This is a genomic window from Luteimicrobium sp. NPDC057192 (assembly GCF_042670205.1).
GTDB lineage: Bacteria > Actinomycetota > Actinomycetes > Actinomycetales > Cellulomonadaceae > Luteimicrobium.
Genome location: NZ_JBHUWD010000035.1, coordinates 1 through 55,986, shown reverse-complemented (window position 1 = coordinate 55,986; position 55,986 = coordinate 1). Strand labels below are relative to the sequence as shown.

At 73.5% G+C, this 55,986-nt stretch carries 51 protein-coding genes, 1 tRNA gene and 1 riboswitch (1 of these 53 only partly in view); of the genes, 28 read left to right on the top strand and 24 right to left on the bottom strand.

What is annotated here, in order from left to right:
- Both ACFT5B_RS15750 and ACFT5B_RS15745 read left to right on the top strand, forming a co-directional pair.
- Nucleotides 1-766: the 3' portion of an ABC transporter permease gene (locus ACFT5B_RS15750; protein WP_386799905.1), read on the top strand. It extends 65 nt beyond the left edge of the window; 766 of the gene's 831 nt are visible here — the last part of the coding sequence; its start codon lies beyond the left edge, outside the window; it ends in the stop codon at nt 764-766.
- Nucleotides 763-1,584 (top strand): ABC transporter permease, encoded by an 822-nt coding sequence (locus ACFT5B_RS15745; RefSeq protein WP_386799903.1) that lies wholly within the window; start codon nt 763-765, stop codon nt 1,582-1,584. The genes ACFT5B_RS15750 and ACFT5B_RS15745 overlap by 4 nt, the downstream gene beginning before the upstream one ends.
- A gap of 65 nt (nt 1,585-1,649) precedes the next feature.
- On the opposite strand, the gene ACFT5B_RS15740 is transcribed toward ACFT5B_RS15745, so the two are convergent.
- Nucleotides 1,650-2,465, bottom strand: a complete 816-nt coding sequence (locus ACFT5B_RS15740; RefSeq protein ID WP_386799901.1) for an SGNH/GDSL hydrolase family protein — start codon at nt 2,463-2,465, stop codon at nt 1,650-1,652.
- 140 nt (nt 2,466-2,605) lie between these two features.
- On the opposite strand from ACFT5B_RS15740, the gene ACFT5B_RS15735 reads away from it, so the two are divergent.
- The 4 genes from ACFT5B_RS15735 (at nt 2,606) to ACFT5B_RS15720 (ending at nt 5,485) form a co-directional block, all read left to right on the top strand.
- The gene (locus ACFT5B_RS15735) at nt 2,606-2,911 is read left to right on the top strand and encodes a DUF3263 domain-containing protein (RefSeq protein ID WP_386799899.1); all 306 of its coding nucleotides are present in this window, start codon (nt 2,606-2,608) and stop codon (nt 2,909-2,911) included.
- A 67-nt stretch (nt 2,912-2,978) separates the two neighbouring features.
- On the top strand, nt 2,979-3,596 hold the full coding sequence (locus ACFT5B_RS15730) for a LytR C-terminal domain-containing protein (protein WP_386799897.1): 618 nt from the start codon (nt 2,979-2,981) through the stop codon (nt 3,594-3,596).
- A 195-nt stretch (nt 3,597-3,791) separates the two neighbouring features.
- Nucleotides 3,792-3,995: a cold-shock protein gene (locus ACFT5B_RS15725; protein ID WP_386799895.1), complete on the top strand. Its 204-nt coding sequence runs from the start codon at nt 3,792-3,794 to the stop codon at nt 3,993-3,995.
- A 5-nt stretch (nt 3,996-4,000) separates the two neighbouring features.
- The gene (locus tag ACFT5B_RS15720; protein ID WP_386799893.1) at nt 4,001-5,485 is read left to right on the top strand and encodes a phytoene desaturase family protein; all 1,485 of its coding nucleotides are present in this window, start codon (nt 4,001-4,003) and stop codon (nt 5,483-5,485) included.
- Here the strand turns inward: ACFT5B_RS15720 and ACFT5B_RS15715 are convergent.
- Both ACFT5B_RS15715 and ACFT5B_RS15710 read right to left on the bottom strand, forming a co-directional pair.
- Nucleotides 5,462-6,406, bottom strand: a complete 945-nt coding sequence (locus ACFT5B_RS15715) for a hypothetical protein (RefSeq protein ID WP_386799891.1) — start codon at nt 6,404-6,406, stop codon at nt 5,462-5,464. The genes ACFT5B_RS15720 and ACFT5B_RS15715 overlap by 24 nt on opposite strands.
- A gap of 5 nt (nt 6,407-6,411) precedes the next feature.
- Nucleotides 6,412-6,957, bottom strand: coding sequence for a hypothetical protein (locus tag ACFT5B_RS15710; RefSeq protein ID WP_386799889.1), 546 nt, complete (start codon nt 6,955-6,957; stop codon nt 6,412-6,414).
- A gap of 239 nt (nt 6,958-7,196) precedes the next feature.
- On the opposite strand from ACFT5B_RS15710, the gene groL reads away from it, so the two are divergent.
- Both groL and ACFT5B_RS15700 read left to right on the top strand, forming a co-directional pair.
- Nucleotides 7,197-8,822 carry a chaperonin GroEL gene (gene groL / locus ACFT5B_RS15705; RefSeq protein WP_386799887.1) on the top strand — a complete coding sequence of 542 codons (1,626 nt, stop codon included), beginning with the start codon at nt 7,197-7,199 and terminating at the stop codon, nt 8,820-8,822.
- Nucleotides 8,823-8,944: 122 nt separating this feature from the next.
- On the top strand, nt 8,945-9,661 hold the full coding sequence (locus tag ACFT5B_RS15700) for a helix-turn-helix domain-containing protein (RefSeq protein ID WP_386799885.1): 717 nt from the start codon (nt 8,945-8,947) through the stop codon (nt 9,659-9,661).
- Here ACFT5B_RS15700 and ACFT5B_RS15695 read toward each other — a convergent pair.
- From ACFT5B_RS15695 to ACFT5B_RS15645, 11 genes are all read right to left on the bottom strand, one after another.
- A complete protein-coding gene (locus tag ACFT5B_RS15695; protein WP_386799883.1) occupies nt 9,636-9,938 on the bottom strand; it encodes a DUF4031 domain-containing protein in 303 nt (100 codons plus the stop codon). The two genes, ACFT5B_RS15700 and ACFT5B_RS15695, sit on opposite strands and share 26 nt — an antisense overlap.
- Before the next feature lie 12 nt (nt 9,939-9,950).
- Nucleotides 9,951-10,241, bottom strand: a complete 291-nt coding sequence (locus ACFT5B_RS15690) for a WXG100 family type VII secretion target (RefSeq protein ID WP_386799882.1) — start codon at nt 10,239-10,241, stop codon at nt 9,951-9,953.
- Nucleotides 10,242-10,390: 149 nt separating this feature from the next.
- A complete protein-coding gene (locus ACFT5B_RS15685; RefSeq protein WP_386799880.1) occupies nt 10,391-11,110 on the bottom strand; it encodes a hypothetical protein in 720 nt (239 codons plus the stop codon).
- A 38-nt stretch (nt 11,111-11,148) separates the two neighbouring features.
- On the bottom strand, nt 11,149-12,759 hold the full coding sequence (locus tag ACFT5B_RS15680; protein ID WP_386799878.1) for a sensor histidine kinase: 1,611 nt from the start codon (nt 12,757-12,759) through the stop codon (nt 11,149-11,151).
- Nucleotides 12,760-12,826: 67 nt separating this feature from the next.
- Nucleotides 12,827-13,555, bottom strand: coding sequence for a response regulator transcription factor (locus ACFT5B_RS15675; protein WP_386799876.1), 729 nt, complete (start codon nt 13,553-13,555; stop codon nt 12,827-12,829).
- 54 nt (nt 13,556-13,609) lie between these two features.
- Nucleotides 13,610-14,227: an NYN domain-containing protein gene (locus ACFT5B_RS15670; protein WP_386799874.1), complete on the bottom strand. Its 618-nt coding sequence runs from the start codon at nt 14,225-14,227 to the stop codon at nt 13,610-13,612.
- Nucleotides 14,228-14,482: 255 nt separating this feature from the next.
- Nucleotides 14,483-15,274 carry a PspA/IM30 family protein gene (locus tag ACFT5B_RS15665; RefSeq protein WP_386799872.1) on the bottom strand — a complete coding sequence of 264 codons (792 nt, stop codon included), beginning with the start codon at nt 15,272-15,274 and terminating at the stop codon, nt 14,483-14,485.
- Between the two features lie 80 nt (nt 15,275-15,354).
- Complete coding sequence (locus ACFT5B_RS15660; protein ID WP_386799870.1) at nt 15,355-17,358, bottom strand: TPM domain-containing protein; 2,004 nt, start codon at nt 17,356-17,358, stop codon at nt 15,355-15,357.
- Between the two features lie 124 nt (nt 17,359-17,482).
- Nucleotides 17,483-19,135, bottom strand: coding sequence for a DNA repair helicase XPB (locus ACFT5B_RS15655; RefSeq protein ID WP_386799868.1), 1,653 nt, complete (start codon nt 19,133-19,135; stop codon nt 17,483-17,485).
- The gene (locus ACFT5B_RS15650) at nt 19,132-21,702 is read right to left on the bottom strand and encodes a helicase-associated domain-containing protein (RefSeq protein ID WP_386799866.1); all 2,571 of its coding nucleotides are present in this window, start codon (nt 21,700-21,702) and stop codon (nt 19,132-19,134) included. The genes ACFT5B_RS15655 and ACFT5B_RS15650 overlap by 4 nt, the downstream gene beginning before the upstream one ends.
- 10 nt (nt 21,703-21,712) lie before the next feature.
- Nucleotides 21,713-22,486, bottom strand: a complete 774-nt coding sequence (locus tag ACFT5B_RS15645; protein ID WP_386799864.1) for an arylamine N-acetyltransferase — start codon at nt 22,484-22,486, stop codon at nt 21,713-21,715.
- 42 nt (nt 22,487-22,528) lie between these two features.
- Here ACFT5B_RS15645 and ACFT5B_RS15640 point away from each other — a divergent pair, with 42 nt between their 5' ends.
- Complete coding sequence (locus ACFT5B_RS15640; protein WP_386799863.1) at nt 22,529-23,308, top strand: class I SAM-dependent methyltransferase; 780 nt, start codon at nt 22,529-22,531, stop codon at nt 23,306-23,308.
- A 7-nt stretch (nt 23,309-23,315) separates the two neighbouring features.
- On the opposite strand, the gene ACFT5B_RS15635 is transcribed toward ACFT5B_RS15640, so the two are convergent.
- Nucleotides 23,316-23,750 (bottom strand): MarR family winged helix-turn-helix transcriptional regulator, encoded by a 435-nt coding sequence (locus tag ACFT5B_RS15635; RefSeq protein WP_386799861.1) that lies wholly within the window; start codon nt 23,748-23,750, stop codon nt 23,316-23,318.
- 126 nt (nt 23,751-23,876) lie between these two features.
- Here ACFT5B_RS15635 and ACFT5B_RS15630 point away from each other — a divergent pair, with 126 nt between their 5' ends.
- The 4 genes from ACFT5B_RS15630 (at nt 23,877) to ACFT5B_RS15615 (ending at nt 30,087) form a co-directional block, all read left to right on the top strand.
- Nucleotides 23,877-25,262 carry an FAD-binding oxidoreductase gene (locus tag ACFT5B_RS15630; RefSeq protein WP_386799859.1) on the top strand — a complete coding sequence of 462 codons (1,386 nt, stop codon included), beginning with the start codon at nt 23,877-23,879 and terminating at the stop codon, nt 25,260-25,262.
- 184 nt (nt 25,263-25,446) lie between these two features.
- Nucleotides 25,447-25,839, top strand: a complete 393-nt coding sequence (locus ACFT5B_RS15625; protein WP_386799857.1) for a cold-shock protein — start codon at nt 25,447-25,449, stop codon at nt 25,837-25,839.
- 1 nt (nt 25,840) lies between these two features.
- Complete coding sequence (locus tag ACFT5B_RS15620; RefSeq protein ID WP_386799855.1) at nt 25,841-26,830, top strand: DUF3027 domain-containing protein; 990 nt, start codon at nt 25,841-25,843, stop codon at nt 26,828-26,830.
- The gene (locus ACFT5B_RS15615; RefSeq protein ID WP_386799853.1) at nt 26,827-30,087 is read left to right on the top strand and encodes a sacsin N-terminal ATP-binding-like domain-containing protein; all 3,261 of its coding nucleotides are present in this window, start codon (nt 26,827-26,829) and stop codon (nt 30,085-30,087) included. The genes ACFT5B_RS15620 and ACFT5B_RS15615 overlap by 4 nt, the downstream gene beginning before the upstream one ends.
- A gap of 53 nt (nt 30,088-30,140) precedes the next feature.
- On the opposite strand, the gene ACFT5B_RS15610 is transcribed toward ACFT5B_RS15615, so the two are convergent.
- Nucleotides 30,141-32,669 (bottom strand): choice-of-anchor D domain-containing protein, encoded by a 2,529-nt coding sequence (locus ACFT5B_RS15610; protein WP_386799851.1) that lies wholly within the window; start codon nt 32,667-32,669, stop codon nt 30,141-30,143.
- Between the two features lie 170 nt (nt 32,670-32,839).
- Nucleotides 32,840-33,094 carry a DUF2530 domain-containing protein gene (locus ACFT5B_RS15605; RefSeq protein ID WP_386799849.1) on the bottom strand — a complete coding sequence of 85 codons (255 nt, stop codon included), beginning with the start codon at nt 33,092-33,094 and terminating at the stop codon, nt 32,840-32,842.
- 268 nt (nt 33,095-33,362) lie between these two features.
- Here ACFT5B_RS15605 and ACFT5B_RS15600 point away from each other — a divergent pair, with 268 nt between their 5' ends.
- The 6 genes from ACFT5B_RS15600 (at nt 33,363) to ACFT5B_RS15575 (ending at nt 40,942) form a co-directional block, all read left to right on the top strand.
- Nucleotides 33,363-34,880 carry a sugar transferase gene (locus ACFT5B_RS15600; protein ID WP_386799847.1) on the top strand — a complete coding sequence of 506 codons (1,518 nt, stop codon included), beginning with the start codon at nt 33,363-33,365 and terminating at the stop codon, nt 34,878-34,880.
- A 61-nt stretch (nt 34,881-34,941) separates the two neighbouring features.
- Complete coding sequence (locus ACFT5B_RS15595; RefSeq protein WP_386799845.1) at nt 34,942-36,390, top strand: NCS2 family permease; 1,449 nt, start codon at nt 34,942-34,944, stop codon at nt 36,388-36,390.
- Nucleotides 36,391-36,406: 16 nt separating this feature from the next.
- Complete coding sequence (gene manA, locus ACFT5B_RS15590) at nt 36,407-37,624, top strand: mannose-6-phosphate isomerase, class I (protein ID WP_386799843.1); 1,218 nt, start codon at nt 36,407-36,409, stop codon at nt 37,622-37,624.
- A gap of 294 nt (nt 37,625-37,918) precedes the next feature.
- Entirely contained in the window at nt 37,919-38,389 is a 471-nt protein-coding gene (locus ACFT5B_RS15585) for a MarR family winged helix-turn-helix transcriptional regulator (RefSeq protein WP_386799841.1), read from the top strand.
- Complete coding sequence (locus ACFT5B_RS15580; protein WP_386799839.1) at nt 38,386-39,747, top strand: MFS transporter; 1,362 nt, start codon at nt 38,386-38,388, stop codon at nt 39,745-39,747. Before ACFT5B_RS15585 ends, ACFT5B_RS15580 begins: the two co-directional genes overlap by 4 nt.
- 49 nt (nt 39,748-39,796) lie before the next feature.
- Nucleotides 39,797-40,942, top strand: a complete 1,146-nt coding sequence (locus tag ACFT5B_RS15575) for an epoxide hydrolase family protein (protein WP_386799837.1) — start codon at nt 39,797-39,799, stop codon at nt 40,940-40,942.
- A gap of 10 nt (nt 40,943-40,952) precedes the next feature.
- On the opposite strand, the gene serC is transcribed toward ACFT5B_RS15575, so the two are convergent.
- Nucleotides 40,953-42,086 (bottom strand): phosphoserine transaminase, encoded by a 1,134-nt coding sequence (gene serC / locus ACFT5B_RS15570; protein ID WP_386799835.1) that lies wholly within the window; start codon nt 42,084-42,086, stop codon nt 40,953-40,955.
- A 96-nt stretch (nt 42,087-42,182) separates the two neighbouring features.
- Here serC and ACFT5B_RS15565 point away from each other — a divergent pair, with 96 nt between their 5' ends.
- From ACFT5B_RS15565 to ACFT5B_RS15555, 3 genes are all read left to right on the top strand, one after another.
- Nucleotides 42,183-42,890, top strand: a complete 708-nt coding sequence (locus ACFT5B_RS15565) for a metal-dependent transcriptional regulator (protein WP_386799833.1) — start codon at nt 42,183-42,185, stop codon at nt 42,888-42,890.
- A 137-nt stretch (nt 42,891-43,027) separates the two neighbouring features.
- Nucleotides 43,028-43,220, top strand: a riboswitch (cyclic di-AMP (ydaO/yuaA leader).
- 102 nt (nt 43,221-43,322) lie between these two features.
- On the top strand, nt 43,323-44,042 hold the full coding sequence (locus ACFT5B_RS15560) for a C40 family peptidase (protein WP_386799830.1): 720 nt from the start codon (nt 43,323-43,325) through the stop codon (nt 44,040-44,042).
- Between the two features lie 84 nt (nt 44,043-44,126).
- Nucleotides 44,127-45,092: a universal stress protein gene (locus tag ACFT5B_RS15555; RefSeq protein ID WP_386799828.1), complete on the top strand. Its 966-nt coding sequence runs from the start codon at nt 44,127-44,129 to the stop codon at nt 45,090-45,092.
- A 54-nt stretch (nt 45,093-45,146) separates the two neighbouring features.
- Here the strand turns inward: ACFT5B_RS15555 and rocD are convergent, their stop codons facing one another.
- Together rocD and ddaH are read right to left on the bottom strand one after the other, a co-directional pair.
- Complete coding sequence (gene rocD, locus ACFT5B_RS15550) at nt 45,147-46,355, bottom strand: ornithine--oxo-acid transaminase (protein ID WP_386799826.1); 1,209 nt, start codon at nt 46,353-46,355, stop codon at nt 45,147-45,149.
- Complete coding sequence (ddaH, locus tag ACFT5B_RS15545) at nt 46,352-47,218, bottom strand: dimethylargininase (protein ID WP_386799824.1); 867 nt, start codon at nt 47,216-47,218, stop codon at nt 46,352-46,354. Before ddaH ends, rocD begins: the two co-directional genes overlap by 4 nt.
- Before the next feature lie 541 nt (nt 47,219-47,759).
- Between ddaH and ACFT5B_RS15540 the strand changes: the two genes are divergently transcribed.
- Entirely contained in the window at nt 47,760-48,230 is a 471-nt protein-coding gene (locus tag ACFT5B_RS15540; protein WP_386799822.1) for a PadR family transcriptional regulator, read from the top strand.
- On the opposite strand, the gene ACFT5B_RS15535 is transcribed toward ACFT5B_RS15540, so the two are convergent.
- The 3 genes from ACFT5B_RS15535 to ACFT5B_RS15525 are packed head-to-tail and all read right to left on the bottom strand — an operon-like array spanning nt 48,217 to nt 50,083.
- Nucleotides 48,217-48,738, bottom strand: a complete 522-nt coding sequence (locus ACFT5B_RS15535; RefSeq protein ID WP_386799820.1) for a hypothetical protein — start codon at nt 48,736-48,738, stop codon at nt 48,217-48,219. The two genes, ACFT5B_RS15540 and ACFT5B_RS15535, sit on opposite strands and share 14 nt — an antisense overlap.
- Nucleotides 48,735-49,574: a hypothetical protein gene (locus tag ACFT5B_RS15530; RefSeq protein ID WP_386799818.1), complete on the bottom strand. Its 840-nt coding sequence runs from the start codon at nt 49,572-49,574 to the stop codon at nt 48,735-48,737. Before ACFT5B_RS15530 ends, ACFT5B_RS15535 begins: the two co-directional genes overlap by 4 nt.
- Before the next feature lie 2 nt (nt 49,575-49,576).
- Nucleotides 49,577-50,083 (bottom strand): OsmC family protein, encoded by a 507-nt coding sequence (locus ACFT5B_RS15525; RefSeq protein WP_386799816.1) that lies wholly within the window; start codon nt 50,081-50,083, stop codon nt 49,577-49,579.
- Nucleotides 50,084-50,167: 84 nt separating this feature from the next.
- Between ACFT5B_RS15525 and ACFT5B_RS15520 the strand changes: the two genes are divergently transcribed.
- Both ACFT5B_RS15520 and ACFT5B_RS15515 read left to right on the top strand, forming a co-directional pair.
- Complete coding sequence (locus ACFT5B_RS15520) at nt 50,168-51,007, top strand: thymidylate synthase (protein WP_386799815.1); 840 nt, start codon at nt 50,168-50,170, stop codon at nt 51,005-51,007.
- Nucleotides 51,007-51,561: a dihydrofolate reductase gene (locus tag ACFT5B_RS15515; RefSeq protein ID WP_386799813.1), complete on the top strand. Its 555-nt coding sequence runs from the start codon at nt 51,007-51,009 to the stop codon at nt 51,559-51,561. Before ACFT5B_RS15520 ends, ACFT5B_RS15515 begins: the two co-directional genes overlap by 1 nt.
- A gap of 50 nt (nt 51,562-51,611) precedes the next feature.
- Here ACFT5B_RS15515 and ACFT5B_RS15510 read toward each other — a convergent pair whose 3' ends face one another.
- Nucleotides 51,612-51,818: a hypothetical protein gene (locus ACFT5B_RS15510; RefSeq protein WP_386799811.1), complete on the bottom strand. Its 207-nt coding sequence runs from the start codon at nt 51,816-51,818 to the stop codon at nt 51,612-51,614.
- 244 nt (nt 51,819-52,062) lie between these two features.
- On the opposite strand from ACFT5B_RS15510, the gene ACFT5B_RS15505 reads away from it, so the two are divergent.
- The 3 genes from ACFT5B_RS15505 to ACFT5B_RS15495 all read left to right on the top strand — a co-directional run bounded on the left by ACFT5B_RS15505 (nt 52,063) and on the right by ACFT5B_RS15495 (nt 55,761).
- A tRNA-Arg gene (locus ACFT5B_RS15505) sits at nt 52,063-52,135 on the top strand.
- Between the two features lie 72 nt (nt 52,136-52,207).
- A complete protein-coding gene (locus ACFT5B_RS15500) occupies nt 52,208-53,971 on the top strand; it encodes an ATP-dependent endonuclease (protein WP_386799809.1) in 1,764 nt (587 codons plus the stop codon).
- The gene (locus tag ACFT5B_RS15495) at nt 53,968-55,761 is read left to right on the top strand and encodes an ATP-dependent helicase (protein WP_386799807.1); all 1,794 of its coding nucleotides are present in this window, start codon (nt 53,968-53,970) and stop codon (nt 55,759-55,761) included. Before ACFT5B_RS15500 ends, ACFT5B_RS15495 begins: the two co-directional genes overlap by 4 nt.
- The last annotated feature ends 225 nt before the right edge of the window (nt 55,762-55,986 follow it).

Below are 55,986 nucleotides of genomic sequence, written 5' to 3'. Positions count from 1 at the left end.
CGTCGCCGAGTACCGCCTGCGCGCCATGAAGGCGTACGGCTGGACGATCGTCGTCGGCGGGCTCGGCAGCCCGCTCCTGTACCTCCTGGGCCTCGGCATGGGGCTCGCGACCTTCATCGACACCCCCGTCGCCTCGGGACCGAACGGCCCGGTGGACTACGTGGTCTTCGTGGCGCCCGCGCTCCTCGTGACCTCCGCCGTCTCGGTCGCGACCGAGGAGTTCACCTACGTGATCATGGAGGGCTTCCGCTGGAGGAAGCTCTTCTGGGGGGTCAACGCGACGCCCGTCGAGCCGAGCCAGCTCGCCGGCGGCATCGTGATCGCCGTCCTGGTGCGGATGTTCTTCACCACCCTCGCGTACGCGGTCCTGGCGCTCGCCTTCGGGGCCCTGGGCCACTCCTGGACGGTGCTCGTGCTGCCGTTCATCGGGATCATGGGCGGGCTCGCGTTCGGGCTGCCGCTCATGGCGTACTCGGCGGGGTTGACCGAGGACAAGGGCCAGTTCGCGATCGTGCAGCGGTTCATCTTCACTCCGATGTTCCTGTTCTCCGGCACGTTCTACCCCCTGTCGACGCTGCCGGGCTGGCTGCACTGGATCGGCTGGGTCTCGCCGCTGTGGCACGCCACGCAGCTGGGGCGCGTCGTGTCGTACGGCGAGAGCGAGCCGGGCTGGTTGATCGCCGTCCACGTCGTGGTGCTCGTCGGGCTGGTCGCCGGCGGCTGGCTCGCGGTGCGGCGCCGGTTCACGAGGAGGTTGCGCGCATGAGCGGGGACCTGTCCACCGCGCTCGCGCGCTCCGGCGGCGTGAGCGCGCTCTACGCGGGGAACGCGCGCGCCGTCGTCGCGCGCAACCTGTCGGCGACCAAGACGAGCAACTGGACCGTGGTGCTCTCGGGCTTCTTCGAGCCCGTGTTCTACCTGCTCGCGATGGGCGTCGGGCTGGGGACGTACGTCGGGGACGTGACGCTGCCGTCCGGGCTGACGGTCGAGTACGCGGCGTACATCGCGCCGGGACTGCTCGCGGTCTCCGCGATGAACGGCGCCGTCTACGACTCCACGTGGAACGTGTTCTTCAAGATGCGGTTCGCGCGGCTGTACGAGGCCATGCTCGCGACGTCCCTCGGGCCGCTCGACGTGGCGCTGGGCGAGATCTCCTACGCCCTGCTGCGTGGCGCGGTCTACGCCACCGGCTTCCTCACCGTCATGCAGGTCATGGGCCTCAACCTGTCCTGGACGGCGATCCTCGCGCTGCCCGCCGTCGTGCTGGTCGCGTTCGCGTTCGCGTCGTTCGGCATGGCCATCACGAGCCTCATGAAGACCTTCCAGCAGATGGACTGGATCAACATCGTGCTGCTGCCGATGTTCCTGCTGTCCGCGACGTTCTTCCCGATCAGCGTCTACCCGGCCCCGCTCCAGTGGCTCATCCAGGCCATGCCGCTGTGGCACGCCGTCGAGCTCGTGCGCGGGCTCACGACGGGCGACCTCGCGCCCGGCATCTGGTGGCACGTCCTGTACTTCGTGGCGATGGTCGCGGTCGGCCTGACCGTCACCACCCGCCGGCTGCGAGCGCTCTTCCTCGCCTGAATCGTGTGGGCATCCGTTCTGCTGCTCCTCGCCCGTCGAGGCAGCAGAACGGATGCCCGCACGGCTCAGGTCCAGTCGGTGAGGTCCGGGTACTTGGCGGCGCGGCCGTCGCCCGAGGACTCGTGCCGGACCCGTCGCCGGACCCAGGGGCCCACGTACTCGCGGGCCCAGCGCGCGTTCTCGCGGGCGCGGTCGGAGAAGGGCGCGCGGGGCAGCGGGGTGAGCGGGACGTCCCAGTCGGCGTCGTCCGGGGCGAGCCCCAGCCCGACGAGCGCGGCGTCGGCCACGCGTCGGTGGCCCTCGTCGGTGAGGTGGATCCGGTCCTGCGCCCACACGCGCCAGTCCTGGAGCGCGCGCATGCCCCACAGGTCCAGGACGTGCGCGCCGTGCCGCCGGGCGATCGTCCAGATGTTCGCGTTGTAGACGCCGACCCGCGAACGGGTCAGCGAGACGATCGGGCTCTCGCTCGCGTCGAAGCCGGTGGCCAGGAGGACGTCGACGCCGGCGGTCCGCAGCGCGACGACGGCCTCTTCGAGCAGCACCGACAGCCGGTCGACGTCGGCCCGCGGGCGCAGGATGTCGTTGCCGCCGCCGACGAGGCTGACGAGGTCCGGACCGAGGTCGAGGGCGCGGGGGAGCTGGTCGCCGACGATCGGGCCGAGGAGCTTGCCGCGCACGGCGAGGTTCGCGTACCGCAGCGGCGCCTCGCCGCCTGCGACCCGGCGCGCCGAGAGCGACGCTGCCAGCCGGTCGGCCCAGCCTCGGCACCGGTCCGCGGCCGCCGGGTCGGTGTCCCAGAGGCCTTCGGTGAACGAGTCGCCGATCGCGACGTAGGAGGTCCAGCGGGGGGCGAGGGGGCGCGGGTCGGTGCTCGTTGTCACCTGGCCATTGTGGACCAGCACCCCGGGCGGTACCGGCGATCGCCCCCGGGAGCGGTCTCCGGGGCGCGCGGCGCGGGCGAATGACACCCGTGTGGTTCGCCCCGTACCCTGGCGGGGTCGGGAGAGCGAGAGGAGCGGGCATGGGCGAGGCCATCGGTCGGCTCACGGACGTGTCGGCGGGCGAGCGGTCCGGCGGTGCGCTCGACGAGCGCGACCGCGCGATCCTCGATTTCGAGCGCCAGTGGTGGAAGTACGCGGGCGCCAAGGAGGCGGCGATCTCGGAGCTCTTCGGGATGACCGCGACGCGCTACTACCAGACCCTCAACGCGCTCATCGACACGGACGCCGCGCTCGCGCACGACCCGATGCTCGTCAAGCGTCTGCGACGGTTGCGCTCCGCGCGCCAGCGCGAGCGTTCGGCTCGACGGCTGGGCTCGGGCGCGTGACCTGCAGCGTCGCCCTGGCCGTGGGCGGCAATTCTGAGCGCCGAGGACCGGCGGTTACCCTGTGCCGGTGAGCAAGAGCTACCGGTACCCCCCGGACGAGTTCGACGACGTCCCCGAGGACGCCCCGACGGGCGTCCACCGGGTGCCGCGCAGCCCCTGGCGCAAGGTCGTCCCGTTCGTCGTCGTCGCGGTCGTGTTCGCCGTCGTGGCGTACGGCGCGGTGACGATCGCGTCGAACCTGCTGGGTTCCGACGGCGCGAGCGCGACGGACAAGACGACGTCCGCCTCGAAGGACTCGACCAAGTCCACCCCGAAGGCGACGACCAAGCCGAAGCCCACGAAGTCCGCCGACGCGTCCGGATCGGACGACACGTCGGGCGCCGACGACACGTCGAGCGCCGACGTCGACCACGCGACCGCGGTCGCGGTGAAGAACGGCGCCGGCATCACCGGGCTGGCCGCGAAGGCAGCCACCACGCTCGAGGGCGACGGCTTCACGAAGGTCACGCCGGGCGACTACACGGGCACCAAGCTCGCCGACTCGGTCGTCTACTACGTCGACAGCAAGGACGAGGCCACGGCCAAGGCGGTCGGCTCGTCGCTCGGCATCTCGGACGTCGAGCAGGTGAGCGCCCTCAAGGGCGGCGCCCCGATCATCGCCGTGCTGGTCCACGACCTGTCCTGACGTTCGACCCGCTCGGGGTGCTCACCTCGCGAAACACACCAGCCTCGGGCATTCCCCTCGCGCGCGGTCGCGGCTAGGCTCGCACGTGCACCGTGGGCGGTTGCTCGCGGGCGGACATGGCAAGAGCGATTCGCAGAGCGGTCGGGCGCGGTCCGAGGGGACTTTCGGGACGGCCTGCCGCAGAAGGAGACTCAGATGGCCCAGGGCACCGTCAAGTGGTTCAACGCCGAGAAGGGGTTCGGCTTCATCACCCCCGAGGCGGGCGGCCAGGACGTGTTCGTGCACTACAGCGCGATCCAGTCGGATGGTTACCGGTCCCTCGAGGAGGGGCAGCAGGTCGAGTTCGAGGTGGGGCAGGGCCAGAAGGGCCCGCAGGCGGAGCAGGTCCGGCCGCTCTGAGCAGCATGAACGGGTCGCGTCCCGGCCACGACGTCGTCGTCGTGGGGGCCGGCCCCAACGGTCTCGCGGCAGCGGTCACGCTGGCGCGTGCCGGCCTCGGGGTGCTCGTGCTCGAGGCCGAGGACACCGTCGGCGGCGGCGCCCGCACGCTCGACCTGGGTCTCGCCGACGGTGTGGTCCACGACGTCTGCTCGGCCGTACACCCGATGGCGTGGGCGTCGCCCTTCCTCGAGGCGTTCGGCCTGGAGGAGCGGGTCGAGCTCCTGGTTCCCGAGATCTCGTACGCGCAGCCGCTCGACGGTGGCCGCGCGGGTATCGCGTTCCGTGACCTCGAGCGGACGGTCGCCGGGCTGGGCCCCGACGGCGGCGCGTGGCGCGACCTGTTCGGCCGGCTGTCGCCGCACTGGCGTGACGTCGTCGCGGTGGCGCTGGGGGACAAGCGGTCGATCCCGCCGGGCGTGAGCGGTTCGACGCCGTGGTCGGCCGTGCGCTTCGGGCTCGCCGCGCTCGAGCAGGGCACGCCGGCCTGGAACCTCCGCTTCAAGGGCGACGAGGCTCCGGCGCTGCTCACGGGCATCGCGGCGCACACCATCACGTCGCTGCCGTCGATGGCGGGCGCGGGGACGGCACTCCTGCTGGGTGCCCTCGCGCACGCCGAGAAGGGCTGGCCGATCCCGCGCGGCGGCTCGGGCGCGATCGTCGGCGCTCTCGTCGCCGACCTCGAGGCGCACGGCGGCGAGATCGTGAAGGGGCGTCCTGTGCGTTCCGAGGCCGACCTCCCGCCCGCCCGCGCGTACGTGTTCGACACCACGCCCCGCACTCTCGTCGAGGTCTTCGCGGACCGTGTTCCCGACCGTGCCGCGCGGTCGCTCAACGCGTTCGGCTACGGGAACGCCGCCTCCAAGGTGGACTTCGTGCTGAGCGGACCCGTCCCGTGGAAGCACCCCGACGTCGGCCGAGCGGGCACGGTGCACGTCGGCGGGACGCGCCGGGAGATGGCGGTGGCGGAGCGCGAGGTCCACGCGGGACGGCACGCCGCCCGGCCGGTCGTCCTCCTGAGCGACCCGACCGTGGTCGACGAGACGCGCGAGGTCGGCGGCCTGCGCCCCCTGTGGACGTACACCCACGTGCCCGCGGGCTCGACGGTCGACCAGACCGAGGCGATCACGACGCAGATCGAGCGGTTCGCGCCGGGCTTCCGGGACGTCGTCGTCGCCTCGCGTGCGACGCCGGCCACGGAGATGGCCGCGCACAACGCGAACTACGTGGGCGGGGACATCGCGGCGGGCGCGGTGTCGCTCTACCGGATGTTCGCGCGCCCGACGCCGTGGCTCGACCCGTACGCGAGCGGGCTCGACGACGTGTACCTGTGCTCGGCGTCGACGCCGCCCGGCCCGGGCGTGCACGGGCTGGGCGGCTGGTTCGCCGCGCGGCGCGTGCTGCGCCGGTCGTTCGGGATCCGGCGCCTACCGGAGCTCGGCCGCGGCTGACGGGACGACGGCGCCCTCGAGCGCCGCGGCGTCGTCGGACGGGCGCAGGCCGAGCCGGAGGCGGGCCCACGGGACGAGCCGCTCGAGCGGCAGGAACGCGAGCCAGCAGATCACGGTCGGCAGGAAGTGGATGCCGAGCGCGACGTACGTGATCAGGTGGAACACGCAGACGAGCGCGACCGCCACGTAGAGCAGCCGTCCGCGCAGCCACAGCACGACGGGCGACGCGAGCTCGGCGATGAAGAGGATCCACTGGCCGACCTTGAGCAGGCCCGGGTAGTCGGTCGACCAGCTCACCGCGGAGCGGCCGCGGCGCAGCAGCGACCAGACGATGACCGAGCTGTTGGGCCAGTCGAACAGGCCGCCGGTGCGGACGATCTTCTGCAGCGCGGAGCCGAAGTAGGTCATGACGACGGCGATCTGGAGGCAGCGGATCGCCCACCCGGCCGCCTCGGACGGCGTCTGGTCGGTGAAGCGCGCCGGGGGCACGGTCGGCAGGAGGAGCAGGGCGAGCACGAGCGCCATGTGGTCGTGCGAGACGTACGCGAACCCCTGGGAGTTCTCCATCCACGCGAGGAAGACGACGCCGGCGACCCAGCCGGTCACGCGCCCGGCCCACTGGAGGGAGCGGGCCGAGCACGCCATGAGCACGGGCGTCGCGAGGCAGGTGACGACGAGCGTCCACTGCATGACGTAGCCGCCGGTCGGGGTGGGCTCCGGGATCGGCAGGATCCGGCCGATCAGCGTGGGCTGGTAGAGCTCGCGCGAGTAGCCGTGGCCGATCACGTCGTGCGTGAGCACGAAGATGTCCCAGATCGTGAAGAGGTAGAGGGCGGCGCGCAGCACGGCGATGCGGGCCAGCGCGACGGGGGAGACCCACCAGCGGCCGACCGCGCGCAGACCGTTCCCGACGGTGCTCATCGCGTTCACTTCACCCCTCCGGCGGGCACGTGGTAGACGGCGAGCACCTCGACGCTCTCCTCGCCGGTGGGTCGACCGTCGTGGAGCTTCTTGGTCGAGCGCTTGAGCGTGAGGGTCGCGAGCGGGGGTCGGTGCGGGTACCGCCACGCGTACGCGCGGGCCACGCCGGCGAGCAGGTCGGGGTCGTCGACGACCCGCTGGAGCTGGCCCTCGACCTCCGCGTGCCCGACGCCGATGCCCATCTGGTCGAGCCAGACCTTGACCTCGTCGCCCTCGGCCGTGGTGCCGATGATGAACGCCGACTTCACGGTGCCGTCCGGGTTGGTCGCGAACGCGTACTGCGACAGCGAGCCGAGCGGGAACCAGTCGTTCGTGTTCTTGAACGTCGTCGGCACGAGCTGGGCGACGAGCAGGACGACGAGCGCGGCCGCGGCGAGCGAGATGCGCCAGGTGCGCGCCGCGGTGCCGAGCCGGTGCGGCGGCGGTGCCGGCGACGACGCCGCCGCGTCGAGCGGACGCGGCGCCTCGGCGCGCGGATCCCCGTTGGACATGCCGCGAAGCCTAGCGTTTCGCGCAGGGCGGACGGACCCCCCGGCCGAGGGAGGCCTCGCGTCTTGCACTCGCCAGGGCCGAGTGCCAATAATGGCGTTAGCACTCTCGTATGGAGAGTGACAAACCCGGGTCGTCCGGCGAGGCCCCGGACCGCACGCGTGACCTGAACGCGGGTGGTCGGGCCGTCCGTCGCGGGCGTCGGAGACCCACCGAAGCCACCAGCGGAGGATCTGTCCCCATGGCCAAGATCATCGCGTTCGACGAGGAAGCTCGTCGGAGCATGGAGCGCGGGCTCAACCAGCTCGCGGACACCGTCAAGGTCACGCTCGGCCCCAAGGGCCGCAACGTCGTTCTCGACAAGAAGTGGGGCGCCCCCACGATCACGAACGACGGCGTGAGCATCGCCAAGGAGATCGAGCTCGACGACCCGTACGAGAAGATCGGTGCGGAGCTCGTCAAGGAGGTCGCCAAGAAGACCGACGACGTCGCGGGTGACGGCACCACCACCGCCACCGTGCTCGCCCAGGCGCTCGTGCGCGAGGGCCTGCGCAACGTGGCCGCCGGCTCGAACCCCATCGCGCTGAAGAAGGGCATCGAGAAGGCCGTCGAGGCCGTCACCGAGCAGCTCCTCAACTCCGCGAAGGAGATCGAGACCAAGGACGAGATCGCCGCCACGGCCGCCATCTCGGCCGGCGACCCGGCGATCGGCGAGCTCATCGCCGAGGCGCTCGACAAGGTCGGCAAGGAAGGCGTCATCACCGTCGAGGAGTCGAACACCTTCGGCCTCGAGCTCGAGCTCACCGAGGGCATGCGCTTCGACAAGGGCTTCCTCGCCCGCTACTTCGAGACGGACCCGGAGCGCCAGGAGGCCGTCCTCGAGGACCCGTACGTCCTGCTCGTCGAGTCGAAGATCTCGAACGTCAAGGACCTGCTGCCGGTGCTCGACCAGGTCATGAAGGCCGGTCGCTCGCTCCTCATCATCGCCGAGGACGTGGACGGGGAGGCGCTCGCCACCCTCGTGCTGAATAAGATCCGCGGCACCTTCAAGTCCGTCGCCGTCAAGGCCCCGGGCTTCGGCGACCGCCGCAAGGCCATGCTCCAGGACATCGCGATCCTCACGGGCGGCCAGGTCATCACCGAGACCGTCGGCCTCAAGCTCGAGAACGCGACCCTGGACCTGCTCGGCCAGGCGCGCAAGGTCGTCGTCACCAAGGACGAGACGACCATCGTCGAGGGCGCGGGCGACGCCGACCAGATCACCGGTCGCGTCAACCAGATCCGCTCCGAGATCGAGAAGTCGGACTCCGACTACGACCGCGAGAAGCTCCAGGAGCGCCTCGCCAAGCTCGCCGGCGGCGTGGCCGTCATCAAGGCGGGCGCGGCCACGGAGGTCGAGCTCAAGGAGCGCAAGCACCGCATCGAGGACGCCGTCCGCAACGCGAAGGCTGCCGTCGAGGAGGGCATCGTCGCCGGTGGTGGCGTGGCCCTCATCCAGGCCGGTGCCGCCGCGTTCGAGAAGCTCGAGCTCGAGGGCGACGAGGCGACCGGTGCCCAGATCGTGAAGGCTGCGATCGAGGCCCCGCTCAAGCAGATCGCCGTCAACGCCGGCCTCGAGGGTGGCGTCGTCGTGGAGAAGGTCCGCAACCTCCCCTCGGGTCACGGCCTCAACGCCGCGACCGGCGTGTACGAGGACCTGCTGGCCGCGGGCGTCAACGACCCCGTCAAGGTCACGCGCTCCGCCCTCCAGAACGCGTCGTCGATCGCCGCGCTCTTCCTCACCACCGAGGCCGTCGTGGCCGACAAGCCGGAGAAGACTCCGGCCATGCCGGCCGGCGACGGTGGCATGGGCGGCATGGACTTCTGAGTCCAGCCCCTCTCGTTCGACGGGCCGTCGGCCCCGGCTTCGCGCCGGGGACGGCGGCCCGTCGTCGTACCCGGACCCGTCCGTCCGGCGGGGCGCCCGGCCGCGTCGTGGAAGATGGGGGGATGGACGGGCTGCTTGACCGCGCGGTGCGCCTCCTGTCGGCGTTCGACGACGACGGCGCACCGCTGACCCCGACCGAGCTCGCCGGGCGCGCGGGGCTCGCCACGTCGACCGCGCACCGGATCGCGACGGACCTGGAGCGGCTCGGCCTGCTCGCGCGGACGTCGTCCGGCGGGTACGTCCCGGGGACGACGCTCTGGGCGCTGGGCGAGCGCGCGCCCGTCGCGACGCGGCTGCGCGAGGCAGCGCTCCCGCACCTGCGGCGCCTGCACGAGCTCACGGGCGCCGAGACGCACGTGACGGTCCTCGACCCCGCGGCCGAGGGATCGGCGCGGCTGCGGTGCGTCGTCCGGGTGCGAGGCGTCGAGCCCGACGACGGTCAGCCCGAGCACGAGGGCGCCGACTCCGACGCGGCCCTGAGCGCCGTGGCGGTCGCGCTGGGCCTCACGGGACCCGTCGGGGCGCGCTCGACCGAGCTCACCCTGGTCCGGGCCGAGGACGGCACGCTCGCCCTCGCCGCACCCGTCCCCGAGGTCGACGGGTTGCCGTCCGCCGCGGTCGGGCTCGTCGTCGGGCCGGGAGACGACGCCGACGCCGCCGCGCGCCGGGCCGGCCCCCTCGTGGTGGCGGCCTCCGTCGCGGTGGCCCGCGACGTGAGCGCCGAGGACGGCGCGGCCGGGGCGCGGCTCGTCGTCAGTGGTGGTGGTCCGACGGGCTGAAGGCCCGCCGGGCGGCGCGGTCCCGGCCCTTGACGCGCAGCCCCGACGCCGCCAGCCGCCGGACCATCTCCCTGCGATCCACGGGAACCGCTCCCGCGGCGACGAGCTCGGCGTACCGCTCGACCGGGTAGTCGTAGTGGTCGAGGTCGAAGGCCCGCCGGGGGATCCCGGCGGCGTCGGCGAACGCGTGCAGCTCACCCTCCGACGCGTCGCTGACCAGGTGGCCCCACACGGTGCCGTGCCGGGGCCAGCGTGCGTCGTCGATGAGGATGGTCATGCCCTGATCATCTCAGCGCCCGAAGAGCGCCGCTGCGCTCGCCTCCGCCTCCTCATAGGTGCGGGCCGCGCGCGCCAGGCCCACCTGGACGCCGTCGAGCACCTCTTCCACGCGTGTCTGCACCGTGCGCCACTCCGTGACGAGCTCGGCGCACTTCTCGGCCGCCGCGCCCTGCCAGGTCGCCTGCAGCTCCTGGAGCTGGTGGAGCATCGCCGCGACCTCGCTGCGGAGCGTCGCCGCCGTCCGCTCGACCGTGCCCGCCGCGAGCGCCACCCGCGCGCTGTCGACCTCGAACCTGCTCATGACGTCCTCCGTCCCCGGGCCCCGGACGGGCCCGACGACGCGACGCTAGGGGAGTGGCCACGACGCGTGCGGGGGCCGGTACGGCCGCTGTGGACGACGCCCGGCGCGGTGTGCGTCGGGGACGGGCCACGGAGGCCCCGGCGACAGGCTCAGCCCCGGGGCTCGCTCGGAGCCTCGGCCGCGAGGCGCGCGAGCTCCTTGTCGATGCGCGCCAGCTCGGCCTGGAGGTTCTGCCGTGCCGGCTCCTCCCACGCGTGGCCCATCGGGCTCCCGTAGATGGCCGGACGCGCGAGGAACCGGGACACGATCACGCGTCTCGCCTCGAGGAACGCCGTCTGCGGGATCGCGCTGTACTCCTCGCGGACCGCACGCAGGTACTCCTTGTACCGCTGCGGCTCGCCGGCGAGGAGCGCGAGGTCGGCGTCGGAGAGGACGGCGGCGTCCCCGTCGCCCGGCTCCGGGTAGTGCCGGTGCAGCATGGCGACGAGGCCACGCACCCGGGCCGCGGTCTTGTCGGGAACCCCCAGCCCGGACAGCTCGGCGAAGGCGAGCTGCGCGCTCGCGTCCTCGTCGGCGCTGCCGAGCGTCGCGTGCTCCGCGTCCGTGTCGTGCGCGAAGACGGCTCCGTGGTACCAGGCCGCGAGCCGGACCGAGTCCGAGTCGTGGGTCTCCTGGGAGAGCTCGTCGACCCGCCCCAGCACGTCCACGAGGTGCCGGACGTTGTGGAAGGACCGCGAGGGGTGCGACCACCGGTCGAGGAGCCGCTGCCCCACCGCGCGGACCTCCTCGTCGGACGCTGTCGCGCCCGCGCCCCGGCACGACCGGAGCCATGAGGAGCCGAGCCACTGATGTGCGTCCTGGACGCCCATGCCCCGCCTTCGTCGTACGTGTTCTGACGCCTGCGAGCCTACTCTGACGCCGCGGTCCCGCGGGCCACGGGCACCTCGATGCGGACGGTCAGCCCACCGCCGGGCGTGTCGCGGACGGCGACGTGGCCGTCGTGCGCGCCGACGATCGCCGCGACGATCGCGAGCCCCAGGCCCGAGCCGCCCGACGCGCGGTTGCGCGACGAGTCGGCGCGGTAGAAGCGCTCGAAGACGTGCTGCGCCTGCTCCTTGCTGACCCCGGGGCCGTGGTCGCGGACCTCGAGGACCCCGCGGGCGCCGTCGTCGGTGAGGCCGACGGCGAGCTGCGCGGGCGTGCCGGCGGGCGTGTGGCGCGCGACGTTGCCCACGAGGTTCGCGAGCACCTGCCGCAGGCGGTCCTCGTCACCGGTCACGACGACGTCCGGCACGTGCGGGCTCGCGTCCTGCGGCCCCGGCGGGGCGAGCGAGACGAGCGAGACGCCGCGCGACGGGTCGAGGGCCTCGAGGTCGCGCGTCGCGTCCTGGGCCAGCGCCGTGAGGTGCACGGGCTCCTTGCGGACCGGACGCCCCTCGTCGAGGCGGGCGAGCGCGAGCAGGTCGTTGACGAGCGTGCCCATGCGGCTCGCGGAGTCCTCGATGCGGCGCATGGTGTCGTCCACCTGGTCCGACGTCGTGAGCGCGCCCATCCGGTACAGCTCGCCGTACCCGCGGATCGTCGCGAGCGGGGTGCGGAGCTCGTGCGACGCGTCCGAGACGAAGCGGCGCATCCGCGCCTCCGACGCCTCCTGCGCCGCGAACGACGACTCGATCTGGGCGAGCATCGCGTTGAGGGACGCCGTGAGCGAGCCGACCTCGGTGGTCGGGGGCTCCTGGGGGATGCGCCTCGCGAGGTCACCGCCCGCGATCGCGGCCGCCGTCGTCTCGATCGCGTGCAGCGGGCGCAGCTCGCGGCGCACCAGCCAGTAGCCGAGGCCCGCGCCGACCAGGATCACACCGAACGCCGTGAGCCCGAGGACCTTGCCGAGCTGGTGCACGGCGGACTGCACGTCGGCGAGCGGGAGGGCGACGTAGACGATCGCGTTGGTGGAGCCGTCCGTGGTCGAGTGCCCGACCGCGGCGAGCATCCGCCACTTGTAGCCGGTGGTGTCGCCGTCGCCGTCGACCGAGCTCACGGTGAACGGCTCGCGGCCACGGGTGACGGCCTGAGCGAGCGTGAGGTCCGGAGTCTGGGGCGTGCCGTAGAGGTTGACGATGCGGTCCTGCTTGTATGGCACGTCCGAGCCGTTGAAGTAGTCGACCTCGACGTAGTAGTTGCTCGGCAGCGCGGTGCGCGAGAACTGCTGGCCGGACTGGGCCATCTGGGAGACGGTGTCCGCGTTGCGGGTGAGCTCGTCGTCGACCTGGCTCACGAGGTAGCGCTGTACGAGCGTGATGCTCGAGATGGCCGCCACGACGAGCCCGATCGCCAGCAGCGCGGCCACGATGGCGACGAGCCGCGAGCGCAGGGGGATCCGTGCCCACCAGCCCCACCGGGGGCTGCCGGGGGGTGCGTCGACGTGCAGGACGCGCGGGCCGTCGTCGGGCGCGCCGACTTTCGCCCCGGCGGGCCGGGGGGCGGGGGTGGCCGAGCCGTCGGCGGGGGTCTCGTCCACGTCCACCTCGACCGACGTCCTGCCGGGCTTCACGGCCGTCACCGCGGGCGCTGCGCGTTCATGGCGCTCACCGCGGGGGCTGGCGGAGCAGGTACCCGACGCCGCGCTTGGTCTGGATCAGGGCAGGCAGCGGCACCTGCTCGCCGTCGGGCCCGGTGGTGGTGAGCGTGTCGATCTTGCGGCGCAGGTACGAGATGTAGGACTCGACGATGTTCGCGTCGCCGCCCCAGTCGTACTGCCACACGTGGTCGAGGATCTGCGCCTTGGACAGGACGCGGCCGCCGTTGAGCATGAGGTACCGCAGGAGCTTGAACTCGGTGGGGGACAGCTCGACGAGCTGACCGGCCCGGTGCACCTCGTGCGAGTCCTCGTCGAGCTCGAGGTCCGCGAACCGCAGGACGGCAGTGTCGTCGGGCTCGGCGTGCGTGCGGCGCAGCACGGCCCGGATGCGGGCGACGACCTCCTCCAGGCTGAACGGCTTGGTGACGTAGTCGTCGCCGCCGACGGTCAGCCCGGCGATCTTGTCCTGCGTGTCGTCGCGCGCGGTCAGGAACAGGACCGGGGTGTACTGGCCCTTCTCGCGCATGCGCCGCGTGACGGTGAAGCCGTCCATGTCGGGGAGCATGACGTCGAGCACGACCAGGTCCGGGTCCAGGTCGCGCACGAGCTTGAGCGCGTTCTGCCCGTCCGCGGCGGCGTGCACCTCGAACCCGGCGAACCGCAGCGACGTGGACAGCAGCTCACGGATGTTGGGCTCGTCGTCGACGACGACGAGCCGCGCCTCAGGAGTCCCCATGCGTCGAGTGTGTCCCCGCTGCCTGGAGAATTCCTGGCAACGGGCCGGGAACACTCAGAGGAAGCGCAGCGGGTCGAACTCCTCGATCGGGATGATCCGGACGCGCGGCAGCGGGGTCGTGAAGGCCTGCACGTCGTGCTCGAGATCGAGGATCTCGAGTCCCCGGCCGGTCAGCTCGGTCATCCGCAGGTTGACGAACTCGCGGAAGCCCAGCAGACCCACCCGGCGGTCGTCGCCGAGGAGCGCCTCGACCTGGGGGATGAAGTCGCCGTCGTGGCTCGCGAGCACCACGCTGCCGGGGCGGTCGCGCAGCGCCTCGAGGGTGCGCTGGATACCCATGTCGACGACCTTCTCGGTCCCGTTGCCGGCGAGCGGCACGGGCCGGTAGCCCATCGCGAGGAGGGCCTGGACGAACGGCATGGGGAGCTGGCCGGACGTCGCGTTGAGGAAGAACAGCGGGACGACGGGTGCGCCCCACTGGGCCCCCACGAAGGACGCGATCCGGTCCCAGCGAGGGCGCTCGTCGGGGCTGGGACGGTGCCCGAGCACGCTCATCCCGAGCGTCGCGTCGATGTTCTCGCCGTCCACCAGCAGGTACGTCGGGGCGCCCGCCGACCCTGCGCCGTCGGCGGCGGGCTGGGAGGGGGAGACGGTCGCGCTCGGGTCGCTCATGCCGCCAGCCTATCGGCGCCGCGCCCGCCGTCCCGCGAAGTACCCCGGCGGCCGGTCTACTTCGCGAGGTATGCGGGCGGCCGGGGTACTTCGCGGACCTGGGGCGTGCTACCCCACGGGACGGAGAGGAGGCGGGGGACGGGAAGGGCGGGTCCGGCCGTCGCCGGCCGGACCCGCCCTCGGAGCCCGCGCTGAGGTGCTCGCGCGGTGTGCAGCCCTGGTTGCCTTCCGAGCGCGAGGCCCGGTGGTCCCGACCTAGGACTGCGCGTCGGTGGCCGGCGGCGCCGCGATCGCGGGCGTCACCGGGGTGGGTGCGACGTCGGGCGTCGCCGAGCCGGAGCCCTTGAGCGCGGCGAGCCGGGCCTCGATCTCGATCTCTTCGCCCGAGCTCTGGAGCTCGGCGAACTGCGAGTCGAGCGAGGACGCGGCGATCTCCGCCTGCCCCTGCGCGAGGGCCTCCTGGCGCCGGACCTTCTCCTCGAACCGCGAGACCTCGCTCGTCGGGTCGAGGACGTTGATCGAGCCGATCGCGCTCTGGACCTGCTGCTGCGCCTGCGCGGTCTTGGCGCGGGCGACGAGCGAGTCACGCTTCGACTTGAGCTCGTTCAGCTTGTCCTTCATGGTCGCGAGGCCGGTCTTGAGCTTCTCGACGGTCTCGCGCTGCGAGGCGATGAGCGGCTCGGCCTGCTTGACCTCCTGCTCGGACTGGATCTGCTTGCCGAGCGCGACCTTCGCGAGGTTGTCGAACTTGTCGGCGTTAGAGGCGTCGCCCGCGGCCCGGTACCGGTCGGCCTGCGTGGACGCGGCGAGCGCCTTCTGGCCCCAGTCCTGCGCGGCCTGGACGTCCGCGTTGTAGTCCTGCTCGGCGAGCCGGAGGTTGCCGATGGTCTGGGCGACCGCCTGCTCGGCCTCGGCGATGCTGTTCGTGTAGTCGCGGACCAGCTGGTCCAGCATCTTCTGGGGGTCCTCCGCGCTGTCGAGCAACGCGTTGATGTTCGCCTTGGTGAGCTGGGCGATGCGCCCGAAGATGCTCTGCTTCTCGGCCATGTCCTTGCCTCTCCGTCGTCCGGCGGTGATGCCGGTGCCGCCTGTGTCGAGCCTGCCGCGGGTCCGGCCCGCGCGCCGCCTCAGAATCGTCCGCCGGTGCTGCGGTCCCCGCCGCCGCCGCCGAAGCCTCCTCCGCCCCCACCGCCCCAGCCGCCGCCACCACCGCCGAAGCCGCCGCCGCCGCGCAGGATCGAGTCGATGAGGATGCCGCCGAGGATCATCCCGCCGACGTTCGAGCCGCCGCCTCCGCCGGGCCCGCGCTGCTGGTTCGACCACGTCTCGACGTCGCGCTGCGCGAGCTGCTGCGCCTGCTGGGCGTACTGCTCGGCCTGCTGCGCGAGCGAGAGCGCCTGCTGCGGGTCGCTGTCCTTGAGCGCGATGGCCTGCTGGAGCAGGCGTGCCGCCTCGGACAGCCGCGTGCGTGCCTCGGGGCCGACGGCGCCCTTGCGGGTGTCGATGAAGTCGTTGACGGCGCGCGTCTGCGAGTCGACGCGGCCGATCGTCTGGTCGAGGAGGGCGCGCGCCTTCGCGTCGGCCTCGGCCTTCTCGCGGAACGGCGCGAGCGCCTCGTCGAGCGCCGCCTCGGCGGACGTCAGTCCGGCCTGCGCGGCGAGCGGGTCACCGCCCGTGCGCGCGGCCCGGGCGGCGCTCACGGCGGCCTGTGCCGGGCCGACGGCGGCCTGGACGCCGGGGTCGGTGGGCGCGAGCCGCTGCGCGTCGGCGAGGTCGGACGTGATCGACGCGATGCCCTTCTCGAGGTTCTCGCCCGCGTGCGCGAGGGCGTCGCCCGCGTGGTCGACGGCGTCCAGCAGGGTCGCGGCCTGCCCGACGGCGGTCCCTCCGGCGCGCGAGCGGGCGACGGCCGCGCCCCGGTCGCCACGCTGGACGTCGGCCCGCCCCTCGGCCACGGACCGGAGCGCGCCGTCGAGCAGCGCCGACGCCTGGTCCGGGTTGCCGACGACGGACGCGAGCGCCGTCGCGGGGTACGTCCGCGCGAGCTCGGCGAGCGTCGAGCGGGCCGGGTCGACGCGCGCCCGCAGCTCGCCGGCGCGCTGCTCGATCTCGTCGAGGACCTGGGGTGCGCGGGCCTCGAGCTGGCGGAGCTCGTCGAACTTGGCCGCCTGGGCCTTCATGGCGTCCGACGCGGCCCGGCACAACGTGACGATGTGGATGAGCATCCCGCGGGCCTGCGGCTCGGTCTCGGGCTGGTCGTCGTCGAGCTGCTGGCGCAGGGCGAACGCCTGGGCGACCTTCTGCTTCGCGTCGTCGAGCGCGACCTGGAACTCCTGGGTGGCCTCCTGGCCGAACTGCGCCTGCGCGAACCCGAGCTCCTGCTCGGCGGACTTGGCGTCGTCGTCGATGGTGACGAGCGCGTTCGCCGCGCGCTTCTGCAGGTCCGCGGTGGTGAGCGCGGCGAGCGCCTCGGGCGCGTCGGGGTCGGTGCCCGGCGGGACGTAGCGGCCGCCGCGCTCCGCGAGCGTGCGGCCGCGCCGCGAGGCGCGGGCCACGAGCACCACGATGAGGACGAGGACCCCGAGGCCGAGCACCCACCAGACCCACGCCGTCGACGAGCCCGAGCCGCCCTCGAGCGCCTGGGCGCCCGCGATCGCCGCGCCGGCCCAGTCGTCGTCGGACAGGTGGGCGCGGATCGTGTCGTCGGCCTTCGCGAGGTCGGAGTCCGACAGCACCGAGGTGTCGGCCTCGACGCGCAGCCCGTAGGCGCGGTCGTCCGTCGCGACGGCGAGCAGGAGCTGGTTCTTCCCCAGCTGCGACTTCGTGGCCGTCTGCTTGGCCCAGTCGTCGCCCGACAGCCCGTCGAACGACGACACGTACACGACCCACAGGTCGAGCGGCGTCTTCGCGGACAGGTCGTCGAGCGCGGCCTTCACGTCGTCCTCGTCGCTCCCCGTGAGCGCCCCGACCTGGTCCGTGACGGGGCCGGAGAGGCGGAACGGCGCCACCTGAGGCAGGGGTGCTGTCGCCCCCGCGGACGACGGCACGAGGAGCACGGGCAGGAGGACGAGCGCGAGCAGCGCGAGCACGGCGGACGCGAACGACCGCCGCGGACGGGGAGGGTGGGCCACGTCCTGATACTTCCGTGCGGCCCGTCACGCCGCAACCAGGCTCGCGGCACCCGGGCGCGTCGTCGCAGCGACGACGCCCGGGCGGTTCGGCGGCGCCTCACAGGGCCCCGCGGACGGCCCGACGTCAGCCCGCGAGCTCGGCCTCGAGGTCCTCCGCGTCGACGATCCGGTACGCGTAGCCCTGCTCGGCCAGGAACCGCTGGCGGTGCGCCGCGAAGTCCTGGTCGACCGTGTCCCGGGCGACGACCGCGTAGAAGTGCGCGGTCCGGCCGTCGTGCTTGGGGCGCATGACGCGGCCCAGGCGCTGGGCCTCCTCCTGGCGCGACCCGAACGACCCCGACACCTGGATCGCGACCGACGCCTCGGGCAGGTCGATCGAGAAGTTCGCGACCTTGCTCACCACGAGGTGCTGGATCTCGCCCGTGCGGAACGCGTCGAACAGGCGCTGGCGCTCGCGGACCGTCGTCTCGCCGGTGATGAGGGGCGCGTCGAGGTGCTCGGCGAGCTCGTGGAGCTGGTCGATGTACTGCCCGATCACGAGCGCCTGGTCGTCGGGGTGCCGCGCGAGGATCTGCTCCACGACGCGGTTCTTGCCCGACGCCGACGACGCGAGCCGGTACTTGTCCTCGGGCTCGGCGGTCGCGTAGGCCATGCGCTCGCCGTCGGGCAGGGTGAGGCGGACCTCGACGCACTCGGCGGGCGCGATGTAGCCCTGCGCCTCGATGTCCTTCCAGGGCGCGTCGAACCGCTTGGGCCCGATGAGGGAGAAGACCTCGTCCTCGCGGCCGTCCTCGCGCACGAGCGTCGCGGTGAGCCCGAGGCGGCGCCGCGCCTGCAGGTCCGCGGTCATGCGGAAGATCGGCGCGGGCAGCAGGTGGACCTCGTCGTACACGACGAGTCCCCAGTCGCGGGCGTCGAGCAGCTCGAGGTGCGTGTAGACGCCCTTCCGCTTGGTCGTGAGGACCTGGTAGGTCGCGATGGTGACGGGCTTGATCTCCTTGCGGGCGCCCGAGTACTCGCCGATCTCGTCCTCGGTGAGGCTCGTGCGCTTCACGAGCTCGTCCTTCCACTGCCGCGCGCTCACCGTGTTCGTCACGAGGATGAGCGTCGTCGTGGAGGACTTCGCCATCGCGCCCGCGCCGACCAGGGTCTTCCCGGCGCCGCAGGGCAGCACGACGACGCCGCTCCCGCCGTGCCAGAAGCTCTCGACCGCGTGCTCCTGGTAGGGGCGCAGCTCCCACCCGTCCGGGGTGAGGGCGATGTCGTGGTGCTCGCCGTCGACGTATCCCGCGAGGTCCTCGGCGGGCCAGCCGAGCTTCACGAGCACCTGCTTGAGGTGGCCGCGCTCGGACGGGTGCACGACGACGGTGTCCTCGTCGATCCGCTCGCCCAGCAGGCCGGCGGTCCGCTTGGACCGCAGCACCTCGGTGAGGACGGCGCGGTCGAGCGACTGGAGCACCAGCCCGTGGGTGGGGTGCTTGACGAGCTGGAGCCGGCCGTAGCGGGCCATCGTCTCCGCGACGTCGACGAGGAGCGGGTGCGGCACGGGGTACCGGCTGAAGTCCATGAGCGCGGCGACGACCTGCTCGGCGTCGTGCCCGGCAGCGCGCGCGTTCCAGAGGCCCAGCGGCGTGAGCCGGTAGGTGTGGACGTGCTCGGGGGCGCGCTCGAGCTCCGCGAACGGGGCGATGGCGCGGCGCGCCTCGGCGGCGCGCGGGTGGTCGACCTCGAGGAGGAGGGTCTTGTCGCTCTGGACGATCAGCGGGCCGTCGGTCATGCGTCCTCCGTGCGGGTGGTCGGGACATCGAGCTCAGCGGAGGCCGGGGCGGGTCTCGCCGTCGGCACGACGCGCGCGATGCGGTGGACCGCGACGGTGAGCTCGGCGTCGCGGGCAGGGTCGACGGCGCGCAGGCGTCCGCCCTCGAGCCGCAGCGGCCGGACGGTCCGGGTCACCGGGACGCCGCGCGCGTCGACGGTCTCCAGGGAGACGAGGGACTGCTCGGCGATCGCGTCGTGCAGGAGGCCCAACAGGTCTCCGGGCTCCGTTGTTCCCCGGCGCTCTGCCGTCTCCCGGGCCGTCGTGCCCCGGGTGCGGGACCGTGCGCCGGGCGCCGCGTCGCGGTCCGGCCGGGCCGTCTCCAGCACGCTCCCGTCGCCGCGTCCCCAGGAGGCGTCGGCCTGGGCGAGCGCGTCCCGCGAGCGGAGCTCGGCGACGACGGCCTCCGCTCGCGCCGCGACGAGGCCCGCCGCCCGGGCGGCCCGCTCGGCGGGCACGGGAGCGGGCGCGACGGGCGCCCCGTAGCGCGAGCGTCCTCGGCGTCGGCCGGGCGGGACGGTACGGGGCCGTTCCGTCTCCGTGCTGACGGTCCGGCCCTCGTCGTCCTCGAGCGCGGCGCTCACGCCCGACGACGCGAGCGCCGCCCGCAGCTCGGCCGCCGGGACGTGGGCAGCCAGGACGGTCGGGCCGAGCTGGTGCAGGCCCGTCGCCCGGAGGGTCGGGTCGGCGAGGAACGACGCGACGAGCGCCGGGTCGTCGACGCGGACGTAGCTGAGCGCCGCACCGACGCGCACCCGGCCGAACCGGCGGGCCGCGTCCCGGACCAGGTACTCGAGCGGCTGCGGGACCGCGCCCCGGGTGTGCCGGGCGAGCGCTGCCAGCAGAGTGTCGGCGTCGCCCGCGCTGCCCGCCGCGAGGGCGCGCGTCACCGAGTCGAGCGTGAACCGCACGGTGAGGGCGCCGCCGCGCGACTCGACGGTGGCGGCGTCGTCGACGAGGCGGGCCAGGTCGCGCGTCGGGCGGCCCGGCACGATGCCCGTGAGGTCGCCCTGGAGGAGCAGGTCGTCGACCTCGGGCGGCAGGACGGCGTCGAGCGCGGCGACCGGGTCGGCGTCGTCTCCGGCCCCGCCGTCCGCCTCCGCGAGGAGCGCGGCACCCGGTCCGCCGAGCGTCCCGAGCGCGACGACGCCCAGCAGCTCCGCCCCCCGCCACACGCCGGCCACCGCGTCCCGGGGCGGGACCGCCCGCGGGGAGCTCCAGGCGAGGACGTCCTGGACGTCGTCGGCGGTGAGCGGAGCGGACGACGACGCCGCGGCGTCGAGCACGGTGCGCCGCAGCCGCGCCGCCCAGCCGGCGGTGTGCGCGGGGTCGAGCGCCGAGCGCAGGGCGCCGGCCGGGTCGCGCGTCGTCGCGACCCAGGGCGTGCGGGACGACGCCAGCCAGGCGCGCGCGAGGTCGGCCCACCGGCCCGCGACGTCGTCGGCGAGCCAGGCGTCGACGAGCGTCGTGGGGACGAACGAGGCGGGGACCTCGCCGTCGTCGGCGACCAGCTCCGCCGCGAGCGCGACCTCGGCGACTTGGGCGGCGGTGGGCTCGTCGACGTCGAGGCGCAGCGCGAGGCGGCGCAGGTCGCGCGCGCCGAGCCCCCCGGTGCGCAGGACCAGCGGCGGCGACTGCTCCCACGCGTGCACCAGGTCGGCCACGAGGCGCACCGACTCCTCCGCGGCGCGGCCGGCCTCGGCGTCGACCGTCGCGGTCGGGTGCGCACTACGGTCCGGCGCGGGCGGGGCGGGGCGGACGCCACGGTGCGTGAGCCCGCTGCGGAGCGCGAGGGCCACGGGCGCCCGGAGCGCGACGCGTCCCGCGTCGTCCCCGGCGAGGCGCTCGAGGAGCCCGTGCTCGACGAGCCATCGCGTGGCCTCGACGGCGCGCGACTCCGACCGGGGCGCGACGCCGACCGGCGGCCCCCACGCCAGGGCGTCGAGGATCGCGCGCGCACCCGGTGGGGCGTCGTCGAGCGGGGCCAGTGCGCGCTCGTCCGGGGCGGTCGCCGGCTCGGGGGCCAGGAGCCCGGCCGGGTACGGGCCGAGGGCCTCGAGCACCCCGGGCGCCGCACGCAGGTCCGGCGCCGCGCCCGGCGCCGCCGCGTCCCACACGAGCGCGAGCAGGACCAGGCGGTCGGCCGTGGCGCTCGCGGCGGCGGCCAGGTCGTTCGCGGGGAGGTCGTCCGCGGGGGCGAGCCCCCCGGCGACGGCGTCGGCGGTGAGCCGGTGCGCCTCGCGGTCGTGCGGGTCCGCGCCCCGGACGGCGAAGGCCTCGAGGACCTGCAGCGTGAACGTGTCGAGCTCGGCCAGCGCGCGGTCGACGCTCGCCCGGCCCGTGGCGCGGGCCGCGAGCGAACGGATCGTCGAAGGGGAGGGGCTCGCCAGGTCGGGCCGGGCGCGCAGCAGCGCGACGAGCGCCGCGTCGTCCCGCCCGCGCAGCGCCTCGCTGAACGAGAGGGCGCCGGTAGGTCGGGCAGGCGCGGCGCCGGTGCTGCGAGCGGTGCTCCGGTCGGGCCTGGCCATCCGATCGAGTCTACGGTGCGGGCGGCGGGGACGGTGGTCGGTCGAGGTGGATGCCGAACAGCTCCTCGTACGCGGCGAGCGGGTCCGGGACGTCCGCGGTGGTGCGGCTGCCGTCGGCGGCGGTGCGGACGAGCGTGGAGCCCGTCAGCGTGACGCGTCCGCCGTCGGGCAGGAGCAGCGAGCACACCGGACCGCGCGCGAAGTGCGACGCCGGGGACGTGCTGTGCCACCAGCAGGTCGGCACGAACTCGGAGAGCTCCCGGGGCCGGGTGTCGAGGCGGAGCTGCGGCGTGCCGTCCCGCAGGACGTCGAGGTCGCCGTAGGACGCGGTGCGTACCGTGTAGACGCCGTCCGGGTCGGGCTGCTCCTCGCGGCGGCCGAGCCCGATCGGACGGTGGTGGGAGCGGCCGAACCCCACGTCGACCAACCACGGCTCGTCGAGGGCCACCCGCAGGGCGAGGTGGTCGAGGGGGATGCCGGGTCCGTCGTCGCCGAACACCTGCGCCGCGAGCAGGTCGACGTCGTACCCGAGGGCGCGCAGCAGCGCGGCGAACAGGCCGTTGAGCTCGTAGCAGAAGCCGCCGCGGCGCCGGTCGACGATCTTCCGGACGAGCGTGTCCTCGTCGAGCTCGACCGGCTCGCCCAGGTGGATGCCCAGGTTCTCGAACGGGACCGTGCGCAGGTGCGCGAGCTGGAGCGTCCGCAGCGCCTCGAGCGTGGGCGCGGGCGGCGCGGGTGGCAGCCCGATCCGCCCGAGGTACCGCGCGACGACGTCGGGTGTCATGCCTGCGACCCTACGACCCGCGCGCCCCGCTACGGTGAGGCCATGTCCCGTGGACGCACGCACCAGGACGGCTCGGCCGGCGACGTCGACTACGCGGCCCACGGCGTCGGCTACGCGGACCTGCGCCGCGCCGACCCGCGGATCGCCGCGGCGGTCGACGCCGCGCTGGGCGACGCGCGCACGGTCCTCAACGTCGGGGCGGGCGCCGGGTCGTACGAGCCGCGCGACCGGGCGGTGACGGCCGTCGAGCCGTCGGCCACGATGCGCGCGCAGCGCCCGGCCGGCCTCGTGCCCGCGATCGACGCCACGGCCGAGTCCCTGCCCTTCGACGACCGCACCTTCGACGCCGCCATGACGACCTTCTCCGTGCACCAGTGGGGCGACCTCGCCGCCGGGCTGCGCGAGGTGCGCCGCGTGACGCGCGGGCCGGTCGTCGTGCTCACGTGCGACCCGGCGCTGCTGGAGCGGTTCTGGCTCGCCGCGTACGCGCCCGAGGTGATCGCCACCGAGGCCCGCCGCTACCCCGCGCCCGAGTCGATCGGGGCGCTGCTCGGGGGAGACGCCGTCGTCCGGGGTGTGCCCGTCCCGCTCGACTGCACCGACGGCTTCGGCGAGGCGTACTACGGACGCCCCGAGCGCCTCCTCGAGCCCGAGGTGCGTGCGGCGATGTCCGCGTGGAGCTTCGTCGACGACGCCGTCCACGCGCGGTTCGTCCGCGACCTCGGCGACGACCTCGCGTCCGGGGCGTGGGACGCCCGCCACGGCCACTTGCGCACGCAGCCGACGTTCGACGGTTCGCTGGTCCTCGTCGTCGCGGGCTGAGGCCGCGTCAGCCCGCGGGCTCCTCCGCGACCGCGGCGAGACGCTTGAGCGCGTCGAACACGAGGTCCACGTCGTCGCCGAGCGCGGACTTGAGGACCTCGTCGTACTCGACCGCGGCCACGCGCATCCGCTCGAACGACGCCCGCCCTTCGAGCGTGAACGCGATGCGCAGGACGCGTCGGTCGTGCTCGTCGCGGGTGCGCGTGACGAGCCCGCGCTGCTCGAGCGACGTCAGGTGGTGCGTGAGGGTCGCGTCGGTGATCCCGACGGTGCGGGCGAGGTCGCGCTGGGTCGGGTTCGAGCCGCGGGCGAGCGCCAGGAAGATGAACCAGACGGCGCGGTTGCCGCCGGCGTCGTCGAGCCGGCGTTCGAAGGCCCTGTTCACGGTCTGGGTCGTCTCCCAGAGCGTGATGCCGAGTGCCCTGTGCTCGCCGAAGCTCATGAGGGAAGCGTAGCCGCGGTTCTTTGGACGTCAGATCGTCAGGGCGCTAACCTCTTGATATCTAATCGTTTGCTATCTAACGTTGTTGCGGACGGACCCGCCCGGGGTCCGAGGGGAGGCGGGACGATGGCAGCGATCGACGACGTGAGGGCCAGGCTCGGCGGCTGGGCCGGGCGTCTGCTGGCGAGCGACTGCGCCGGGTTCGAGGACGTGGCGCCCGTGGTCTTCGCGGGAGACGGCGCGGCGCCGGCGCTCGTGGCGCGACCTCGCGACGCGGGGGAGGTGGCCGCGGCCGTGCGTGCCGCCGCGGAGACGGGCGTGCCGTTCGCGGTCCGGGGCGGCGGCCACGCGTACGCGCGGTACGGCACGGTGGCGGCCGGACTCGTTCTCGACCTGCGCCTGCTCGGGGGCGCGCGGATCGACCCGGGGCGCCGCGTCGGCGTCGCGTCCGCGGGCACGACGGCGGGGGACTACACCGCCGCCGCGGCGGCGCACGGCCTCGCGACCGGGTTCGGCGACACGCTGAGCGTCGGCGTCCCCGGGCTCGCGCTCGGCGGCGGGATCGGGTACCTCAGCCGACGGGACGGGCTCACGCTCGACAACGTGCTCGGCGCCGAGGTCGTCCTCGCGGACGGCAGCATCGTCCGGGCGTCCGACGACGAGAACGCCGACCTGTTCTGGGCGCTCCGTGGGGGCGGCGGGAACTTCGGCGTCGTCACGCGCCTCGACCTCCGGCTCACGCCGACCACGGTGGTGACGGGCGGCCTGCTCGCGTTCGCTCCGGACCCGACGACGGTCGGCGCGCTGCTCGCCGCGGCCGCAGCCGCGCCCGACGAGCTCTCGCTCATGGTCAACGTGATGAAGGCGCCGCCCGCGCCGTTCCTGCCGGCCGAGCGGCACGGGACGCCGATCGTGGTCGCGCTGGTCTGCCACTCCGGTTCGCCCGACGTCGCGGGCGCGGTCCTCGCGCCGTTCCGCGCCGCGGGCACCCTGCTCGTCGACCTCGTCCGACCGCAGCCCTACCCCGACCTGTTCGGGCTCGCACCGAACCAGGTCGGTACGTGGCCCGCGCAGCGGACCGGGTTCGTGGAGACGGTCGCCGAGGACGCTGCCGCCGCGGTGATCGACGCCGTCCGGACGGCGCCCACCCCGGTCGCCGTCCTCAACCTGCGCCCGATGGGCGGTGCGATCGCGCGGGTGCCGCGCGACGGTACGTCGTTCGCGCACCGCGACCGGGCTGTCATGGCGACGGTCGGGGCGGTCAGCCCCGCGGGTGCCGGTGCTGCCGACGCGCGCGCCTGGGTCGCCCGCGCCGCGGACGGGCTGAGCCTCGGTGGCGCCGCGTACGCGAACTTCGTCGCTGAACCCGGGGCGGCCGCGGCCTCGGACGCGTACCCCTCCGAGACGCTCCGGCGCCTGCAGGAGGTCAAGCGCCAGGTCGACCCCGGCAACCTGTTCCGCTCCAACCTCAACGTCCTCCCGGCGGAGGCGCCCGCCGCCGTCCGCGCCTGACGGGACGTGCGAGAGGGGACTCCGGAATCTGCTGCCACGGCCGTCGTCGGGCAGCAGATTCCGGATTCTCGACCGGCGCCGGGCGGGGTGTTCCCAGGGACGGACACATCTCCGTGGCCCGAGGTCGCCCCGGGCCGGTACGCTGGATCGCTGAGCATTCCCGACGACACCGCAGAGGTTCTACGTGCCCACCGGCAAGGTCAAGTGGTTCGACACCACGAAAGGCTTCGGCTTCATCGCGTCCGACGAGGGCGGCGAGGTCTTCGTGCACGCCAACGAGCTGCCCGACGCCGCGAACGTGAAGCCCGGCGCCAAGGTCGAGTTCGGCGTCGCCGACGGCCGCCGCGGCCCGCAGGCCATGGGCGTCCGCCTCCTCGAGCCGGCGCCGTCGGTCGAGCGTGCGCAGCGCATCCAGAAGCGCAAGCCCGCCGACGACATGGCCGTCATCGTCGAGGACCTCATCAAGCTGCTCGACAGCGTCGGCAACGGCCTGCGCCGCGGCCGCTACCCCGAGAAGGGCGCCGCGACCAAGGTCGCGACCGTGCTCCGGGCCGTCGCGGACGACCTCGAGGCCTGACATGGCGGCGACGACGGACCCTTCCACCCGTGCCCGCGCCACCCGCACGGCGCGCACGACCCGCGCGGCGCGCGGTCACGACGCGGTGCTCGAGGGTGCCGTCGAGCTCGCGCTCACGGCGGCCCAGCAGGACGCGGAGTCCGCGTCCGACGTCGGGGAGCACCTCGGGGTCACGGTCGACGCCGAGCGGTTCGCCACGCACCGCTTCGCCTGCACGATGCGCGGGTACACGGGCTGGTACTGGTCGGTCAGCGTGTCGCGCGTCCCGCGCGGCCGGACCGCCACGGTCTGCGAGGTCGCGCTGCTGCCCGGCGACGGCGCGATGCTGGCCCCGAGCTGGCTGCCCTGGTCCGAGCGCCTGCGCCCGGGCGACGTCGGCACGGGCGACGTGCTGCCGTTCCTCGCCGACGACCCGCGCCTGGTTCCCGGCTACACGCCGACGGGTGACGAGGACGAGGACCGCGTCGCGATCGACGAGCTCGCGCTCGCGCGGGTCCGCGTGCTCGGTCCGCAGGGCCGCGACGAGGCCGCCGAGCGCTGGTACCGCGGCACCCGCGGCCCGACGGCGCCCGGTGCGGTGGCTGCCGACGCCGAGTGCGCGTCCTGCGGCTTCCTCGTGCCCCTCCAGGGAGCGCTCGGACAGGTCTTCGGCGTCTGCGCGAACGCCTGGTCGCCCGACGACGGCAAGGTCGTCAGCCTCGACCACGGCTGCGGCGCGCACTCCGAGACGGACGTCCCGCAGCACGCGACCGACTGGCCCGCCCCGGACCCGCTGATCGACGAGCTGAGCATCGACGTCGAGGCCGCGCCCGAGCCGGCGGTCGCCGACGAGCCCGCACCCGTCGAGGAGCCTGCGGCCCCTGCGGAGGCGGCCGCCGAGCCCGCCGCGCCCGAGGAGCCGGAGGCGGTCGTCGAGGCCGCGCCCGCGTCGCCGGAGGAGGGCGGGCCCGTCGCCGAGGCGTCGGCCGAGGAGACCACGCCCGCGCCGTGAGCGACGCCCCGGCCGACCCGTTCGGCACCGCGGTCCTGCGGGACGCCGCCGTCCGGGCCTGGCAGTCCTCTCCGACGCGCCTGCGCGAGGACGCCAACCTCGAGGAGGATCACGCACGCGGGTGGTACCGCGACCGCGTGGTCGTCGAGCTCGCGCAGAACGCCGCCGACGCCGCCGCGGCCGGAGACCCGCCCGGTGAGCTCACGCTCCGGCTCGTCGTCCCGCCGCGCGGCGGGGTGCCGGCGAGCGAGGGTGGACCGGCGGGCTACCTGGTCGCCGAGAACACCGGCGCGCCTCTGACCGCCGAGGGTGTCGCGTCGCTCGCGTCCCTGCGGGCGTCGACCAAGTCGCTCGCTCCCGCCACCTCGGGCGAACCCCCGGCCGCGGCGAGCGGGGCGCCGGTGGGGGCCGTCGGCCGGTTCGGCGTCGGGTTCGCGGCGGTGCGGTCCGTGTCGGACGACGTCGTCGTCCTCACCCGTGACCCCGGGTCCGACGGTGTCAGCGGCGTCGCGTTCTCCCTGACCCGCACGCGCGAGCTCCTCGCCGAGGCCGGCCTGGACGACCGGCTGCCTGGTCGTGGCGAGGCGCTGCCCGTCCTGCGCCTGCCGTTCCCGGTTCCTGCCGACGACGCCGACGGGATGGCGGACGCGGTGGGCGCCCCCGTCCTGCCGTCGACGGGCCGGACCACGGCCGTCGTGCTTGCGTTGCGCGACGACGACGCCGTGACCGCAGCCCGGCGTCAGCTCGACGGCCTCGACGCCGCGCTCCTGCTCGCGCTCGGCGCCCTCGACGTCGTGCACGTCGAGGCGGGTGCGGCGGCGCGCGTCCTCGACCGGGACACGTTCTCGCCGGCGCGTGGGTGGCGGGTCGCGACAGCGCACGGCGCAGTCCCCACCGAGCTCCTCGCGGACCGTCCCGTCGAGGAGCGCGACCGCACCGGCTGGAGCGTGACCTGGGCGCTACCCGTCGACGACACCGCCCCGGGCGAGGTCGCGCCCGGCGTCGTGCACGCGCCCACGCCGACCGCCGACCGCACGTCGCTGCCCGGTGTGCTGGTCGCGACGCTCCCGCTCGACGCGACCCGGCGGCACGTGGTCGAGGGCCCTCTCGCGGAGCACGTGGCGCGCGAGGCGGGGGCGCTCTTCGCACGCACCGTCGCGGAGGTCGCACGGGACCGTCCGCGCGCCGCGCTCTCGCTCGTGCCCGGCGGCGTCCCCGCCGGGTGGGTCGACGCCGTCGTGCAGGAGGCCGCGATCGAGGCGCTGCGTGACGCGCCGCTGTTCGACGGGACGCCCGCCCGCGAGGCGGTCGCGATCCAGGGACCCGTCGGGGCCGACGGCGTCGTCGTCGACGCGCTGCGTCCCGCGCTGCACGGCCTCGTCGTCCTGCCTCCGTCCGCGCGGGCGGCTGCCCGCCTGCTCGGGGTGTCCGTGCGGCCCCTCGCGGACGTCGTCGAGGACCTCGCGCCCGGCCTGCCACCCGGTGGGTGGGGAAAGGCGCTCGCCGCGCTCGCCCCGTACGCGACCGACCCCGGCGTGCGCGAGGCGCTCGCCGCGCTGCCCGTGCCCGTCGTCCCGGCGGCCGACGCCCCGGGCGCGGTGGCGGTCACCGTCCGCGGGGCGCGCGGCGTCGTCGCCGGGGCGGCGCCCGACGCGGTGCTCGACGCGTTCCGGGCCTGGGGCGTACCGGCCGTCCACCCCGACGCCGCGCACCCCGTGCTCCACGACCTCGGCGCCCTCGCGCCCGACGACCCCGCGGTCCTCGACCTCCCGGCCGTCAGGGCCGCGATCCTGCGCGCCGCCGACGACACGGACGAGCCCGACGACGACGCCGCGGCGCACGTGCTGGCGGTGGTCGGTGCGGTCCGCCGGGCCCATCCGGCGGCGACGCTCCCGCGCTCCCTCGCGGCGGTGCTGCTGCCCGCGCTCGACCGCGAGACGGGCGAGCCCGCCGCGTCGCAGCCCGCGGGCGACCTCGCCGTCCCCGGGACGTGGGCCGCCGACGTGCTCGACCTCGACCTCCTCGACGTCGGCGCGCTGCTCCCCGCGGCGGGCGCCGGCACCGCCGACCTCGCCGCGGACGCCGTCGCGCTCGGTGCGCACGCCGACCTCGACGTCGTGGTCCTGCGGGACGTCGTCCTGCCCTCGGCGGGCGAGGACGCCACCCTGCCCGACGGCCTCGACGACCTGCTCGGCGACGACGTCCTCGACCACCTCGAGACGCTCGCCGACCGCGTGGGCGGAGGGACGCTCGTCGACGAGCTCGACGTCGTGGTGCCGCTCGACGCCGTGCCCGACGACGCGACCGCCGAGGTCGTGCGGCACGTCCTCGCCGACCCCCGGCTGCGGGCTGCGCTGCTGGCGCGCCCCTTGGGCGAGCCGTCGCACCTGGCCGGCTGGGTCCGCGCGCGGCTCGGTGCGCCGTTCACCGTCCCGGCGGCCGTCGCGGCGGCCGCGCACGTGCCGTTCGTGCCCGGGCTCGACGCGACCGCCCCGGACGTCGCCGGGCTCGACGACGCCCTCGCCGACCCGCGGGTCGCCGAGGCGCTCGGCGCGGTCAGGAGCCTCGCCGAGCTCGACGTCGACGCGCTCGGCGACGTCCTCGACCGCGTGGCCGACCGTGCGCCCGACGACGAGGTGCCTCTCGCCGACGCCGCGGCCTTGTGGCGGGCCGTCAGGTCGGCCGCGTCGGGCGGTGCCGTCTGGGACCCTCCGCCGGACCGGGTCCTCGCGCTCGTGCTCGACGACGCCGGCCGTCCGCGGGCGCGCGTCGTCGAGCCGGCGGACGTGCGGGTCGGGTCCGGGCCGCACGCCGCCGTGCTCGGACCCGTGGTGCCGGCGTCCCCGGACGAGGCCGGGGCCGTCGCGGACGCGCTCGACCTCGACCTGCAGCCCGACGACGTCGCCCCCGACCGCGAGGCCCCCGCCGCCGACGGCGAGGTGCGTGCCGGGTCCGGGGACGGTCGGCCGTGGGACCTTCCCGCTTCGGTGGCCGCGCTCGTCCCCGGGCTGGCCGTCGTGGCGGTCCGGCACGAGCACCTGGTCGTGGCCGGCCACCGGGTCCCGTGGTGGGTGACGCGGAGGGCGGACGGTCCGGGAGACGCACCGGACGTCGTCGTGCACGCGACCACGACGGACGGGCTGGCGCGCGGCCTCGCGCTGGCCGCGGGGGACTGGACGCTGCGGCACGCGCTCGCGGCCGCGCTCGCGGACCCGTCCGCCGCGGACGCGCTCGTCGCCGAGACCGCCTGGGACTGACCGCCGGCGGTGACGCTCGTCCTCGGACGAGCGCCACCGCCGGCGAACGGCCGTCAGTGGGCGTAGACCTCGATCTCCGAGAGCTGCGACGCGGGCGGCCAGCCCGTGTTCCCGCTCAGGGTGAAGGTCAGTGTCCGCAGGTCCGTCGCGGGGAACGTGATCGTCACCGCGTTGTCGTCGACGGCGGGGTCGAGGGTGTAGTCGGTGGCCGGGACGAGCGGAGCGCCGTCGGCCTCGATCCCGATGTTCTGCGTGCGCGCGCCCCAGCCCGGGGGGAGCCGCAGGACGATGCGGTCGACGGAGAACGTCTCGCCGAGGTCGAGCGTGACGGTCTGGGGGTAGCCGGCGCCGTCGAGGCTCTCGAAGTACGTGGCGGGGTTGCCGTCGACGGCGTTGGCGGGACCGAACCCGCTGGCCTGCGAGCTCGACGTGATGCTCCGGCCGAGCGCGAGGTTGCCGTCGGGGTCGAACCCGACGCCCGTCAGCATGACGACGTACGGCCCGGCCGGCGAGGTCGAGTCGATCGTCACGAGCCCCGAGTAGTTCGCGGACGCCGTCGGGCTGAACGCGAGCTCGAGCGTGCACGACGCGCCCGCGGCGACCGTGGTGCAGCCACGCGTGAGCGTGAACCCGGCCGGCGGACGCACCTGCTCGACGGTCACCGCTCGCGGGCCGGGGTTGTGGATCGTGAGCGTGCGTGCCGTGGTGGTGCCGAGCTCCTGGAAGCCGAAGTCCACGCCGGTCGCCTCGGCCAGCTCGAGCTGGCCGAGCGCGGGGAGGGTCCGGGTGGTCCCGTTCCAGCCGGTGGTGCGACCCTGCCGGGTCAGGGCGAAGCCGCTGCCGTCGTCGAGCACGCCGAACGGGCGGCCCTGCGTCGAGGCCCCGAGGTGCGTCGCGACGACGTCCCGGAACGTGCCGGACCCGGCTGCCTCGAGCTGGACCGCGAAGGTCCCGGCGCGGTCGATCCGCACGTCCGAGACGTCGAGCCCCGCGACCGACGACCCGTGCACCTGGATCGCCGCGTACGACGAGTCGAGGATCGTCAGGCCGTGCGCGACGACCCGTCCCGTGATCGGGGCGTCGGCCGCCCACAGCCAGAACGCGCCGTCCTGGACGGGTTCGTCGGGGTTGAGCGATCCCGTGCGGAGCAGGACGTCGTCGGTGACGGTCGTGGTGCCCGCCAGGGGGACGGCCCCGAACCGGTTGCCCACGTGCACGCCGCCCCCGTGCGTCACGGTGTCCGCGGCGACGGAGCGGGTCACGGCGTTGTCGTGGCCGCCGTAGACGGCGTACGCGTTGGCGAGGATCGGCAGCACGACGGTGTCGCGCGTGAACGCGTTGTCGTGGTCGGCGTCGCGGTCCGACCACATGGCCATCCCGTCGTCACCCGTGTTCCGCACGAACGTGTCCGACACGGTGGTGTGCGCGACGCCGTCGTGCAGGTTGATGCCGTCGGCCCAGGTGTTCTGGATCCGCAGCCGGGACAGCGTGAGCCCGTCCGAGGGTCCGTCGAGCCACGCGCCGACCTTGGTGTGCTCGATCCACAGGTCGGTGATCGTGGACCCGCCGCCGATCACGCCACCGAGCCCGGAGTCCGTGGTCTGGTCGTTGCGCACGACCGTCGTCCCCTCGATCGCGAAGCCCGACAGGTGCACGCCCGTCGATCCGGGCGCGCCCTTGCCGAACACCCCCACCTTGTCGCCGGTGAGGGTCGTGTACCAGGCGCCCGCGCCCACGACGGTCACGTCGTCGACCACGAGCTGCCGGTTCACCCGGTAGGTCCCGGCCGGCACGTACAGGGTCTTCCCCGCGGACGACGCCGCGTCGATCGCCGCCTGCAGCGCCTCGCCCGAGTCCGTGGTCCCGGTGGGGTCCGCGCCGAACGCCGTGGCGTCGACGGAGCCGCGGGGCGCGGCCGTGCGCGTCGCGACCTCGAGGTCGGCGAGGTCGAGGACGGTCCCGTCGGCGTGCGCCGTGAACCGGACCGTCGTGCCCGCGGGGAGCGTCGTGCCGAGGAGCGTGCGGGCGTCGTCGAAGAAGTGGTGCGCGCCGCCGTCGGCCGGGTCGTTGGTGAACGGGTAGTTCCCGTACGCCCAGGAGTAGCGCGACGTGAGAGCGAGCGGGGGGAGGGCGGTGGCGCGCCCGGCGGGGTCGGTCGCGGTCAGGGCGAGCGTCGTGTCGGTCCCGTCGGGCACGGAGTACCGCACGTCGACGGCGTTCGCGGGTGCGGCGAGGACCACGTCGAGGTGCTGCCCGGCACGCAGGCGCACGGCCTCACGGCCCGACGCCTCCGACGCGAGCTGCGTGTACGCGCGGGAGGGCCCGACGACGGTGCCGTCCGTGGTGGCGTCCTCGGCCTCGTACTCGGTGAAGGGGACGCGCGCCCCGACGTCGCCGGTGGCCCCCCGCTGCTGGGCGGTGCCGAGCGACGGGAGCGCCGTGCCGGGGACGCTCGTCGGGGTGGGCCGCGGGGAGGGGCTCGCGTGCGCGGACGCCGGTGCGACGCCTGCGGCGAGGGCGGCGACGGTCGCGACGGCGGCGAGCGCCGCGGGCAGGGTGGAGCGGGGTCGGGTGGGTCTCATCGGAGCGTTCCTTCGCGGATGCCGGGAGGCTCGCGCTCGTCTCGCCGACGGTGGCGAGGCGCGGGCCTCGGGATGCGCGAATGACCAGCCGCTCCGCGGGTCATGCAGGCGCCGTCACGCTAGCGCGTCGGCTGGGTCGTCGACAAGGGAGCCGGGACGACGTCCGCTCGTCAGCCCTGGTAGCGGGTGCGGTTGCGGTGCTCCCACCACAGCCCGACCCCGCCCAGGGCGAGGCCGGCGCACGCCGTCGCGACGAACCGCCCGCCCGTGACGGTGCCCGTCGCCTCGAGCGCCACGGCGACGACGAGGGCGATCCCCCAGGCGGCGATGCCGAGCCAGATCGGGGGTCGCAGGTCGACCCGCTCGGCGGGCGGTTCGGCCCGGCGGCGGTCGGGGTGGAGCACGACGTCCTTCAGGGAGGGCACGCCTCGAGGGTAGCCCAGCACCGTGGCGCTGCGACCTGCGCGGGGGCCCCTCGGGGCACATGTTGGACACTCGTCCAGTTCATCCGGGTGAAAGACGCGTATGACGACGTTGGCAGGTATCGCGCGGACTGTATTCTCCTCACGTCTTAGCAGGTCCTTCTCTCGGTCCGACGAGCCGCCCGCACGAGCGTGGCGCCGCAGACCTGAAGGCGGTCGCGGCGCCCCTCCCGGTGCCGCACGAACGACTCGCGCGAGCGGAAGGAACAACGTGGCGGGCATCGTCGCCGATCGCTTCCGCGGAGCCCCACCCCGAGCCTCCGAGGCTCGTCGGCGTGCCCGCGTCCGGGCGGCGCGCGCGGACGTCGACCGGTCGCGCTGGTACGCCTCGTTCCGTCGCCGTGTCCTCGCCACCGACGCGGCCGCGATCCTCCTCTCGGTCGTCATCGGCTACGTCGTGCACTGGCGGGGCATCGCCGCGCGCCGTGGGGACGCCGGGCTCACGTGGCACGACCCGGTACGGGCCGTCGCGATCGCCGTCGTCTGGTTCGCCTTCCTGGCCTACACCAAGTCGCGCGACATCAAGGTGATGGGTGCGGGATCGACCGAGTACCAGCGCGTGTTCGGCGCGACCTGGCGCGTCTTCGCGGCGCTCGCGATCGTGGCGTTCGTCGCCCGCGAGTACGGCGCCCGCGGGTACATCGCGGTCGCCGCCCCGCTCGGGCTCGTCACGCTGCTCCTCGGCCGCTACGCCTGGCGGCAGTGGCTGCACCGCCGGCGCGACGAGGGCCTGTGCATGTCGACGGTGCTCGCCATCGGGCACCGCTCGCACGTCGAGGACCTCGTGGCCGACCTCAACAACCGCCGCGACTCCGGCTACCGGGTCGTGGGCGCGTGCGTACCCGTCGCCGAGCTCGGCGACGGCCCGGACGTCCAGGGCGTGCCGGTCCTCGGCGACGTCTTCGGCGCCGCCGAGATCGCCGGCGCCATCGGCGTCGACACCGTCGCCGTGACCGGCTCCGGCGCCCTCACCAAGGACGTCGTCCGCCGCCTCGGCTGGGAGCTCGAGCCCTCCGGCGTCGACCTCATGCTCACCGCGGCGCTCGCGGACGTCGCGGGGCCCCGCATCGCGATCACGCCCGCGGAGAACGCGGCGCTCGTGCACGTCGAGGCTCCCCGGTTCACGGGCGGCCGCTACTGGCTCAAGGCCTTCACCGACTGGTTCGGGGCGTTCGTCCTCACGCTGCTCCTGAGTCCCTTGCTCGTCGTGGCCGCCGTCGCGGTCAAGGTCACGAGCCGCGGCCCGGTCCTCTTCTCCCAGCAGCGCGTCGGGCGCAACGGGACGCTGTTCCCGATGTACAAGTTCCGCTCGATGCGCGACGGGGCCGAGGCCGAGGTCCACGCGCTCGCCGACCTCAACGAGGCCGCCGGCCCGCTCTTCAAAATCCGGGACGACCCGCGCGTGACCCGGATCGGCCACGTCCTGCGCCGCTACTCGATCGACGAGCTCCCGCAGCTCCTCAACGTGCTCCGTGGCGACATGAGCCTCGTCGGCCCGCGACCTCCCCTCCCGGGCGAGGTGTCCGAGTACCAGAGCGACGTCCGTCGTCGGCTCCTCGTCAAGCCAGGCATGACGGGGCTGTGGCAGACGAGCGGCCGGTCGGAGCTCTCGTGGGAGCAGAGCGTGCGTCTCGACGTCTACTACGTCGAGAACTGGACCCTGTTCGGTGACCTCGTGATCCTCGCGCGCACCGCCAAGGCCGTCCTCCGGGGCGACGGGGCGTTCTGAGCCGCTCGGCCGCCACGTCCGACGGCGCCGAACAGCCGCCGGAATCTGGCACGATGCTCCCATGACGTCCGCCGCCCCTGCCGCGCAGCGCTCCGCCGTCGACCGGTTCTTCAAGATCAGCGAGCGCGGCTCGACGATCGGCACCGAGATCCGAGGTGGCCTCGTCACCTTCTTCTCGATGTGCTACATCATCGCGCTGAACCCCCTCATCCTCGGCGGGAAGGACGGCACCGGCGCATTCCTCGGCGGAGCCGACGGCCGCGCCACGATCGCCGCGACCACCGCGCTCGTCGCGGGCGCCATGTCGATCCTCATGGGCGCCGTCGCGAACTTCCCCCTCTCGATCGCGACCGGCCTCGGCCTCAACGCGGTCGTCGCGTTCTCCATCGCCGCGCAGCCCGGGATGACGTGGGCCGACGCGATGGGCCTCGTGGTGCTCGAGGGCATCGTCATGCTGATCCTCGTCCTCACCGGCTTCCGGACCGCGATGTTCCGGGCCGTGCCCCGTGAGCTCAAGGTCGCGATCAGCGTCGGCATCGGCCTGTTCATCGCGCTCCTCGGCTTCTTCGACTCCGGGTTCGTCCGGCCGGGGAGCGGCACCCCGCTCCAGCTCGGGATCGGCGGGTCGCTCGCCGGCTGGCCGTCGCTGGTGTTCGTGGTGGGGTTGCTGCTCACGCTCGTCCTCATGGTCCGCAAGGTCCGCGGCGCCATCCTCATCTCGATCATCGTGATGACCGTCGCCGCGGCGCTCCTGCAGGCCGCGTTCGCGATCGGGGCCCAGAGCGACAAGAACCCCCGCGGCTGGTCGCTCGACGTGCCCGAGTGGCCGGACAAGATCGTCGCGGTGCCCGACTTCTCGATCGTCGGCCACTTCTCGCTCACCGGCGGGTTCCGCGAGCTCGGCATCCTCACCGTCGTCCTGCTGGTGTTCTCGCTCGTCCTCGCGGACTTCTTCGACACCATGGGCACGATGGTCGCCGTCGGGTCCGAGGCCAAGCTCCTCGACGCCCAGGGCGACCCCATCGGCACCAAGAAGATCCTCGTCGTCGACTCCGTCGCCGCGGTCGCCGGTGGTGTCGGGTCGGTGTCGTCGAACACCGCCTACGTGGAGTCCACCACGGGCGTCGGCGACGGCGCCCGCACCGGTCTCGCGAGCGTCACGACCGGAATCGCGTTCCTGCTCGCCACGTTCCTCGCGCCGCTCGTCGCGATGGTGCCCTACGAGGCGGCGACGCCCGCGCTCGTCGTCGTCGGCTTCCTCATGATGACCCAGGTCTCCGGCATCGACTGGAAGCACTGGGAGGTCGCGATCCCGGCCTTCCTCACGATCGTCCTCATGCCGTTCACGTACTCGATCACCACGGGCATGGGCGCCGGGTTCGTCGCCTACGTGGTCCTGCAGATCGCGGTCGGCAAGGCGCGCAAGATCCACCCCCTGATGTGGATCGCCGGGGCCGCGTTCATCGTGTACTTCGCGCTCGGACCGATCCGGGAGCTCCTCAACGCCTGACCAGGCGCGCGCGACGATGCACAGCTTCTACGCCCTCCAGAACACGGTCCAGCCGTACGACTGGGGCTCGACCCACGTCATCCAGCAGCTCCTCGGCCAGGACGTCGACGGCGCACCAGCCGCCGAGCTGTGGCTGGGCGCGCATCCCGTGGCGCCGTCACGCACCGTGCACGACGGCAGCGCGACCAGCCTCGTCGACCTCGTCCGCGCGGACCCCGTCGCGACCCTCGGCCGTCGCGTCCAGGACACGTACGGCCCGCGGCTGCCGTACCTGCTCAAGGTGCTCGCCGCCGAGCGCGCCCTCTCCCTGCAGGTCCACCCGCGCCCGCACCTCGCCCGCGCCGGCTTCAACCGGGAGAACGCCGCCGGGGTGCCGCTCGGCGCCCCCGAGCGGTCCTTCCGCGACGACCAGCACAAGCCCGAGATGATCGTCGCCCTCACCCCGTTCGAGGGGCTCGCCGGCTTCCGCCGCCCCCGGCAGACGCTCGGGCTGCTCGACGGCCTCGACGGGGCGCTCGTCGACCGCATGCGCGCCGCCCTCGGGCACGGCCGCAGCGCCGACGCCGTCCGCCGCGCGTTCGAGCTCGCCGTCCACGCCCGCACCGCCGACGACGTCGTCCGCGACCTCGACCGCACCCTCGCCGCCGTCCGCGCCCGCGTCGGCGCCGGGTCCGCCTTCCGGGCCCGCGCCGACGCCGTCGCGCTCCGCCTCGGCGAGCAGTACCCCGGCGACCCCGGCGTGCTCGCGTCCTACCTGCTCAACGTCTTCGCGCTCGAACCCGGCGAAGCCGTCTTCCTCGCTCCCGGTCAGGTCCACGCCTACGTCCGCGGGGCCGGCGTCGAGATCATGGCGTCGTCGGACAACGTCCTGCGCGCCGGGCTCACCCACAAGCGCGTCGACGTCGACGCCCTCCTCGAGTGCTCCGACTTCGTCCCCGCCCCACCGCCCCGTCCCGTGACGACCCGCCTCGCCCGCGGGCTCACCACCTACCGCGTGCCCATCCGCGAGTTCGGGCTCGTCGTCGGCGACGTGCTGCCCGTCGACGGCGAGCTCGCCCTCCCGGCCGAAGGACCGCGCGTCGTGCTCGCGCTCGGCGGGGTGCTGCGGCTGCGCACCGGCGCCGGTCTCGAGTCGTGCACGCTCGCCGCCGGGGAGTCCGTCTTCGTGCCCGACGCCGCCGGTGCGCTCACCGTCAGCGGGGAAGGTCGGGTCACGGTCGCGTACGTGCCCTGACCGGCCCTGTCGTCAGTCGCCGTGCGGCTGCCGTCGGGCGGGCGCGTTGTGGTCGGGTGGTCGCGGGTCGGGTGGTCGGCGCGAGCATGCGGTTGCGCCCCCCTCGTCGCGCCGAGCATGCGGTTGGTCACCCGTTTCGGCGTCGGGCGGGGGCTGGGCGCATGGTCGGCGTGGTGCTGTCGCCGAGCCGGCAGGCCACGCAGCCTTGCTGAGCTCCCCTCGGGCCGGAGAACAGAGACGTCTGACCGTCGGAACGATTTGATTAGCAAGGGTAATGAGCGTAGGGTAAAGAGCGTGCCCGAACCTGAACCCCATGCCCCGACCGCCGCGACGGCGTCGACGCAGACCCTCCCCGAGAGCCCCGCAGCCGAGCTGCGCGTGGCTCTTTTTCGCGTGACCCGACGCCTCAAGCAGCAGCGCGCGACCGCCGACATCACCGAGGGCCAGCACGCCGTCCTCACCACCCTCTGCAAGCACGGTGGCATGACGCCCGGCGCGCTCGCCGACCACGAGCGCGTGAAGCCGCCGTCGATGACGCGCACGGTCAACGCGCTGGTCGAGCGCGGGTTCGTCCGCAAGAGCGGAAACCCCGACGACGGCCGCCAGGTCGTCGTCGAGCTCACCGACGACGGGCACCGGGAGATCGTCGAGACGCGCCGCCGCCGGGACGCCTGGCTCGCGGTCCAGCTCGACGAGCTCACGCCGGCACAGCGCGAGACGCTCCACCAGGCCGCCGAGATCCTCCTGGAGGTGGCCGCTCGGTGAGCACCTTCTCCTCGCTGCGCTACTTCAACTACCGGCTGTGGTTCTCGGGCGCGCTCGTCGCCAACGTGGGCACGTGGATGCAGCGTGTCGCCCAGGACTGGCTGGTCCTCACGGTCCTCTCGCACAACTCGAGCTTCGCCGTCGGTGTCGTGACGGCGCTCCAGTTCCTGCCCTTCCTGCTCTTCGCGCCGCTCGGTGGCCTCCTCGCCGACCGGTTCGACCGTCGCCGGCTGCTGGCGTTCACGCAGGCGTCGCAGGGCCTGCTCGCGTTCGGCCTGGGCGCGCTCGTGCTCACGGGCACGGTCGAGCTGTGGCACGTGTACGCGTTCGCGTTCGCGCTCGGCGTCGTCGCCACGATCGACGCCCCGGTCCGCCAGACGTTCGTCGCTCAGCTCGTCCCCGCCGACAAGCTGTCGAACGCCGTCGGCCTCAACAGCGCGTCGTTCAACGCGGCGCGGCTGATCGGTCCCGGCGTCGGCGGCCTGCTCATCGCGGCGGTCGGTCCCGGCTGGGTGTTCATCATCAACGGCGTCTCGTTCGCCGCGACGATCTTCGCGCTCACCCAGATGCGCACCCGTGAGCTGCGGCCCATGCCGGTCGCCAAGCGGCGCAAGGGGCAGGTCCGGGAGGGCTTCCGGTACGTGCGGGGGCGCACGGACATCGTCGTGATCATGATCGTCGTCGGCGTGGTGTCGATGTTCGGGCTGAACTTCCAGCTGACCTCGGCGACGATGGCCCGCACCGTCTTCGACAAGGGCGCGGGGGAGTACGGCATCCTCGGCTCGATCCTCGCGATCGGGTCGCTCGCGGGCGCCCTCCTCGCGGCCCGGCGCGAGCGGCCGCGCGTGCGGCTCGTCGTCGGTGCGGCGTTCGGCTTCGGCCTCGCGACGGCGGCGCTCGCGCTCGCGCCGACGTACGCGAGCTTCGCGGTGCTCTGCATCCCCGTCGGGCTCGCGAGCCTGACGATGATGACGGCCGCGAACGCGACCATCCAGATGTCGACCGAGCCCGAGATGCGCGGGCGCGTCATGTCGCTCTACATGATGGTCTTCCAGGGCGCGACGCCCATCGGGTCGCCGATCGTCGGCTGGATCGGCGAGCAGTTCGGCGCGCGCTGGTCGATCGGTATCGGCTCGGTGACGGCGCTGCTCGTGTCCGTGGGCGCGGGGATCTGGGTCCTGCGCCACTGGCACGTGCAGGTCCGGTACCGGGTCACGACCCGCCCTCACCTCGTGGTGCGCTACCTGGATGCCGACGACGGCGCGGCGGTCCCCGTGCCCGCCGCCCGCGCGGCGCGCGAGGAGGCCGCTCGGGAGCTCGACGAGCAGGACACGCAGGCGCGGTCCGCGGCCGCCTGAGCGTTACCCGCGGTGTGTGCTCGTCGGAGTCCCGGTCCATGGTGGGACCGTGCGCGTCGTCCCGTTCGAGGTCCACGTGCCCGACGCGGAGCTCGACGAGCTCCGCCGCCGGGTGCGCGCGACGCGCTGGCCGGACGCGGAGACCGTCGCCGGCGGGGCTCAAGGAGTCCCGCTCGACGTGATGCACGACCTGGCGCGGTACTGGGCCGACGGCTACAGCTGGCGCCGGCTCGAGCGACGGCTCGCCGGGTTCGAGCAGTACCGGGCCGAGATCGACGGTCTCCACGTCCACTTCGTGCACGTCCGCTCGCCGCGCCCCGACGCGACGCCTCTCATCGTCACGCACGGCTGGCCCGGCTCGTTCCTCGAGTTCCTCGACGTCGTCGAGCCCCTCACCCAGCCGCCCGACGACGCGCCCGCCTTCCACGTCGTGGTGCCCTCGCTCCCGGGCTACGGGTTCAGCGACCGGCCGCGGGTGCCGGGCTGGGGGATCGGACGGATCGCGCGCGCGTGGGCCACGCTCATGGCCGGGCTCGGCTACGACCGGTACGGCGCCGCGGGCGGCGACTGGGGGACGAGCATCAGCACGCTCCTCGGCCTGCAGGACCGGGCGCACGTCGTCGGGCTCCACCTCACGCCGCCGCTCGTCGCCCCGGACCTCACGTCGCCCCACCTCACGGAGGCGGAGCGGGCGGACCTCGCTGCGCGCGAGGCCGGGGCCGAGGGGTCGGCGTACTCGGCCGTCCACGCGTCGCGCCCGCAGACGCTCGGGTACGGGCTGTCCGACTCGCCGACCGGGCTGGCCGCGTGGATCTTCGAGAAGGTCGCGGCGTGGTCGGACCACGACGGCGACCCGTTCGCCGTGCTCAGCCGCGACCAGGTGCTCGACGACGTGACGCTCTACTGGCTCACCGGCACCGCGACCTCGTCGACGCGGCTCTACGCCGAGAGCATCCGGACCGTCGAGCGGTGGATGACGACGCCGCCGCGGCCCGACGAGGTCGTCCGGGTCCCCGTGGGCGCGGCGATCTTCCGGGACAACCCGCGCCCGTCCCGGCGGTGGGCCGAGCGCCGCTTCGCGGACCTGCGCTACTGGGGCACGCCCGAGCGGGGCGGTCACTTCCCGGCGTGGGAGCAGCCGCAGGTCTACGTGCGCGAGCTCCGCGCGACGTTCCGCGCCGTCCTCGGCCGCTGACGAACCTTCGTCAGCCCAGCTGCTCGACCACGAAGTCGACGCACGCGGTCAGCGCCGCGACGTCGTCGGGCTCGATCGCGGGGAACATTGCGACGCGGAGCTGGTTGCGGCCGAGCTTGCGGTAGGCGAAGGCGTCGACGACGCCGTTCGCGCGCAAGGCGGCGAGGACGTCGGCGGCGGGCACGGCGTCGTCGAGGTCGACGGTCCCGACGACGTTCGAACGCTCCGCGGGGTCCGTCACGAAGGGCGTCGCCCACGGCCGCGACTCGGCCCAGCCGTACAGGTGGGCGGCCGAGGCCGCGGTGCGCGCCGTCGTCCACTCCAGGCCGCCCTGCTCGAGCATCCACTCGATCTGCTCGGCCATGAGGAGGAGCGTCGCGATCGCGGGGGTGTTGAGGGTCTGGTCCTGGCGCGAGTTCGTCAGCGCGGTGGTGAGCGAGAGGAACTCGGGCACCCAACGCTCGGCCTCGAGCTGCGCGGCCCGCTCGACGGCGTCGGGCGACAGCAGGGCGAGCCACAGGCCGCCGTCCGAGCCGAACGACTTCTGCGGCGCGAAGTAGTACGCGTCGGTCTGGGCGACGTCCACGCCGAGACCGCCCGCGGCCGACGTCCCGTCGACGACGGTGAGGGCCCCGGCCGCTTGCGACCCGGCGACGCGCTCGACGGGGCTCACCGCGCCCGTCGACGTCTCGTTGTGCGGGAACGCGTAGACGTCGACCCCGTCCTCGGGGCGGCAGTGCGCGACCGTGCCCGCGGGTGCCTCGACGACGGTCGACGTCTCGAGGAACGGAGCGCGCGACGTCGCCGTCGCGAACTTGGCCCCGAACTCCCCGAACGCCGCGTGCTGCGCCCTCGACCGGACGAGGCAGAACGTCGCCACGTCCCAGAACGCCGTCGACCCGCCGTTGCCGAGCGCGACCTCGTAGCCGTCAGGCAGCGAGAACAGGTCCGCGAGGCCTGTGCGGACCCGGCGGACGAGCGAGCGCACCGGCTCCTGTCGGTGCGACGTCCCGAGCGGCGTCCGGGCCGCCGCGGCGAGCGCGCTCACCTGCGCGTCGCGCACCTTGCTCGGTCCGGCACCGAAGCGGCCGTCCGCAGGCAGCAGGTCGGTGGGGATGCGGATGTCAGCGGGGGTCGTGGCCACGCGTCCAGGGTAGGGGAGCGGCCCCGTCGGCCCGTACCGGATTCCGGTGGGTGGGCCGCCCTAGACTGGGGCCCACCGACGCTTCAGGGAGCAGCAGTGAGCGATCTCATCGACACCACCGAGATGTACCTCAAGACGATCTACGAGCTCGTCGAGGAGGGGATCGTCCCGCTGCGTGCCCGGATCGCGGAGCGGCTGGGGCACTCGGGCCCGACCGTCTCCCAGACCGTCGCCCGGATGGAGCGCGACGACCTCGTGGTCGTGACCGGTGACCGCCACCTCGAGCTCACCGAGCAGGGCTACACCAAGGCCATGCGGGTCATGCGCAAGCACCGCCTCGCGGAGCGCCTGCTGACGGACGTCGTCGGCCTCGACTGGGAGTACGTCCACGAGGAGGCGTGCCGCTGGGAGCACGTCATGAGCGACCGCGTCGAGAAGCGCCTCGCCGAGCTCCTGGGTCACCCGCACTTCTCGCCGTACGGGAACCCGATCCCGGGCCTGTCCGAGCTGGGCGAGGAGCCGACGCACGAGGACTTCCTCGAGGGCGTCGTCCCGCTGCTCGACGTCGCCCGCCCGGCACAGGGGACCGCCGAGACGGTCCACGCCGACGTGCGGCGGCTGGGCGAGCCCCTGCAGCCCGACGTCGAGCTCCTCGCGCGCCTGGCCGAGGCCGGGATCGTCCCCGGCGCGCGCGTCGAGGCGCAGTGGGACGGCGGGATGCTGTCGGTCCGGGGTGGTGACGCGGAGAAGCCGCTGGCCCTCGCGGACGAGGTCTCGCGACACGTCTTCGTCGCCGCCGGCTGACCCGTCGCAAGCCCCGCGCTGGGACCTCCGTACCAGTTCGGACGAGCCCCTCACTTACGTCGTGACCGGGGCGTGACATTCGCCGCGGGGTCGTGTACGTTCAGGGGCAGTTCCGGCGGCAACCGTCGTCGGAGCCCTCACGGAGAGCGCCGAGCCCTGTCGCTCCGTGGGGGTCCCAGCGAACGTGGATGACAGGGACGGGGGACCCACGATCGGGAGTCGGAAACGACTTCCTTGGGGTGAAGCCCGAGGTACCGCAAGGTGCCGGAGGCCGGGTGCTTCTCCCACCCGAACCCGACAGCTGACCTCGTAGGCGTCAAAGGAGACCACCGAGTGAGCACCAGTACCGCTCGCGCCCGCCACCGTGCGGCGCGTCGCCCTGTAACCCCCTTGGCAACCCTGGCGAGCGCCGCGACCGGCAGCCTCTCCACCGTGGGTCGCCGCACCGCCGTCGTCGCCGCGTCGTCAGGCCTCCTGGTCTCGATGCTCGGCGGGCCCGCCGCGCAGGCGGCCACGACGCACACCGACAACTCGGGCAAGCTCAGCACCGTCGACCTCGACGCTCTCACCGCGGCCGCGAAGGCCGAGCTGCAGACGTCCAAGACGGTCACGGTCACGAAGCACGTCAAGTGGACCGCCGACGCCGCGTCGGTGAAGGTCACGCCGGCCCCCGAGCCCGTCGTCCACCGCACCGTCCAGGCCGCGAGCCGCTCCGAGGTCCGCACGGCCCTCACGTCGACGGACGACTCCAGCAGCTCCTCGGACACGAGCACCTCGTCGTCCAGCTCGAGCTCCAGCGCCTCGATCCCGTCCTCGGCCAACGGCTCCAAGATCATCGCGATCGCCAGCCGCTACGTGGGCGTCCCGTACGTCTACGGCGGCACGACGCCGTCGGGCTTCGACTGCTCGGGCTTCACCTCCTACGTGTACGCGCAGATCGGCATCTCGCTCCCGCGCACGTCGTCGGCCCAGCACTACGCGGGCACGATCATCTCGCGCGCCGAGGCCAAGCCGGGCGACCTCATCTGGACCCCGGGCCACGTCGCGATCTACGCGGGCGGCAACACGATCATCGACGCCCCGCGTCCGGGCAAGACGATCCAGTTCCGCGCCATGTGGCAGACGAACCCCACGTTCATCCGCGTCGGCTGACGCGCGAAACGTACCGAGCGCCCCGGCTGCCCCACGGCAGCCGGGGCGCTCGTCTATTACCCCCACACTCGGTAGGCTATGGGTATGACGCGAGCAAAGAGCGTTCTGGTCGGCGTCGACGGCTCGGCGCCGAGCCTGCACGCCCTCGACTGGGCGACGATGTACGCCGCCGACGCCGGGCTGAGCCTGCACGTCGTGTGCTCGTACTACCTCCCGACCCTCACGTCCGCGTCGCTCGACGGCGGCTACGTGCCGATCGACGACGACGCCGTCCAGGCGGGCGCCAAGGCAGTCCTCGACGAGGCCGTGGCCCGCGTCAAGCCCCACGGCGTCCCGGTGAGCGCGTCGCTCGCCGCGGGTGACGCCACGGGCGTCCTCGTCGACCTCAGCGAGGAGCACGTGCTCGCGGTCGTCGGGACACGCGGCCGAGGCGGGTTCGCCGGCCGGCTCCTCGGCACGGTGTCGTCCGCGCTCCCGGCGCACTCCCGGTGCGCGACGGTCGTCGTCCCGCTCCGCACCCCCGACGGCGAACGCACCCCCGAGTCGGCCGACCAGCTCCCCGCCGTGCGCCACCCCGCGCGGATCATCGCCGGCGTCGACGGCTCGCCGACCTCCGAGGCCGCGCTCCGGCACGCGGCCGACCTCGCCCAGCTGTGGGACTGCGAGCTCGTCGCCGTGGCCGGCGTCCCCATCGCGTCGGGTGCCGGGGTGCTGGCGTGGCTCCCGGCGTCCGTGGACCACGAGCAGGTCCTCGCCGACGCGGGCGCCAATCTCGACCGCATCGTCGAGCGGCTCGTCGAGGACCGTCCCGGGCTCGAGGTCCGGCGGATCGTCCTCGACGGCACCGGCGCCGAGCTGCTCGTCGAGTTCTCGCAGGCCGCCGACCTCATCGTCGTCGGGTCCCGAGGGCGAGGCGGGTTCTCCGGGATGCTCCTCGGCTCCACGAGCCAGGCCGTGCTTCACCACGCGCAGTGCCCGGTCATGGTCGTGACGAAGCGGTGCGCGGAGTCCGAGGCGGAGGACCGGACCGCGGAGCTCGACGCCTCCTGACGTCCCCGTGACCCGCGGCGGCGGGCTCCTTCGCGACGTGCCCCTCCCCGGGGCCTACCTCGGCGGGGTGAGCGCGGCGCGGAGCTGCGTGAGGCCCCAGCGCAGGTCGTCCTCCTCGACGACGAGGGGCGGTGCGAGCCGGACGGTGCGGCCGTGCGCCTCCTTCGCGAGCACGCCCCGGGCCAGCAGCGCCTCGCACAGCACGCGGCCGGGTGCCGCATCACCTGCTCCGGCGTCGTCGGGCATCGCACCGACCGGCACGTCGAGGCCCGCCCAGAGGCCCACGCCGCGGCTCGCAGCGAGCAGGCCGTCCGCGACGAGCTCGCCGAGCGCGTCGTGCAGGACCTCGCCGAGCGTCTTGGCGCGCTCCTGGTACTCGCCGGTCTCGAGCAGGTCGAGGACGGCGAGAGACACGGCGCACGCGAGCGGGTTCCCGCCGAACGTCGAGCCGTGCGTCCCGGGGGTGAGGACGCCGAGCACGTCCGCCCGCCCGACGACGGCCGAGATGGGCACGACGCCGCCCCCGAGGGCCTTGCCGAGCGTCGTGAGGTCGGCGCGCACGCCCCAGAGGTCGAGGGCGAGCGTCGTGCCCGTGCGGCCGAGACCGGACTGGATCTCGTCGGCGACGAGGAGGACGTCGTTCGCGTCGCACGCCGCGCGGACCCGCGGCCAGAATCCCTCGGGCGGTACGACGACGCCCTGCTCGCCCTGGATCGGCTCGAGCAGGACCGCGACGGTTGTGTCGTCGATCGCGTCCTCGACGGCGGCCGCGTCCCCGTACGGAACCACGCGGAAGCCCGGGGTGTACGGGGAGAAGCCGCGCCGTGCGTCGTCGTCGGTGGAGAACGACACGATGGTGGTGGTGCGGCCGTGGAAGTTGCCCGCCCCGACGACGATCGTCGCCTCCCCGTCGGGGACGCCCTTGACGTCGTAGCCCCACTTGCGCGCGGTCTTGATCGCGGTCTCGACGGCTTCGGCGCCCGTGTTCATGGGCAGCACCATCGAGGTGCCGGTGAGGGCGGCGAGCCGGTCGGCCCACGGCTCGAGGAGCACGTGCCCGAACGCCCGGGAGGTCAGCGTGAGCGTGTCGAGCTGGCGGTGCGCCGCGGCGACGAGCGCCGGGTGCCGGTGGCCGAAGTTGAGCGCCGAGTACCCGGCGAGCAGGTCGAGGTAGCGCTTGCCGCCCGCGTCCCATGCCCACGCGCCGTCGGCGCGGGCGAGGTCGACCGGGAGCGGGTCGTAGTTGTGCGCGAGGTGGCTCATCGGGCCACCGCCTCGGTGGTCGCGGACGCGTCGACCATCGCCGGGCGCAGCTCGAGCGTGCAGCACTTGGCGCCGCCGCCGCCGAGCAGGAGCTCGGACGTGTCGACGCCGATCGTCTCGTACCCGCGCTCGCGCAGGGCGGCCGCCAGGCGCTCGGCTGCGGGCGTGTGCACGACGTGCACCCCGTCGGACACGGCGTTGAGGCCCAGGACGGCGGCGTCGTCGTCGGTGGCGAGCAGCGCGTCCGGGAATCTCGTCCGCAGCACGTCCTGCGCCGCGGGGGAGAAGGCAGCCGGGTAGTAGACGACGTCGACGGCGTCGGCCGCGCCGTCGCTGCCCCGGAGCACCGTGAGCGCCGTGTCGAGGTGGTAGAACCGCGGGTCGACGAGCTCGAGGCTGACCAGCTCGCGGCCCCAGAGGTGGGCGGCCTCGTCGTGCGCCGCGCGGTCCGTGCGGAACCCGTGACCGGCGAGGACGACGTCGCCCGCGCGGAGCAGGTCGCCCTCGCCCTCGTTGGTGCGGGCGGCCTCGTGGGTCACGAAGCCGTGGTCGGCGAGCCACTTGAGGTAGGCGGGCGCCTCCGGCCGGCGCTGGGCGTACGTGAACCGGGCCGAGTAGGCGACGCCGTCCTCGACGGTCGCGCCGTTCGCCGCGTAGACCATGTCGGGGAGTCCGGGCAGCGGCTCGACGAGCTGCACCTCGTGGCCGAGGTCGAGGTAGACGTCACGCAGACGCTCCCACTGCGCGACCGCGCGGGCCGTGTCGACGGGGCGTCCCGTGTCCATCCACGGGTTGATCGCGTACTCCACGGTGAAGTACGTCGGGCGGCACATGAGATAGCTGCGACGGGTCGCGTGCGGCATCGGGGCCTCCTTCGGCGGGGCCCTGCGGACGCGGGGGTGGTGCGCCGCCCGGGCCTTGTCCGGTCAGCGTACGACGGCGTAGGTCACCTGGCGGGTCGGCGGACGGGTGGGGCCGTGGGTGAGGTCTGGCTCGCCGGGGACCACGAGGCGAGGCGTTGACAGCGATGCATCAGCGATATATCGTTAACGACTGTCGACGACGAACCGCCCGCCCCGCGCGGCCCGCGTCCGGACGCCCGCAGCACCCGGCAGGTGCGGCCCACCGTCGACCTCACGACCACATCGACCTGACCTCGAGGAGGTCCCCATGCGATCCGCATACCCCTTCCAAAACCCTGAAAACCCTTCCGGTCCCCGCGATGCTCGCCGTCGCCAGGGCCGTCCTTCGGGTCGCGGCCACCGCGGCCATCACGACGCGTTCGGTCCCGGCGGCTTCGGCCCCGGCTTCGGTCCGGGGGGCTTCGGCCCCGGCGGGCCCGGCTTCGGTGGCCCCGGTGGGCACCGCGGCCGCGGACGCGGTCGTCGCGCCGGTCGCGGCGACGTGCGTGCCGCCGTCCTCCTGCTCCTCGCCGAGGAGCCCATGCACGGCTACCAGCTGATCCAGCGGATCGGCGAGAAGTCCGGCGGCGTCTGGCGCCCGAGCCCCGGCGCGATCTACCCGGCGCTCAACCTGCTGCAGGACGAGGGCCTGGTGGAGCTCAACGAGGGCGGCGGCCGCCGTCTCGCGAGCCTCACCGACGCCGGCCGCGCCTACGTGACGGAGCACGCCGACGAGCTCGGCGAGCCTTTCGCCGAGGCGTCGTCCGGCCCCCGCAAGGCGGGCTTCGAGCTCCGTGAGGCGGGTGGCGCGCTGGCGCAGGCCATCGCCCAGGTGGCACGCACCGGCGACGCGGCCCAGGTCGCGGCGACCGTCGACGTCCTGGCCCGCGCCCGGCGCGAGGTCTACCTGATCCTCGCGGGCGAGGTGCCGACCCCGTCCGACGGCACCCAGGACGACGTCAGCGAGGGCTGACGCCTCCGCGGGACGCTACCCGGTCCAGGCTGCGCCAGCCGCCGCGGATCATCAGGTGCAGCACCCCGTCGGCCACGGGGGCGGTCAGCCGCCGTGGCAGGACGTCGGTGACGTGCACGTCCTCCCACCACAGCACCCGGCTCGACGACGCCGACAGGGCTTCCACCCGGAACCCGGCGGTCCCGAGCAGCACCGGCCCGAGCTTGCGGAACTCCGCGAGCCCGGGCCGGTCCGCGTCTCCGGGAACGGACGACGGTGGGGTCCACGAGGTGATCCGCATGCGGTCGACGAAGCCGGGCACGCCGCGCCGGGCACCGGGCCCGCTCACGACGGTGAACGTCGCGCCCGGTCCGGGGGCCCAGGGCTCTCCGGCCGCGGCGTCGTCGGCGAGGGCGCCCGGCTCGAAGCGGGTGAGCGGGACCCACGAGCCGTGCGTGCGCGGGTCGGCGACCAGGGCGAACGCCTCGGGCGCCGCCAGCGCCACGTCGTGGACGAGCCGGACGGTCATCGGTCCTGTCGTCGCCCGCCGAGCCACCGGGGCCGGACCGGGCCGTGCTGCCGCGGGGGAGCGCGGTGCTCGAGGAGCGGCGGGGCGTCGTCGGCGGCGGGCTCGACGACCCGCAGGACGAGAGGCCATGCGGCCGGCGGTTCGCCGTAGGCCGTGCGCGACTGCCCGACGACCGTGCGGGCGAGCGAGCGTCCGCCCGCGACGCCCACGACGGCGCCGATGCCGAACGGCACGACGCGTCCGAGCGTGAGCCCGAGGTGCTTGGCGAGCTGCGTGCGGAGGAACTTGTTGGCGAGGGCCCGGTTGACCTGCACGAGCGTCGACGCCGGCATCGCGGTGAGGAGCGTCTGCCCCCAGGCGAGCCCCGACCCGGCGGCCGCCTTCTCGACGGTCGCCGCGCCCTTGGCCCCGAGCACCGACGCGAGGAGCAGGGCCCGACGCCGCTCGGCGTCCACGACCTCGATGCCGTGCACCTCCGCGACCGCGAGCGCGAACGCCGCGGAGCTCGCGAAGAACGTCGCGACGTCGCTCGAGCTCAGCACGAGCCCGGCTCCCGTGCCGACCGCGGGGACCGCCGCGGCGACCCCGACCGCGCCGCCCGCGGCGGCGAGCACGGTCGTGTACTCCTTCTCCAGGATCCGGACGAGCTGCGCAGGCGTGGCTTCCGGGTTGCGCCGGCGCAGCGCGTCGACGTGCCGGCGGATCGTCGGCGCGGGGATGGAGACCGCCCGGTCGAGGATCGCGTCGAGCACCGGGGTCGCGCGCGCGACCTCCCGCGACGTCGGCGTCGCGACGGGGGCCGGCGCCGGGACGCCCGGCAGCACCTCGCCGTTCATGGTCAGGCCGTCGCCTCGCCGGCGTCGACCGCCGACGCCGGCTCGACGAACTCGCGCTTCACGACGACGCCCGCCTCGAGCGTGCGGCCGACGGTGCAGGTCTGCTCGATGGACCGCTCGGCGACCGCGAGCACACGGTCGCGCGTGGCGTCGTCGAGCGCGGAGAGGTCGAGCTCGATGACCTCGGTGAGCTCGGGGTAGCGGTCCTCCTCGAGGTTCTTCGCGCCCTCGATGCGGATGGTGACCTTGTAGTCGTCACCGAGGCGACGCGCGAGCGGGACGTCGCTCGACATCCCCGCGCAGCCCGCGAGCGCGACCTTGAGGAGCTCGCCGGGCGTGAAGACCGCGCCCGCGCTCGCGGGGCCCATCTCCACGGTCGCGCCCCGGCCGGAGAAGCCCCGGTACGTGCGGGACCCGGTGCGCTCGACCCACAGCGGGTCGGTGGCCGAGGGGCTCGACGCCGGGATCGCGTCGTGCTCGGTGGCGGGGGTCGTGGTGTCGGTGCTCATTGGCGCATCATCCCATCGGTCGGTCGGCTACGCGCCGGGCGTGGGCCGCACGTCTGTCGGTCCCGCCCGCCTACGATGACCAACATGGCCGACGACGCAGCGATTCCGACCACGCCCCCGCGCGGCACCGTCCCCACCCCCTACGAGGACCTGCTCGCGCGCGTCCTCGCGGAGGGCACGCACAAGGACGACCGCACCGGCACGGGGACGCGCAGCGTCTTCGGGGCGCAGCTGCGGTACGACCTGTCGCAGGGGTTCCCGCTGGTCACGACCAAGCGCGTCCACTTCAAGTCGGTCGCGTACGAGCTGCTGTGGTTCCTGCGCGGCGAGTCGAACGTGCGCTGGCTGCGGGAGCACGGCGTGAGCATCTGGGACGAGTGGGCCGACGCGGACGGCGAGCTCGGCCCCGTCTACGGCGTCCAGTGGCGGTCGTGGCCCACGCCCGACGGGCGGCACATCGACCAGATCGCGGGCGTGATCGACCAGATCCGCACCAACCCCGACTCGCGCCGCCTCATCGTCTCGGCGTGGAACGTCGCCGAGCTGTCCGACATGGCGCTGCCGCCCTGCCACGCGTTCTTCCAGTTCTACGTGGCCGACGGCAAGCTCTCGTGCCAGCTCTACCAGCGGTCCGCCGACCTGTTCCTCGGCGTGCCGTTCAACATCGCGTCGTACGCGCTGCTGACGCACCTCGTGGCCGCGCAGACGGGTCTCGAGGTCGGGGACTTCGTCTGGACGGGCGGGGACTGCCACGTCTACGACAACCACGTCGAGCAGGTGACGACGCAGCTCGCGCGCGACCCCTACCCGTACCCGACGCTCCGCGTCGCCCCGCGTGACTCGATCTTCGACTACGCGTACGAGGACCTCGAGGTGCTCGGGTACGTCCACCACCCGACGATCAAGGCGCCGGTGGCCGTCTAGTGCTCGCGCTCGTCTGGGCGCAGGCGCGCGACGCCGCGGGCCGGCCCGTGATCGGCGCGGGCAACGCGCTCCCGTGGCGCGTCCCCGAGGACGCCGCCCGCTTCAAGGCCCTCACGCTCGGGCACCCGGTCGTGATGGGCCGCCTCACCTGGGACTCGCTCCCCGCACGGTTCCGTCCGCTGCCCGGCCGGACGAACGTCGTCGTGAGCAGGCAGCCCGGCTGGGCTCCCGTGCCCGACGACGGCACACCGGCGGGCGGGGACCTCGCCGCGGGCGGGGCGACCGTCAGGGTCGCGCCGACGGTCGAGGAGGCGCTCCGCCTGGCCGCCGAGGCGCCCGGCGCCGAGGAGACGTGGGTCATCGGGGGAGCGCAGGTCTACGCCGCGACGATCGGTCTCGCGGACAGGCTCGCGGTCACCGAGCTCGACCTGGAGGTCGAGGGTGACGCCTGGGCGCCGCCGGTCGACGCGTCGGCCTGGCGCGCCGACGTCGGCGCGTGGGAGACCTCGCGGACCGGTGTGCGGTACCGGTTCGTCAGCTACGACCGCGCCTAGGCGCGATCGTCCGGCCGGGGCGGCCTGGCCGCGCCGAGAGGGCGCGCCGGTCAGCGGTTGATGAGGTAGCCCGTGAAGAGGCCCGCAGCCAGCGCGACGGTGAACACCACGGCCTGGAGCCAGAGGCTGTGCCCGCGGAACAGGCGCCGTCGGGCGCGCGAGGTGCTCGCGGTGCGCGTCGCGCGGTCCGGGACCGTGCGCGGCGGTGCGATCGAGGTGACAGCGTTGCCGTCGGGAGTGAAGTCGAACGTCGTCATCGGGTACTGCCCCTGGGTGGTGCGAACGTGAACATGGCGCGACGGCTCGTGTTCCACCGCTCCGGCTGCCACTGTTCCGTGCCTGGGAGGGCTCCGCAGGGCGGAGGCGTGCGGGGAGCGGGTGAAAAACGCGGCCGCTCCTTCCGAGGTCGTAACGATTCGGGCGAACCGTCGCCGTTCGCGCGTCCCGGGGCCCTCCCGGTAGGCTGACGCGCGTCCCCGGACCGCTCCTCGAGCGGCCCGCGCGCCTGTAGCTCAGGGGATAGAGCACCGCTCTCCTAAAGCGGGTGTCGGCAGTTCGAATCTGCCCAGGCGCACTGAGCGAGACCGGTCCGTCGAGATCGTCTCCGAGGAACGCTAGGCGGCGAGTTGTTGACTACCATCCGCGTATGACGGCTACGGATGAGGGGCAGCGCACCGAGGTTGCCAGTGTCTTTGTCGAGCGCATTGAGGTACGCAACTTTAGGGGAATCTCGGAGTGCGCTGTTGGCCTCGCTCCTAAGCTGACGCTCCTCGTCGGGCGGAACAACGCCGGCAAGTCCCGTCTGCTCCGAGCCTTGGCCGTCGCCTTGGGCGCGGTGCCGGCTGAGCGCGACGACCTGACAGTCGGGGTCGACGGCCCGGCGACAATCGATCTTGTGCTCGCGCCGGATGGTGGCGAGGAGTTTGATGATCGTGTCGGCCGCCGGCTGACTCCCGGCGTAGCCATCGTGTCTGAAGAACCCGTTCGCGAGCGGTTTGCGTTCCGTACCGTGCTTGAACCCTCACGGGAAGGGTTCGGTGTCCGGTCCCGCACCGTCCGATTAGTCTTCGACGAACGGACGAGCCGTTGGGAGGCTCCCGAGCGGGCAGAAACCCTCACTGCTGTGCAGCGCGGAGTTGTCGTCGCTGATCTGGTGCAGCCGCGACGCGATCTCGACGACGAGCTGCGTCGCAGGGGCAGCGCTGTCCGTCGGGTTCTTGACGACCTCGAAGTCGACCCCAGCACCCGCGTCGCCATTGAGGAACGGCTGAGCGACGTAGGCGCGCAGATTCTCTCTTCCAGCGCGGCGCTAGGGGCGGTCACCGAGGCCCTGCGCGCGATGGACGACGCCGTAGGTGGAATTGGCACGCCTCGACTCGAGCCGCTGCCGCTCCGGCTGGAGGAACTGAGCCGATCCGTCGCTATCAACCTCGACGCTGGATCGGGTTCGCTTCCGATCCGCTTCCACGGGGCCGGCGTCCGCAGTCTCGCTTCGCTGCAGGTCCAATCCGTTCTGTACGACAGGCGTGTAGGCCGCGATGGTCCCGCTCTACGCCCTCATCCGCTCAGCCTCGTCGAGGAGCCGGAGACCCATCTGCACCCACAAGCTCAGTTCGAGCTTGCTCATCTGCTGACCGCGATGAGTGGTCAGGTAGTTGTGACAACGCATTCTTCGCACCTCGTAACCGAGGTCGATCCTGCCGCAGTGCGGCTGCTCCGACCTGCGGCCGGAGGCGCCCTGGAGGTGGTGGACCTGGGCCCAGGCGATGAACAGGACCGGATTCGGGCGCGTCGACCGAGGATGCATGCGGCGGAACTTGAGAAGCTCAAGCGGCTGGTCGAACGCCCGTTCGGCGAACTCCTGTTCGCCTCGGCAATCGTGCTTGGTGACGGCGCCACGGAACGCGCGCTGCTCCCGCCTCTGCTGCGGCACGCCTTAGGTTCGCGGGTGCATGGGGTTTGCGTCGTCGACACGGGCTCTTTGGAGAGCGAGCTCGCAACCGCAGTTGTGAAGTTCGCGCGGCTGGCCAACCTGCCGGTGGTGGTTTTCGCCGACTCCGACGAGCCTGGTCGTCGTGGAGTCGAGCGGCTCGGTCTCGACGCGCCCGACGTGGTGTGGGTGTCTGACACTGCTGCGGGCGGGGCAGCTACTGAGCAGATGTTGCTCGACCACGACCCGGAACTGTGCAACCGGGCTTGCGAGGCGGTCGTCCGCAAACCTAACGAGTCGACGCTTAACTGCATGAAACGACACAAGGGCGTCATGGGTCGCTTCCTTGCGCAGGAACTCGTGGCGCTCGGAGACTGGGATGCCGTTCGTGCCGATGGTTCCCCCATATGGCCGGAACCGGTCAGGCAATTGGTCAGGAGACTGGCAGAGGTCCTGCCTTTGCCCAAGGAGGCCTCGTGAGTGACCTTGTCCTCACTCCCGAACAGCAGCGAGTGGTTGACAGCGACGCTGGGGCGCTCGTCGTGGTCGCAGGTGCTGGCAGCGGGAAGACCGAGGTTGTTGCCCGCCGGGTCGAACGGCTGTTAGCGGCAGATCCGGAAGGCGACGGTCGAGTCTTGGCCGTGTCGTTCACAGTAAAGGCAGCCGACGAGCTGCGTGCCCGCGTCCGCGACCGACTGGGCCGTCTACACCGCCGGGTTGATGCCGACACTGTCCATGGATTTTCCTTGGCAATTGTCCGTCAGTTCGGGACGCGAATTGGTCTGCCGCTGGAGCCCGAAGTGCTGACGCAGCAAGCTGACCGGGTCGAGATGCTGGAGGAGTGGCTGCGCGAGCAGGGGCGCTCGGTCGACGACCCACGTCGGATATTTGACGAGTTAGACCTCGCGCGAGCAAAGTGCGACGAGTCGGCGCCTTTCCTGCAGGAGTGGCGCGATTGCCTTGTTGCGCGTGGGGCTCTCGATTACCCAGCCATGTTAGATGCTGCGGCAGAGTTGCTCGAGATGCCAGCCGTAGGTCGCCTGGTCCGGCGTGCGTATGACGAAGTCGTAGTCGACGAAGCGCAAAATCTCACGCCAGCGCAGTACCGTGTCATAGCGGCAGTGCTAGGGCCTGCGGATCACCCAGGTGTGCGCGCCACAATGGTCGGGGACGACCGACAGTCAATTGTTGGCTTCGCTGGTGCCGACCACCGGCTCGTGGCCCGCTTCGCTAATGACTACACCGCAGAGCGACACGAACTAACCGTCAACCATCGCAGTTCGACGGCGGTGGCCGAGGTCTCGACCGCCGTGGCGGCCGCCTTAGGCAGTTCGTCGGTGGGCACCACCTCGTATGCGGCTCAGGGCCAGGTCCTAATATGCGCCGCGGACGATGAGCGCAGCGAAGCCGCGATCGTGCTGCGTTGGGTGCAAGGTCTACTGACGGATGGTCTGGAGCCACCGGTCGTGCCGAGCGCGGAAAGGGTGCAAGCCGAGGAGGTCGCGGTGCTCTGCCGCACGACCTCCGGCCTCCGGGCGGCGCGGCGGGCATTGCTCGACGCGAACGTCGAGGTAGCGGAGGCAGGCACGGAGGACGACTGGCTTACGACAATCCGTGCTCGAGCGGCAGTTGCGCTGCTTGGCTGCATGGCCGCGGCAACTCACAGGTCGGCACGCCGTCAGTTAGCCGCACTCGCCGGTGTCGAGTGGCCCGCCGACTTTTCTGCCGCTCAGCTGCTTGCTGGCGCGGCCGTCGGCGAGGTTCGGCCACTCGCCCCGCTTGCCGAAGCCCAGGGGCCCGAAGAGTTCCTTGAGATGCTCAAGGACCTGCCATCAGAAGACGTCGGGTGGCCCGACGACATCGGGCTGCTGCAAGACGCGTGGGATGCATTCGCGGATGAGTCGAACGTTGGAGGGCGGACGTTCGCGGGATTTCGTCAGTTCCTAAGTCGGCGCCAGCGCGGCGACCAAGGCCGGCCCGGTGTGCGACTCTTGACCATTCATAAGGCGCAAGGACAGGAGTTCAAGGCCGTAGCGGTTATCGGACTCACTAATGGACAGTTGCCTGACTTTCGTGCTCGGACCGAGGAAGAACTCAAGGCCGAGTTGCGCGCCTTCTACGTGGCCGTTTCGCGTGCGTCTCGGACGATGCTATTGACGTATCCGCGGCAAAGGGAGACTAGGTACGGGCCTCGATCGACTGAGCCTTCTCCCTTTCTGAGGATCCTGTCTGATAGCGGAGTGTCGAACATGGTCGATATCTTCGATTGAGCTGGTGGCGATGCTTGCCTTCCAGCCTCGCAAGGCAGTTGACGATGGGGCGTGGGTCCGCCCGCACACACACAGCCGATCGCGAGCAGTCGTTGGATCGAAACGTACGTACCCATCACCGCTTGCTCTGAGTCGGGTGTCTGCAGTTCGAATCTGCCCAGGCGCACCACGAAAGACGCCGAGGACGAGGGTTTCCGCCGAGATCGAGGCCCGGCGCCTCGTTCT

Coding starts and splice junctions, on each gene's coding strand:
- ACFT5B_RS15635 (WP_386799861.1), bottom strand. CDS start 23,750: ATGAGCTTCGGCGAGCACAGGGCACTCGGCATCACGCTCTGGGAGACG.
- ACFT5B_RS15530 (WP_386799818.1), bottom strand. CDS start 49,574: ATGAACGGCGAGGTGCTGCCGGGCGTCCCGGCGCCGGCCCCCGTCGCG.
- ACFT5B_RS15675 (WP_386799876.1), bottom strand. CDS start 13,555: ATGGGGACTCCTGAGGCGCGGCTCGTCGTCGTCGACGACGAGCCCAAC.
- manA (WP_386799843.1), top strand. CDS start 36,407: ATGCACAGCTTCTACGCCCTCCAGAACACGGTCCAGCCGTACGACTGG.
- rocD (WP_386799826.1), bottom strand. CDS start 46,355: ATGAGCCACCTCGCGCACAACTACGACCCGCTCCCGGTCGACCTCGCC.
- ACFT5B_RS15555 (WP_386799828.1), top strand. CDS start 44,127: ATGACGCGAGCAAAGAGCGTTCTGGTCGGCGTCGACGGCTCGGCGCCG.
- ACFT5B_RS15735 (WP_386799899.1), top strand. CDS start 2,606: ATGGGCGAGGCCATCGGTCGGCTCACGGACGTGTCGGCGGGCGAGCGG.
- ACFT5B_RS15610 (WP_386799851.1), bottom strand. CDS start 32,669: ATGAGACCCACCCGACCCCGCTCCACCCTGCCCGCGGCGCTCGCCGCC.
- ACFT5B_RS15715 (WP_386799891.1), bottom strand. CDS start 6,406: ATGAGCACCGTCGGGAACGGTCTGCGCGCGGTCGGCCGCTGGTGGGTC.
- ACFT5B_RS15665 (WP_386799872.1), bottom strand. CDS start 15,274: ATGGCCGAGAAGCAGAGCATCTTCGGGCGCATCGCCCAGCTCACCAAG.
- ACFT5B_RS15640 (WP_386799863.1), top strand. CDS start 22,529: ATGTCCCGTGGACGCACGCACCAGGACGGCTCGGCCGGCGACGTCGAC.
- ACFT5B_RS15520 (WP_386799815.1), top strand. CDS start 50,168: ATGGCCGACGACGCAGCGATTCCGACCACGCCCCCGCGCGGCACCGTC.
- ACFT5B_RS15695 (WP_386799883.1), bottom strand. CDS start 9,938: ATGACCATCCTCATCGACGACGCACGCTGGCCCCGGCACGGCACCGTG.
- ACFT5B_RS15655 (WP_386799868.1), bottom strand. CDS start 19,135: ATGACCGACGGCCCGCTGATCGTCCAGAGCGACAAGACCCTCCTCCTC.
- ACFT5B_RS15525 (WP_386799816.1), bottom strand. CDS start 50,083: ATGAGCACCGACACCACGACCCCCGCCACCGAGCACGACGCGATCCCG.
- ACFT5B_RS15645 (WP_386799864.1), bottom strand. CDS start 22,486: ATGACACCCGACGTCGTCGCGCGGTACCTCGGGCGGATCGGGCTGCCA.
- ACFT5B_RS15510 (WP_386799811.1), bottom strand. CDS start 51,818: ATGACGACGTTCGACTTCACTCCCGACGGCAACGCTGTCACCTCGATC.
- ACFT5B_RS15650 (WP_386799866.1), bottom strand. CDS start 21,702: ATGGCCAGGCCCGACCGGAGCACCGCTCGCAGCACCGGCGCCGCGCCT.
- ACFT5B_RS15745 (WP_386799903.1), top strand. CDS start 763: ATGAGCGGGGACCTGTCCACCGCGCTCGCGCGCTCCGGCGGCGTGAGC.
- ACFT5B_RS15690 (WP_386799882.1), bottom strand. CDS start 10,241: ATGAGCAGGTTCGAGGTCGACAGCGCGCGGGTGGCGCTCGCGGCGGGC.
- ACFT5B_RS15620 (WP_386799855.1), top strand. CDS start 25,841: ATGGCGGCGACGACGGACCCTTCCACCCGTGCCCGCGCCACCCGCACG.
- ACFT5B_RS15710 (WP_386799889.1), bottom strand. CDS start 6,957: ATGTCCAACGGGGATCCGCGCGCCGAGGCGCCGCGTCCGCTCGACGCG.
- groL (WP_386799887.1), top strand. CDS start 7,197: ATGGCCAAGATCATCGCGTTCGACGAGGAAGCTCGTCGGAGCATGGAG.
- ACFT5B_RS15720 (WP_386799893.1), top strand. CDS start 4,001: ATGAACGGGTCGCGTCCCGGCCACGACGTCGTCGTCGTGGGGGCCGGC.
- ACFT5B_RS15630 (WP_386799859.1), top strand. CDS start 23,877: ATGGCAGCGATCGACGACGTGAGGGCCAGGCTCGGCGGCTGGGCCGGG.
- ACFT5B_RS15670 (WP_386799874.1), bottom strand. CDS start 14,227: ATGAGCGACCCGAGCGCGACCGTCTCCCCCTCCCAGCCCGCCGCCGAC.
- ACFT5B_RS15725 (WP_386799895.1), top strand. CDS start 3,792: ATGGCCCAGGGCACCGTCAAGTGGTTCAACGCCGAGAAGGGGTTCGGC.
- ACFT5B_RS15500 (WP_386799809.1), top strand. CDS start 52,208: ATGACGGCTACGGATGAGGGGCAGCGCACCGAGGTTGCCAGTGTCTTT.
- ACFT5B_RS15685 (WP_386799880.1), bottom strand. CDS start 11,110: ATGGGCGTCCAGGACGCACATCAGTGGCTCGGCTCCTCATGGCTCCGG.
- ACFT5B_RS15535 (WP_386799820.1), bottom strand. CDS start 48,738: ATGACCGTCCGGCTCGTCCACGACGTGGCGCTGGCGGCGCCCGAGGCG.
- ddaH (WP_386799824.1), bottom strand. CDS start 47,218: ATGCCGCACGCGACCCGTCGCAGCTATCTCATGTGCCGCCCGACGTAC.
- ACFT5B_RS15700 (WP_386799885.1), top strand. CDS start 8,945: ATGGACGGGCTGCTTGACCGCGCGGTGCGCCTCCTGTCGGCGTTCGAC.
- ACFT5B_RS15595 (WP_386799845.1), top strand. CDS start 34,942: ATGACGTCCGCCGCCCCTGCCGCGCAGCGCTCCGCCGTCGACCGGTTC.